Source organism: Halolactibacillus miurensis, from assembly GCF_900116255.1.
Classification (GTDB): Bacteria; Bacillota; Bacilli; order Bacillales; family Amphibacillaceae; genus Halolactibacillus; species Halolactibacillus miurensis.
The window spans coordinates 1-57,671 of sequence record NZ_FPAI01000013.1; the positions used below are offsets into that span (position 1 = coordinate 1).

56 protein-coding genes, 1 tRNA gene and 1 riboswitch (1 of these 58 running past the window's edge) are annotated in these 57,671 nt (G+C 38.1%); of the genes, 22 read left to right on the forward strand and 35 right to left on the reverse strand.

Annotated elements, in window-relative coordinates:
- Window positions 1-350 precede the first annotated feature (350 nt).
- The 6 genes from BM390_RS09090 to BM390_RS09115 all read right to left on the reverse strand — a co-directional run bounded on the left by BM390_RS09090 (window position 351) and on the right by BM390_RS09115 (window position 4,801).
- On the reverse strand, window positions 351-1,229 hold the full coding sequence (locus tag BM390_RS09090; protein ID WP_089854421.1) for a nucleotidyltransferase-like protein: 879 nt from the start codon (window positions 1,227-1,229) through the stop codon (window positions 351-353).
- 164 nt (window positions 1,230-1,393) lie between these two features.
- Window positions 1,394-1,855, reverse strand: coding sequence for a peroxide-responsive transcriptional repressor PerR (perR, locus tag BM390_RS09095; protein ID WP_062321162.1), 462 nt, complete (start codon window positions 1,853-1,855; stop codon window positions 1,394-1,396).
- Window positions 1,856-2,046: 191 nt separating this feature from the next.
- On the reverse strand, window positions 2,047-2,631 hold the full coding sequence (locus BM390_RS09100; protein WP_062321161.1) for a cob(I)yrinic acid a,c-diamide adenosyltransferase: 585 nt from the start codon (window positions 2,629-2,631) through the stop codon (window positions 2,047-2,049).
- Between the two features lies 1 nt (window position 2,632).
- Window positions 2,633-3,580, reverse strand: coding sequence for a D-2-hydroxyacid dehydrogenase (locus tag BM390_RS09105; protein ID WP_062321159.1), 948 nt, complete (start codon window positions 3,578-3,580; stop codon window positions 2,633-2,635).
- 220 nt (window positions 3,581-3,800) lie between these two features.
- Complete coding sequence (gene bcp / locus BM390_RS09110; RefSeq protein WP_062321157.1) at window positions 3,801-4,265, reverse strand: thioredoxin-dependent thiol peroxidase; 465 nt, start codon at window positions 4,263-4,265, stop codon at window positions 3,801-3,803.
- Window positions 4,266-4,351: 86 nt separating this feature from the next.
- The gene (locus BM390_RS09115; protein ID WP_062321155.1) at window positions 4,352-4,801 is read right to left on the reverse strand and encodes a DUF1801 domain-containing protein; all 450 of its coding nucleotides are present in this window, start codon (window positions 4,799-4,801) and stop codon (window positions 4,352-4,354) included.
- 173 nt (window positions 4,802-4,974) lie between these two features.
- On the opposite strand from BM390_RS09115, the gene BM390_RS09120 reads away from it, so the two are divergent.
- Together BM390_RS09120 and BM390_RS09125 are read left to right on the forward strand one after the other, a co-directional pair.
- Window positions 4,975-6,264: a glutamate-1-semialdehyde 2,1-aminomutase gene (locus BM390_RS09120; RefSeq protein WP_062321153.1), complete on the forward strand. Its 1,290-nt coding sequence runs from the start codon at window positions 4,975-4,977 to the stop codon at window positions 6,262-6,264.
- A 290-nt stretch (window positions 6,265-6,554) separates the two neighbouring features.
- On the forward strand, window positions 6,555-7,649 hold the full coding sequence (locus BM390_RS09125; RefSeq protein WP_062321152.1) for an FUSC family protein: 1,095 nt from the start codon (window positions 6,555-6,557) through the stop codon (window positions 7,647-7,649).
- Window positions 7,650-7,707: 58 nt separating this feature from the next.
- On the opposite strand, the gene ntdP is transcribed toward BM390_RS09125, so the two are convergent.
- The 3 genes from ntdP to mutY all read right to left on the reverse strand — a co-directional run bounded on the left by ntdP (window position 7,708) and on the right by mutY (window position 9,825).
- Window positions 7,708-8,235 (reverse strand): nucleoside tri-diphosphate phosphatase, encoded by a 528-nt coding sequence (gene ntdP / locus BM390_RS09130; RefSeq protein ID WP_062321149.1) that lies wholly within the window; start codon window positions 8,233-8,235, stop codon window positions 7,708-7,710.
- Between the two features lie 183 nt (window positions 8,236-8,418).
- The gene (locus BM390_RS09135; RefSeq protein WP_143103163.1) at window positions 8,419-8,604 is read right to left on the reverse strand and encodes a hypothetical protein; all 186 of its coding nucleotides are present in this window, start codon (window positions 8,602-8,604) and stop codon (window positions 8,419-8,421) included.
- 108 nt (window positions 8,605-8,712) lie between these two features.
- A complete protein-coding gene (gene mutY, locus BM390_RS09140) occupies window positions 8,713-9,825 on the reverse strand; it encodes an A/G-specific adenine glycosylase (RefSeq protein ID WP_089854426.1) in 1,113 nt (370 codons plus the stop codon).
- Between the two features lie 134 nt (window positions 9,826-9,959).
- Here mutY and BM390_RS09145 point away from each other — a divergent pair, with 134 nt between their 5' ends.
- Window positions 9,960-10,937 (forward strand): metal-dependent hydrolase, encoded by a 978-nt coding sequence (locus BM390_RS09145; RefSeq protein WP_089854429.1) that lies wholly within the window; start codon window positions 9,960-9,962, stop codon window positions 10,935-10,937.
- Between the two features lie 190 nt (window positions 10,938-11,127).
- Complete coding sequence (locus BM390_RS09150; RefSeq protein WP_177220693.1) at window positions 11,128-11,919, forward strand: HAD family hydrolase; 792 nt, start codon at window positions 11,128-11,130, stop codon at window positions 11,917-11,919.
- A gap of 31 nt (window positions 11,920-11,950) precedes the next feature.
- On the opposite strand, the gene BM390_RS09155 is transcribed toward BM390_RS09150, so the two are convergent.
- Together BM390_RS09155 and BM390_RS09160 are read right to left on the reverse strand one after the other, a co-directional pair.
- Window positions 11,951-12,772, reverse strand: a complete 822-nt coding sequence (locus BM390_RS09155) for a RecX family transcriptional regulator (protein WP_089854435.1) — start codon at window positions 12,770-12,772, stop codon at window positions 11,951-11,953.
- A gap of 63 nt (window positions 12,773-12,835) precedes the next feature.
- The gene (locus BM390_RS09160; RefSeq protein ID WP_062321140.1) at window positions 12,836-13,108 is read right to left on the reverse strand and encodes a hypothetical protein; all 273 of its coding nucleotides are present in this window, start codon (window positions 13,106-13,108) and stop codon (window positions 12,836-12,838) included.
- Window positions 13,109-13,252: 144 nt separating this feature from the next.
- Here BM390_RS09160 and BM390_RS09165 point away from each other — a divergent pair, with 144 nt between their 5' ends.
- Window positions 13,253-13,672, forward strand: a complete 420-nt coding sequence (locus BM390_RS09165) for a helix-turn-helix transcriptional regulator (protein ID WP_062321138.1) — start codon at window positions 13,253-13,255, stop codon at window positions 13,670-13,672.
- 72 nt (window positions 13,673-13,744) lie between these two features.
- On the opposite strand, the gene BM390_RS09170 is transcribed toward BM390_RS09165, so the two are convergent.
- On the reverse strand, window positions 13,745-14,416 hold the full coding sequence (locus BM390_RS09170) for a helix-turn-helix transcriptional regulator (protein ID WP_062321136.1): 672 nt from the start codon (window positions 14,414-14,416) through the stop codon (window positions 13,745-13,747).
- A 199-nt stretch (window positions 14,417-14,615) separates the two neighbouring features.
- On the opposite strand from BM390_RS09170, the gene BM390_RS09175 reads away from it, so the two are divergent.
- Window positions 14,616-14,864, forward strand: a complete 249-nt coding sequence (locus BM390_RS09175; RefSeq protein WP_062321170.1) for a YuzB family protein — start codon at window positions 14,616-14,618, stop codon at window positions 14,862-14,864.
- A 116-nt stretch (window positions 14,865-14,980) separates the two neighbouring features.
- Here the strand turns inward: BM390_RS09175 and BM390_RS15485 are convergent, their stop codons facing one another.
- The 3 genes from BM390_RS15485 to BM390_RS09190 all read right to left on the reverse strand — a co-directional run bounded on the left by BM390_RS15485 (window position 14,981) and on the right by BM390_RS09190 (window position 19,813).
- Window positions 14,981-16,825, reverse strand: coding sequence for a methyl-accepting chemotaxis protein (locus BM390_RS15485; RefSeq protein ID WP_089854438.1), 1,845 nt, complete (start codon window positions 16,823-16,825; stop codon window positions 14,981-14,983).
- 346 nt (window positions 16,826-17,171) lie between these two features.
- A complete protein-coding gene (locus BM390_RS09185; RefSeq protein WP_062321134.1) occupies window positions 17,172-17,609 on the reverse strand; it encodes a PilZ domain-containing protein in 438 nt (145 codons plus the stop codon).
- Between the two features lie 65 nt (window positions 17,610-17,674).
- A complete protein-coding gene (locus BM390_RS09190) occupies window positions 17,675-19,813 on the reverse strand; it encodes a FapA family protein (RefSeq protein ID WP_089854441.1) in 2,139 nt (712 codons plus the stop codon).
- A gap of 71 nt (window positions 19,814-19,884) precedes the next feature.
- A riboswitch (cyclic di-GMP riboswitch) is annotated at window positions 19,885-19,970 on the reverse strand.
- 351 nt (window positions 19,971-20,321) lie between these two features.
- Between BM390_RS09190 and BM390_RS09195 the strand changes: the two genes are divergently transcribed.
- Genes BM390_RS09195 through BM390_RS09205 form a run of 3 tightly spaced genes read left to right on the forward strand, consistent with a single transcriptional unit; the run spans window position 20,322 to window position 24,088 of the window.
- Window positions 20,322-22,598, forward strand: coding sequence for a ribonucleoside-diphosphate reductase subunit alpha (locus BM390_RS09195; protein ID WP_089854444.1), 2,277 nt, complete (start codon window positions 20,322-20,324; stop codon window positions 22,596-22,598).
- An 11-nt stretch (window positions 22,599-22,609) separates the two neighbouring features.
- Window positions 22,610-23,653 (forward strand): ribonucleotide-diphosphate reductase subunit beta, encoded by a 1,044-nt coding sequence (locus BM390_RS09200; RefSeq protein WP_062321130.1) that lies wholly within the window; start codon window positions 22,610-22,612, stop codon window positions 23,651-23,653.
- Window positions 23,654-23,662: 9 nt separating this feature from the next.
- On the forward strand, window positions 23,663-24,088 hold the full coding sequence (locus tag BM390_RS09205) for a flavodoxin domain-containing protein (RefSeq protein WP_062321129.1): 426 nt from the start codon (window positions 23,663-23,665) through the stop codon (window positions 24,086-24,088).
- A 109-nt stretch (window positions 24,089-24,197) separates the two neighbouring features.
- Here BM390_RS09205 and BM390_RS09210 read toward each other — a convergent pair whose 3' ends face one another.
- Window positions 24,198-25,919 carry an ABC transporter ATP-binding protein gene (locus BM390_RS09210; RefSeq protein WP_089854447.1) on the reverse strand — a complete coding sequence of 574 codons (1,722 nt, stop codon included), beginning with the start codon at window positions 25,917-25,919 and terminating at the stop codon, window positions 24,198-24,200.
- Window positions 25,920-26,144: 225 nt separating this feature from the next.
- Here BM390_RS09210 and sppA point away from each other — a divergent pair, with 225 nt between their 5' ends.
- Complete coding sequence (gene sppA / locus BM390_RS09215) at window positions 26,145-27,161, forward strand: signal peptide peptidase SppA (protein WP_062321127.1); 1,017 nt, start codon at window positions 26,145-26,147, stop codon at window positions 27,159-27,161.
- A gap of 1 nt (window position 27,162) precedes the next feature.
- On the forward strand, window positions 27,163-27,645 hold the full coding sequence (locus BM390_RS09220) for an RDD family protein (protein WP_062321125.1): 483 nt from the start codon (window positions 27,163-27,165) through the stop codon (window positions 27,643-27,645).
- A 153-nt stretch (window positions 27,646-27,798) separates the two neighbouring features.
- Here the strand turns inward: BM390_RS09220 and BM390_RS09225 are convergent.
- Window positions 27,799-27,871, reverse strand: a tRNA-Ala gene (locus tag BM390_RS09225).
- Window positions 27,872-28,046: 175 nt separating this feature from the next.
- On the opposite strand from BM390_RS09225, the gene BM390_RS09230 reads away from it, so the two are divergent.
- Genes BM390_RS09230 through BM390_RS09250 form a run of 5 tightly spaced genes read left to right on the forward strand, consistent with a single transcriptional unit; the run spans window position 28,047 to window position 30,842 of the window.
- Window positions 28,047-28,319, forward strand: a complete 273-nt coding sequence (locus tag BM390_RS09230; RefSeq protein WP_062321123.1) for an autorepressor SdpR family transcription factor — start codon at window positions 28,047-28,049, stop codon at window positions 28,317-28,319.
- The gene (locus tag BM390_RS09235) at window positions 28,312-28,962 is read left to right on the forward strand and encodes an SdpI family protein (RefSeq protein WP_062321120.1); all 651 of its coding nucleotides are present in this window, start codon (window positions 28,312-28,314) and stop codon (window positions 28,960-28,962) included. The genes BM390_RS09230 and BM390_RS09235 overlap by 8 nt, the downstream gene beginning before the upstream one ends.
- The gene (locus BM390_RS09240) at window positions 28,955-29,164 is read left to right on the forward strand and encodes a PLD nuclease N-terminal domain-containing protein (protein WP_231631428.1); all 210 of its coding nucleotides are present in this window, start codon (window positions 28,955-28,957) and stop codon (window positions 29,162-29,164) included. The genes BM390_RS09235 and BM390_RS09240 overlap by 8 nt, the downstream gene beginning before the upstream one ends.
- Window positions 29,165-29,167: 3 nt before the next feature.
- Entirely contained in the window at window positions 29,168-30,091 is a 924-nt protein-coding gene (locus tag BM390_RS09245; protein WP_062321116.1) for an ABC transporter ATP-binding protein, read from the forward strand.
- 13 nt (window positions 30,092-30,104) lie between these two features.
- Complete coding sequence (locus BM390_RS09250) at window positions 30,105-30,842, forward strand: ABC transporter permease (RefSeq protein WP_177220694.1); 738 nt, start codon at window positions 30,105-30,107, stop codon at window positions 30,840-30,842.
- Between the two features lie 93 nt (window positions 30,843-30,935).
- Here the strand turns inward: BM390_RS09250 and BM390_RS09255 are convergent, their stop codons facing one another.
- Both BM390_RS09255 and BM390_RS09260 read right to left on the reverse strand, forming a co-directional pair.
- Window positions 30,936-31,784, reverse strand: a complete 849-nt coding sequence (locus BM390_RS09255; RefSeq protein ID WP_062321112.1) for a dimethylarginine dimethylaminohydrolase family protein — start codon at window positions 31,782-31,784, stop codon at window positions 30,936-30,938.
- 261 nt (window positions 31,785-32,045) lie between these two features.
- Window positions 32,046-34,163, reverse strand: coding sequence for an ATP-dependent Clp protease ATP-binding subunit (locus tag BM390_RS09260; RefSeq protein WP_062321110.1), 2,118 nt, complete (start codon window positions 34,161-34,163; stop codon window positions 32,046-32,048).
- A 260-nt stretch (window positions 34,164-34,423) separates the two neighbouring features.
- On the opposite strand from BM390_RS09260, the gene BM390_RS09265 reads away from it, so the two are divergent.
- Window positions 34,424-35,974, forward strand: coding sequence for a Ppx/GppA family phosphatase (locus BM390_RS09265; RefSeq protein ID WP_089854453.1), 1,551 nt, complete (start codon window positions 34,424-34,426; stop codon window positions 35,972-35,974).
- Window positions 35,975-35,979: 5 nt separating this feature from the next.
- Window positions 35,980-38,058 carry an RNA degradosome polyphosphate kinase gene (locus BM390_RS09270; protein ID WP_062321109.1) on the forward strand — a complete coding sequence of 693 codons (2,079 nt, stop codon included), beginning with the start codon at window positions 35,980-35,982 and terminating at the stop codon, window positions 38,056-38,058.
- Window positions 38,059-38,117: 59 nt separating this feature from the next.
- Here the strand turns inward: BM390_RS09270 and BM390_RS09275 are convergent, their stop codons facing one another.
- The 5 genes from BM390_RS09275 to BM390_RS15490 form a co-directional block, all read right to left on the reverse strand.
- Window positions 38,118-38,918 (reverse strand): polysaccharide deacetylase family protein, encoded by an 801-nt coding sequence (locus tag BM390_RS09275; protein ID WP_082394456.1) that lies wholly within the window; start codon window positions 38,916-38,918, stop codon window positions 38,118-38,120.
- Between the two features lie 69 nt (window positions 38,919-38,987).
- A complete protein-coding gene (locus tag BM390_RS15290) occupies window positions 38,988-39,155 on the reverse strand; it encodes a FeoB-associated Cys-rich membrane protein (RefSeq protein ID WP_143103165.1) in 168 nt (55 codons plus the stop codon).
- A 26-nt stretch (window positions 39,156-39,181) separates the two neighbouring features.
- Complete coding sequence (gene feoB, locus BM390_RS09280; protein ID WP_089854457.1) at window positions 39,182-41,173, reverse strand: ferrous iron transport protein B; 1,992 nt, start codon at window positions 41,171-41,173, stop codon at window positions 39,182-39,184.
- Window positions 41,170-41,400: a FeoA family protein gene (locus BM390_RS09285; RefSeq protein WP_062321105.1), complete on the reverse strand. Its 231-nt coding sequence runs from the start codon at window positions 41,398-41,400 to the stop codon at window positions 41,170-41,172. Before BM390_RS09285 ends, feoB begins: the two co-directional genes overlap by 4 nt.
- A gap of 227 nt (window positions 41,401-41,627) precedes the next feature.
- Window positions 41,628-41,777: an SE1561 family protein gene (locus tag BM390_RS15490; protein WP_177220695.1), complete on the reverse strand. Its 150-nt coding sequence runs from the start codon at window positions 41,775-41,777 to the stop codon at window positions 41,628-41,630.
- A 107-nt stretch (window positions 41,778-41,884) separates the two neighbouring features.
- Here BM390_RS15490 and BM390_RS09290 point away from each other — a divergent pair, with 107 nt between their 5' ends.
- A complete protein-coding gene (locus BM390_RS09290) occupies window positions 41,885-42,751 on the forward strand; it encodes a mechanosensitive ion channel family protein (RefSeq protein WP_089854460.1) in 867 nt (288 codons plus the stop codon).
- A gap of 23 nt (window positions 42,752-42,774) precedes the next feature.
- Here BM390_RS09290 and BM390_RS09295 read toward each other — a convergent pair whose 3' ends face one another.
- Window positions 42,775-43,461, reverse strand: coding sequence for a YfkD family protein (locus BM390_RS09295; protein WP_177220696.1), 687 nt, complete (start codon window positions 43,459-43,461; stop codon window positions 42,775-42,777).
- 168 nt (window positions 43,462-43,629) lie between these two features.
- Entirely contained in the window at window positions 43,630-44,019 is a 390-nt protein-coding gene (locus tag BM390_RS09300) for an OsmC family protein (RefSeq protein WP_062321095.1), read from the reverse strand.
- A gap of 321 nt (window positions 44,020-44,340) precedes the next feature.
- Between BM390_RS09300 and BM390_RS09305 the strand changes: the two genes are divergently transcribed.
- Window positions 44,341-45,510: an MFS transporter gene (locus tag BM390_RS09305; protein WP_062321093.1), complete on the forward strand. Its 1,170-nt coding sequence runs from the start codon at window positions 44,341-44,343 to the stop codon at window positions 45,508-45,510.
- Between the two features lie 79 nt (window positions 45,511-45,589).
- Here the strand turns inward: BM390_RS09305 and BM390_RS09310 are convergent, their stop codons facing one another.
- Together BM390_RS09310 and BM390_RS09315 are read right to left on the reverse strand one after the other, a co-directional pair.
- A complete protein-coding gene (locus BM390_RS09310; protein WP_062321090.1) occupies window positions 45,590-46,273 on the reverse strand; it encodes an amino acid ABC transporter permease in 684 nt (227 codons plus the stop codon).
- 28 nt (window positions 46,274-46,301) lie between these two features.
- Window positions 46,302-47,135: a transporter substrate-binding domain-containing protein gene (locus BM390_RS09315; RefSeq protein WP_089854467.1), complete on the reverse strand. Its 834-nt coding sequence runs from the start codon at window positions 47,133-47,135 to the stop codon at window positions 46,302-46,304.
- Window positions 47,136-47,470: 335 nt separating this feature from the next.
- Here BM390_RS09315 and BM390_RS09320 point away from each other — a divergent pair, with 335 nt between their 5' ends.
- A complete protein-coding gene (locus tag BM390_RS09320; RefSeq protein WP_089854470.1) occupies window positions 47,471-49,423 on the forward strand; it encodes a heavy metal translocating P-type ATPase in 1,953 nt (650 codons plus the stop codon).
- An 88-nt stretch (window positions 49,424-49,511) separates the two neighbouring features.
- On the opposite strand, the gene BM390_RS09325 is transcribed toward BM390_RS09320, so the two are convergent.
- From BM390_RS09325 to BM390_RS09350, 6 genes are all read right to left on the reverse strand, one after another.
- Window positions 49,512-50,627 (reverse strand): GGDEF domain-containing protein, encoded by a 1,116-nt coding sequence (locus tag BM390_RS09325; protein ID WP_062321087.1) that lies wholly within the window; start codon window positions 50,625-50,627, stop codon window positions 49,512-49,514.
- Window positions 50,628-50,822: 195 nt separating this feature from the next.
- The gene (locus tag BM390_RS09330) at window positions 50,823-51,863 is read right to left on the reverse strand and encodes a YihY/virulence factor BrkB family protein (protein ID WP_082394455.1); all 1,041 of its coding nucleotides are present in this window, start codon (window positions 51,861-51,863) and stop codon (window positions 50,823-50,825) included.
- 29 nt (window positions 51,864-51,892) lie between these two features.
- Window positions 51,893-52,174 carry a hypothetical protein gene (locus BM390_RS09335; protein ID WP_062321085.1) on the reverse strand — a complete coding sequence of 94 codons (282 nt, stop codon included), beginning with the start codon at window positions 52,172-52,174 and terminating at the stop codon, window positions 51,893-51,895.
- 14 nt (window positions 52,175-52,188) lie between these two features.
- Window positions 52,189-52,653: a low molecular weight protein-tyrosine-phosphatase gene (locus BM390_RS09340; RefSeq protein WP_062321083.1), complete on the reverse strand. Its 465-nt coding sequence runs from the start codon at window positions 52,651-52,653 to the stop codon at window positions 52,189-52,191.
- Window positions 52,654-52,787: 134 nt separating this feature from the next.
- Complete coding sequence (locus tag BM390_RS09345) at window positions 52,788-54,935, reverse strand: EAL domain-containing protein (RefSeq protein WP_062321081.1); 2,148 nt, start codon at window positions 54,933-54,935, stop codon at window positions 52,788-52,790.
- 330 nt (window positions 54,936-55,265) lie between these two features.
- Window positions 55,266-55,970, reverse strand: coding sequence for a lysophospholipid acyltransferase family protein (locus tag BM390_RS09350; RefSeq protein WP_089854473.1), 705 nt, complete (start codon window positions 55,968-55,970; stop codon window positions 55,266-55,268).
- A 333-nt stretch (window positions 55,971-56,303) separates the two neighbouring features.
- Between BM390_RS09350 and BM390_RS09355 the strand changes: the two genes are divergently transcribed.
- On the forward strand, window positions 56,304-57,362 hold the full coding sequence (locus BM390_RS09355) for a rod shape-determining protein (RefSeq protein WP_089854476.1): 1,059 nt from the start codon (window positions 56,304-56,306) through the stop codon (window positions 57,360-57,362).
- A gap of 70 nt (window positions 57,363-57,432) precedes the next feature.
- Here the strand turns inward: BM390_RS09355 and BM390_RS09360 are convergent, their stop codons facing one another.
- A protein-coding gene (locus BM390_RS09360; protein WP_062321076.1) for a PTS sugar transporter subunit IIA crosses the window boundary here: on the reverse strand, window positions 57,433-57,671 show its 3' end. Its footprint extends 247 nt past the window's final position; only the last 239 of its 486 coding nucleotides appear in the window; the start codon falls outside the window, past its right edge — the gene reads right to left on this strand; the stop codon is at window positions 57,433-57,435.

Here is a 57,671-nt window from a genome sequence, read left to right on the forward strand (position 1 = left end):
GATGAGTAATACTTTACTCTGGTTTCAAGCACTAGCTTGTCTTACTTTATTTCTTAACATTACTGTGTGTGTTATTCAGTTTTCAATGGTCAAATGTTAGTCGCTGTTCTTTCGGCGACAAGCTATATTATATAACGTTTAGCTTGTTTGTGTCAACAACTTTTTTAAAAAGTTTTGTTTTACATTCGCTTTATTTGATGAGCGCAACTTTTATAATATAACACAGTATTTTTCATCGTGTCAATTATTTTTTCTTGTTGCCGAAGCAACGTTTATAACTATAGCACGGCTTACTCATTACCGTCAAGGATAATTTGTATTTTTTTAAAACGAATGAGAAGACAAGCGCATCACTTGTCTCTCACCTGCTCGTTCACACGGTAATATCGGTGCTTAACATGAGGATTTTTTGATTGTACTTCTTCGACTTTAATCATTTTCTTCTCTATTAAGTACGCCATTAATATGGCAAGATCAAGATGATAATCAAAATCTCTTACCGTTTCTTTTAAGTCATCTACTTTCCAAGCATCGTCACCCATGATACTTATCAAATGCTCGGAGGCCTCTGTTACTTTATTGGATAATGTAAAATCGATCGCTAATAACATTAATTCCACTCGTTGTTTTATCGGCTCATGACTTAATACAAGCTCTTCATATAATTTATACGTACCTGAGTCCAGTCGCTTAATTTGTTGCCAACCCGTTAGCTCTGGATAAAAACCTTCTTTAACAACACTTAACCTACCAATACTATGTAATGTTCTTAGCACCTTATTAAAGCAATCGAGTTCTTCATCGGTATCATACAACTGAACCGCTTCTTTAAACATCCGAATGGCTTTCGCATATTCTTGCGTCAGTTTCACCGATCGTAACTCTTCAGGAAAACGATCCAATTCTTGTTTCAGTTCATTTAAAAATTCATTTCGATCAAATAACACCTTCCCCTTGCTAATCCACTGAATCATTCGTCTATAAGTTGAAAACTTAATCCATTCTTCTAAACGTTTACTTGACACAAGGTGAAGTGCAACCGTTGCATCCTCTATTTGATAATGTTTCACTGACCAGATTTTTTCGTCCGCTTCCTTTACAACTAATAAAATCGTATCAAAGCCATCCGTATTAGGACTTTGACGTGATGTTTTATCGACTTGAATCACACCTACTGTATCATCGTCTCCTGTATAAGCCTGATATAAACTACGCAATTCTCCAAACATAAACTTATCCCCTCTCAGACATTCCGCTTCTTAAAACATCATTCGACATAACTTCAGTTAATTCCTTCATATTTTTCTCTATCTTTTTAAAAATAAGAAAAGTCTCCCACAGAATCGCAAGAGACTTTATTGTATCATTATTTAATACTTTCATTCCTAGCTTCTTAATGTTTTTCCTTACAATCCGGACATGTGCCGTAAATCTCCATGCGGTGATGACTCACTTCAAAGCCAGTCACTGTTTCAGCCAAAGCTTCCACCTCATCTAGGCTTGGGTAATGAAAGTCAACAATCTTCCCACATGATTCACAAATAACATGATAGTGTTTGGTTGTATTGTAATCAAATCGGCTTGACGCATCACCGTATGTTAATTCTTTTACCAAACCAATATCTTTAAACACTCGCAAATTATTATAGACCGTTGCCACACTCATATTAGGAAATTTTCCTTCAAGTGCTTTATAAATATCATCTGCTGTCGGATGAATTTCAGCTTCAATTAAATATTCAAGTACCGCATGTCGTTGAGGCGTGATCCGAACGCCTGACGATTTTAAATGTTCTACCGCTTCTTTTATTTCATCATGTGTATGGTCGTGTTCGTGATCATGATGTTCATGCATATGACATCCACCTCTCCTTCTTTTATTCCAACACTAATGTCACTAACTGAGAATAAGTTACAGATAATCTTAGTTATTGGTTGACTACAATTATTACATTGTAATCTTTATAATTAGTTTACTAAGAAACTAGCCACCTTGTCAAATAAAAATAGCTGGGCGCGCCAGCTATTTCATAAAGAAAATGTATGTTATTCTTCCGCTTCATTATCATCCGTTATATATTGGAACGTTTTTTCATCATATGCACTAAACGTATTGACAAATCTTGCCGCCACAAACAATAAATCGCTTAAGCGATTCAAATATACAAGAACCAACGGATTGACTTCTTCCTTTAGCCCTACAGTTAGACGTTCCGCACGTCTAACAATGGTACGAGCATGGTGAAAGGCGGCGGCTGTTGGATGACCCGATGGTAAGATAAATTGCTTTAAGGGTGGCACTTCTCTATCTAATCGATCAATAATCTTTTCTAACCGATCAACCGCTTGTTGAGTAACCGGCCATGGGACCGTTTTACCTGTTGGAGTCGATAACTCAGACCCAACGTGAAACAACATTGTTTGAACATCGTCCATACTAGTTAAAAGTACCTTCCGGTCAGATAACGACCATGTCAAACCTTGATCGACGGTTGAAACAGCGTAACCAATCACCGCATTGGCTTCATCTACCGTTCCATAAGCCTCGACTCGTAAATGATTTTTCTGCACACGTTCACCTGACACGAGTGACGTTTCGCCTGAGTCTCCTGAGCGTGTATAAATACGCATATTAATACCCCCTCTTTAAATCAATATGATTAATAGTCAGTGTTCCGTCAACAAGATACTGCGATAAGTTCTCTTGAAAAATGGCAATCGCTCTCGGCAAGTATTGTGATGACTTACCAGAAATATGCGGCGTGAGCGTTATTTTTTCATGATCCCAAAATGGATGCCCTTCTGGTAACGGCTCAAGTGGTGCCACATCTAAAATGGCATGACTGATATCACCTTCATCAAGTGCCTTTATTAATACATCTGCCTCTACGACATCACCACGACCCATGTTTAAGAAGACTGCTGATGATTTCATACACGTGAAGTGATGTGGTAGATAAAACGGACGCGTTTCTTGTGTGCTTGGCAGAATAGACACGACAAAATCACTATCCTCTAACACGTCATCAATTTGATTTAACGTCACACTGTGATTAAAGTTATTGCGCTTACCGCCAGACTTTGTCACAGCCGTCGTTTCAATATCAAACGCTTGGGCTAAGCGTGCTAGTTCTTCACCAATCGCACCCGCCCCTACAATGGTCATTTTGCGATTATTTATTTCTTTCGTTTTTACTCTTTGATTCCACTTATGTTGTTTTTGTTGCTCATAAAAAGTAAACATCTCTCGGTAATGCCCAAGCAACATCGCCATTGCATATTCACTCATCGGATGTTTATGTATCCCTCGCGCATTCGTTACACGAATGTTTTGTTCATCAATCCATGCTAACGGCATCTCATCTAACCCAGCAGAAATGACCATAATCCATTTTAGTGCTGTAGCTTGTTCTAATATCGCTTCTGTTACATCATCACCATAGGTAATCAATACCTCTGCTTCACTTACATTCGTGACCTTTTCAATCGATGAAAAGAAGCGAAAAGTAACATTTGGATAATCATGCACCAGTTTTTGTTCTAAGTTTTCAGTTAACCGCGTTGTTGAAATCACCTGCATCGTTCTCACCCTTACTTTTTATTCTATCATTTTATTATTTTACATTTTTCTAACTCACATGATACCTTACCCTATTTCTCATTCGTTAGAACAGCATCCGCCGATCAATGATCGCTCTTTACAATTATAACGTTCACGCCTGATTAAGGAAAGGATAGATCACAACGATTGGCGTCACATCAAAAGTATACCGCTAGCATAATAACTAGCGGTAAAGGTGTTACATTCCTTTAATTTCTTCTAAAATTTCCGCCGCATGACCTGGTACTGTTACCCCGCGGAATTCTTTTCTAATAATACCATCTTCATCAATAATAAACGTTGACCGTTCATTTCCATGATAGGTTTTATCTTCTTTCTCTTTTAATACCCATACACCAAATTCATCAGCTAAATGATGTTTTTCATCTACAATTAAGGTAAACGCAAGTTCATGGTTTTTCTTAAACTTTTCATGGCTTTCTTTCGAATCTGGACTTACTCCGATAACTTCCGTTCCAAGTTTCTCAAATTCATCATGTAAATCACGAAACTCACAAGCCTCTCTCGTACAACCCGGCGTTTCATCTTTAGGATAGAAATATACTACCAATTTCTTTCCTTTAAAATCATTTAACGATATTTCTTCACCTTCACTTGTGATGATTGGTAATTTAGGTACTTCACTGCCAATAGTTACGGCCATTTAAAACATCTCCTTCTATATAGTATTATAAATAACTGAAATTAACGTATTTCAACTAATCATCTACTGATAACGATTGATACAAGTCATTTCTTTCCCGATGCGTCATATTGCTTTATCCATTCTTCCACCGAAACTTTACTCACAAGCTCAGCGATTAATTCAAACGGAATGGTGTGTGGATTAGTAAATCGAATACAACTCTTTCCCATATTGAGTTTCGTTTTCATATGCAATGGATACGTTTCTTCAAACCACTTAAGTAAAGCGTCATTAGTATATATCCCCATGTGGTAAATAGCGATATGATGTTTTTGAATGGCTAAACTTATAAACGGTAAAGGCGTTTTCGCATCATGCAAATAACCCGCAGGATATTGCTCTAACGAAACGATAAATGATGGCATACCATTCTGCATGGATTCTCTAAACCCCTCTGGTATATGTCTCTTAATCGTTTCATATAAAGTCAAAAAAGCCGTTTGCCACTTTTCATCATGTGATTGAACATACTGATTGATCCTCTCTTCTGTCATATCCCACCACCTCATTCTTTATTACATGATTTTGATCCATTAATAATTACAATACCCGTTGGTATAAAAACTAAACATTTAATATGGATAAAGAAATTATTGACTCACACGTCTCTAAGGTCTGGCTTTTCATGTATAATAGAACACGAGATTTAAAACTTGGAGGTTTTTAAATGAAACACACACAATCGGAAATTTTACACGAAGAAGCTCAAAAACATATCGTGGGCGGGGTAAATTCACCCTCTCGCGCTTATAAAGGCGTCGGAGGTGGAACGCCGGTCTACATGAAGTATGGCTCTGGTCCGTACTTTTATGATGTTGATGATAATGTATATATTGATTATCTAGCTGCTTATGGACCTATCGTGACTGGCCATGCCCACCCACATATCACCGAAGCGATTCAAGACCAAGCGGCTAAAGGAGTGCTTTATGGTACACCTACAGAATTAGAAAATACCTTTGCGAAAATGCTGAAAGACGCCATTCCTTCTTTAGAAAAAGTTCGCTTTGTTAATTCTGGAACAGAAGCCGTCATGACAACGATTCGCGTTGCTCGCGCCTATACTCAGCGCGAAAAAGTGATTAAGTTCGCCGGTTGTTACCACGGTCACAGTGATATCGTCCTTGTACAAGCAGGGTCTGGACCGTCTACATTAGGTAACCCTGATTCTGCTGGTGTGACAAAAGGTACGGCTAGCGAAGTCATTACCGTACCATTTAATGATATTGAAGCTTACAAACAAGCGCTTAACGTTTGGGGCAATGAGATTGCCTGCGTGCTCGTCGAACCGATTGTCGGGAACTTCGGCATTGTTGAGCCTGATCCTGGATTTTTAGAGGAGGTTAATCAATTAACACACGCCAATGGTTCACTCGTCATTTACGATGAGGTTATTACTGCTTTTCGCTTTACGTACGGAAGTGCCCAACAACTGTATAAGATTGAGCCTGATTTAACTGCACTTGGGAAAGTTATCGGTGGTGGTTTACCAATCGGCGCTTACGGAGGACGTGTAGATATTATGGAACAAGTCGCACCACTTGGACCCGCTTATCAAGCAGGAACAATGGCAGGTAACCCTCTATCCATGCGGGCGGGTATCGCTTGTTTAGAAGTTCTTAAAGAAGACGGGATTTATGAGGAGATGGATCGGTTAGGCCGACGCTTAGAAGAAGGCATTTTAGCACACGCCAAGAAACATCATGTCGATGTGACCGTCAATCGCTTAAAAGGTGCTTTAACTGTATATTTTACGAATAATATTGTCAGAAATTATGCAGATGCGGAAGCAACTGATACCAAAAAATTCGGTGAATTCTTCCACCTCATGTTAGCACAAGGTATTAATTTAGCGCCATCAAAATACGAAGCTTGGTTCTTAACAATCACCCATACCGATAAAGAAATCGATCAAACATTGAAAGCGGTTGATTACGCTTTCAGTCAAATGAAATAAAATTAAGACCAACTACTATTTCTATTTATTATACAATATTATGAATATTTATTAATTTTTGAATTGATTATTTATTCTGAATATGCTATAGTTACTATGAAATTTCATATTTCAACTCATGCTTTATTTTTGTCAATTTTGTATGACTTCCCTTCAAAGCATGAAAGTTCTTGGCCTTTTCAGAGGAGAAACCTAGTTTCTCTATAGAAAGGGTCCTTTTTTGTTTATACCACGTTAATACCGGCAATATACTACTAACAACGTTTCTTTAGAAGGGAGCAACACATCACATGCGTTTAGGAGCACGTATGTTTAAAACCGGACTTGCTGTCGCAATCGCTCTATACGCGGCTGCGCTTATCGGATTTCCATCGACCGTATTTGCTGGATTTGCAGCGGTCTTTGCTATTCAACCGTCTATTTATCAGTCCTATATCACCACACTCAAGCAACTTCAAGCGAACTTTATTGGTGTAACAACATCGATCACTTTTGCTTATCTATTAGGAAACAATCCGATGATTGTTGGTTTATCCGTTATGTTTGTCATTAGTTTATGTCGCTTTTTGAAAATCGAGAAGAGCGCTGTCTCCATCGCTTTGATTGCGGTTATCTCTGTTATGGAAACAACCACGATGCCCATTTATTTATTTGGTTTGATGCGTTTCTCTTCACTTATGCTCGGTATTTTCTCTGCCTTTTTAGTTAACTTATTATTTATACCACCTCGTTATGAAACGACTTTGTTTCAGCAAATTAATCAAATTACAACTGAAATTCTTAAGTGGTTAAGAATAACGACGCGTCATTTATCTGACGATCCGTCATTAAAAAAAGAGATGACACGTATTGAAAAAGAATTACGCCGGATGGATGAATTGTATGCTTTATTCTCAGAAGAACGCGTTCTTAGAAAGAAAAAACATCCTGTTCGTGCGCGTAAGCTCGTTGTATTTCGCCAATTAATAAAAACAACCCACAGGAGTTTCCGTGTGTTACGCTCTATTCAAAAGGTCGATAATCGAGCGAAATTAATGCCAGAAGAACTTCAACGTCGACTTATTCATGAAATCGATATAGTGATACACGCGCATGAGCATATTATGCTTGGCTTTATGCGGAAAATTAAACGCGGGAAAAATAAGGAATATCAGCACTTAAATGAATCTAATATTCCAGATGTCGTCGATCAATTACTTGATCTCTATCAAAAGAATGAAATGGATTACTTAATTTTCTTACCACTCGCATCAATGTTAATGAACTACCATCAAGATCTCACGCACTTACAAAAGTTATTGAATAGTTACGATCAGTTCCACGGTGATGAGAAGTTAGATATTATTCCTAAGTACCGTGACTTAGAAGATAAGCATTCAAGCTAAGAAAATCTCGACGAGAATCATAAAAAAACGCGAAGCTCTTCATTAGCTTCGCGTTTTTTTATCTGTACGTTAAAAAGAGTTCATATAGTTGTTCAATTGTTTCATGAGAAAACGGTCCTTTACGCTGCCTAATCATACGTGTTAATTCATCCACACTATCCCATAAAATCTTATCCATTACCCCCGGATAATTCATTTCCTTTCCATGTAGTTCATACTCATCTTCATCTAAGAGCGTATAAGTCATATCCGGAAAGACTTTCACATCAAGATCATAATCAATATATTTGATGGCTTGATTCTCAAAGACGAAGGGTGAGCTAATGTTGCAGTAATAATGAATTCCATCTGAACGAAGCATACTAATCACATTAAACCAATGTTTTGTGTAAAAAAAACAAATAGCTGGTTCACGGGTTAACCACGAGCGCCCGTTACTCTCAACTACACGGGTACGATCATTCGCACCAATTATTTTCGTACTCGTTGCTTTTAATACAGTTGTTTCTTGCCAGGTTCGATGGAGCTGCCCATTATGTTTATAGCTTTTAATTTTAACTGGTCGACCGATTTTAGGGCCAGGCATCCTATCTTCCTTTCTTATTTATAATCTCATTTATCTCTCTTATTATAACGATTTTGAGGTAAAATTGAAATCATAAGGTTTGAAATTTCTAGATAGCTGCCTCTTTTAATGATCTAAATGATAAAAGTGTTGATGACGTCGTGATGATGCTTATGTAAGGAGCTCGTCATGAGCCCCGTCTAATTAGCACTTTCCTTGTTTTTTCTCACGTTCATTGTTACGACGTGTTTCACTTTTCGCCTCTGCATGTTTTACGTTAAATTCATTCGCAAATTCCGTATCAAACATACCGAGACTTTCTTTCTGACGCTTTTCCCATTGCTTACTTTTTTCTTCTTGGTTTGTGCGAGCATTTTTTTTATTTGTCATCATCACTCACCTCCCTACCTGATAATCTAACCAGTTCGGAAGTTTTTAACCTTAACAATATCCACCATTATAATACCGCTATCAAGAAAATGATCAAACTGACTGCCTTTAAAGCTGTTGCAAAATTTTTTGATGAGGCACAGGAAAAGCAAACTGGCTAAGCTGACTTCTCTTTACCCACTGTTGATGGCTTTCAACCGGAAACAGTGTGTCTGTTTTTAGTACGACTGGTTCTAATGACCAAATGATATGACTAAACACATGTTTCACTGGTAGTAATGCGGATGGATTATCAAGCGTCGTTTGATAATAAGCAGACACGTAATCAGCAAGAAGTTCTCGGTCTGTTTCTGACTGATCAATCATTGGGAATTGATACAAATTAGCAAGCAAACCTTCACTCGGTCGTTTTTCAATTAATATATGACCATCCACCGATTCAATGACCGGAACATAAAAATGCTCTTTCCGTTGTTTTTTGGCTTTCGATTTAACAGGTAGCGTCGTTTCGATGCCTTCTTTATGAGCTAGACAAACCGATTGAAGTGGACACTCATGACATTTCGGTTGTGTTGGCTTACAAATAAGTGCACCGAGTTCCATCAGCCCTTGATTAAAGTCAGACGCGCGATCAGGATCAATTAATTGTCTGACCAACGCTTCAAATATTTTGCGTGTTACTACTTTTTTAATATCATGCTGGATAATAAATACTCGTGATAATACGCGCATCACATTGCCATCGACTGCTGGTTCCGGCTCATCGTATGCAATACTCATAATAGCGCCTAAAGTATAAGGGCCAATACCTTTAAGCGATTGTAACTGTTCTTTATCTGTTGGCACTTTACCTTCATAAGTTGCTGCTACTTCTTTAACCGCTGCATGCAAATTTCTAGCCCGCGAGTAATACCCAAGACCTTCCCATGCTTTTAATACTTGATCCTCATCCGCTTCTGCGAGTACCGTTGGTGTAGGGAACTGTTCGATAAAACGATTAAAATAAGGAATGACTGTCTCGACTTGTGTTTGCTGCAACATAATTTCTGAGACCCACACTTTATAAGGATCTTGATCTTTTCGCCACGGTAAGTCTCGTTTGATTGTTTGATACCAATCGATTAATTGTTGACGGAACAGTAAAAAATCCACCGCATCTATGCGAGTGATTTGCTCAAGGTAACGCTCGTCTTTCTTTGTTTCTTTCTGTTGTTTATTCATAACTTTCTCCTTATCATCTCTGTCTATCATTTGTATTTTCTCATCAAATCATACCGTATCAGGTTTAATCTCATAGAAAAATGGCTACTAATAACTATAGTCTATTTTCATGTAAGTTTAAAGGAGTGAGTCATATGGATACGGCAACACATATTACAATGGGAATTGCACTTGGTGGGATTGCAACAGCTGACCCAGCCATTTCTGAAAATCCTGTCTTATTTGGTGCCGTCTTAGTTGGCACAATTGTTGGCTCACACGCACCTGATTTTGATACGGTTTTAAAATTAAAAAGTAATGCGGTTTATTTAAGACACCACCGTGGTATCACACATTCTATTCCTCTCGTTTTATTTTGGGGGTGGTTTATTTCATTTTTAATTTACATCGCTGTTCCTAACCTAGATTATGGCACACTATACCGGTGGACGGCACTCGCTGTTGTCATTCACGTTTTTGTCGATATCTTTAATGCATACGGGACGCAGGCATTACGACCGTTTTCGAATCGATGGATTGCGTTAGGTTTTATTAATACATTTGATCCTGTTATTTTTGTTGCTCACATTATTGGTTTTGTATTGTGGGGGCTTGGATTAAATCCAACCATTGTCTTCTTAACGATATATTTTTTACTGATTTTCTATTATATCAAACGTTATTTAGAGAAAAAAGCAATGGTCAAAAAATTAACCTTGTATTTCGGCGATGTTGAAGGTGTTTACGCCTCGCCAACAATTAAACAGAGCATTTGGCGGTTAGCCATTACGACTGAAAACAGTTTTTATGTGGCACGGTCTATAGACGGGACGATTCAAATCGTGCATAAATTTGACCGTGTGCCACTACCGAACAATCGGTTAATTGCGACAGCAAAAACAGATAAAAACGTCGCCGCCTTTTTATCATTTTCTTCCGTCTACAGACATGAAATCACAGAATACGATCACTATACTGAGGTTCGATTTATCGATTTGCGTTACCGGGCGAAAGATCATTATCCATTCGTGGCGGTCGTCAATATCTCCAATAATCTTGATATCCTTAGCTCGTATACGGGCTGGGTCTTTTCTGAAGAGAAATTGCAAGATAAGTTACTGATTGAAGAATAGCTGCCATGTTCTCTTACTTGACCGCATCAAGCGGACTAACCTTCATAAAGCAAAAGCTCACGCGGGCTTTTGCTTTTCTTTTTCGAACTTCTTCAGCTATACTAGACGTAACTGATTCAAGTCTATAACCATACCGTGTACTAAACAGCCTATGATTCGCCCATTTTTTAAAATAGAGAGGATAAGATTTATGATTACTATGTTTGCAACCGATTTAGATGGCACGTTGTTACAGCAGAACCGATATATCACTAAAGAAGATAAACAAGCCTTGCAACATTTATATAATCAAGGCATTGATATTACGATCGCAACAGGGCGTTCTGACCGTGAAGTAAAAGCCGTGTTTGAAGAGTTGGAAATAACCGGCCATCGCATCAGTCAAAATGGCACGTTCGCTTTTTCAAAAGATAATCAAGAAATATATGCTCATACATTCTCAAGTAATATAAGCATACAGCTCTTTGATTTTCTTTATCATTATGATTTCCCTTGTCTAATCTCTAACTTTGATGATATCCACTACGCCAAAGATATCTCCATGATTGAGACACTACAAGCTTTATTTAAGACACCGCTTATTTTTGAACCGGAATTAAAACATGCGCTACATAACGATTTTGCCACATCAAAGTTCATGTTGCTTGGAGATACAGAGGCGTTATTAGCATTAGAAACAGAGATTAATCAAACATTCCCTGATGACGTGTCTACTTTTCTTTCAGCGCAACAATGTCTAGATATTGTCCCAAAGGGAGCTGATAAAAGCCACGCTTTACAGGCACTTATTAAAAAGACCCATTCACATATGGATCACACTGTTTCTATCGGCGATAGTTTTAATGATCGACATATGTTGTCACTTACAGGCTATAGTTATGCCATGCAGGACGCACCAGCCGTGATTCAGTCACATGCACAAAAAGTCGTTCGCCACGTCCATGATGCTGTTGCTGACTTAATTCATTTAGGTGTCGTCTAAAACAAACAAAAACAAGCGAGAAGGTTGCCCTTTACTCGCTTGTTTTTATTTCTTCATTGATAAACCGATCGATTGTATCCATTGGAAAACCTTTTTGATAAAGACCCATCTTCACTTGTTGAATTAATTCATATCCTGTGTATTTTCGCGCTTTTTTGTTTAAGATTTTCTCTCCTTGAATATGACAGGCTCGATACTCATCTTCTTCAGGTAATCTTTCTACACTATTTTCCATTGCTAATTGAATAGCATCATTTGAAAAACCTTTTTGCATTAGCTGTTGCTTAAGTTTTAACTTAAATAACTTATGCGATAACTTCTTCTGTTTCGATTGTTGTTTTTGTATCCATTTAGACACCTTTTCAATCTCATCTGCTTCAGTATAAAACGAAAGACCATAAAGACGGTCCTGTTCTTTGATCCCTTTTTCTTTTAATTCTTTCTCAATGGCTTGAGGACCTTTCATCGTTGTTTGTTTTTTTGTTAAAACAAACGCTTCACTAAAAGCCTTTTCATTCAACAGATTTTCCCGGTATAGCCGTGTGATGACGACATCAATCTGTTCGGGATCATAATCATCTTTTACTAATCGCTCCCGTACTTCTAACTCTGAGCGCATTCTCTGAGCAAGATAATGGAGCGCTTTATTAAAAGCTTTATTTGTATCATCCCTTCGCTTTAACGCGTTTATTTTTACGTCGTCAATGGTCAAACCTTTTCTGAGACCTTCTTTGATTAAAGTATCTTCCCCCACACTAAAAGCATACTCATCTTTACCACTACTACTTTTAAAGAAAATATTGTAGCGATCAGCGCGTTTTTTTTGAATCGATATCTTAGATATTTCTGGCACAACAACACCCCCATTAAATCACTACTGTCAGTTTAGCATATTTGAGCCTATCGCACACTCCCTCTAACGATGGTACTGTTTGAGCTTAAGTATTGCTTCTTCATGGCGTTTAGTCGGGTCGTCACTAAAACCAAAACCGTGAGGCAAATTAACTTCCAGGCATTGATGGACTATCTCCCACACGATTTCTTTTGAGTCAACCTCCAAATGAAATTCAATCGTATCGTAGTTCACTTGATACTTTTCAACTCGAATACTACCTAGTACGTTTAAATCAGATTGAAGAAACTTGGTTTTTTCTGCTTGAGCACGGTCAAACAATAGACATGTTTTCATATTCCCACCATTCTCTGTTCTTTTTAAGAACATTATATATTTTAAACACTTTAAGAACAAGCGATATCATAAGTATTTACATAAAACATGATAGGATGGGCACATACTATAAAGATAACTTTTAGAAAACGAGTGTGAAAAACTATGGTTTTATATCAATTCCCTCATAATTTAAAACATTACCGACAAAAACATCAATTTACTCAACAACAACTCGCTGACTTGTTAAAAGTTTCACGTTCTGTTGTGGCTAAATGGGAAAATGGACATGTGCTACCAGACCTACTTACAGCGCTAAAATTAAGTAACATATTCCAAATAACGCTAGACACACTTATCGGTGTAGCACCTGAGACAACCTTTGTTTTAAGCGATTACCAAGCACACTATCAGGAAACCATTAACAATTTAGACGAGTCATCACTTCACCAATTGATTGACTTCATAATTAAGAACAAACACTTACAAACTCAACTTGACCTTTATCGGACGCTTCCTGTTAAACAACAAAAAACGATTGATCGTTTTTTACAAGTGGCTATGGATGAATTAAAAAAATATTAAAACGAGGGGCCACTTAACTGATTAAATAGCCCCTCGTTTTTGTATTTATATGAATGACATATAATAATAGCACTACTTTGACTTGACGGCCGCCTTTTTTTCATCTTTTACGACATACCGGCAACTTTTACCGCCTTTAGCGATACAACTTACCCGTTCAACATCATCCGTTCCTAGCACTTCTTTAAACAACTTTAATTCGCATTCACACGGTTTATCATATTCACTAGCAATGGCTGAAATCGGACAATTAAACTGTTCAAATGTGACGGTCACATTGTCTTCCGTTTCTGATGACTCTTCTTCTACTAATTCGGCCATATATCCACTGTCCTCTTGGACTTCAACCAATTGTTGTACCCGCTCTTTTAATGGGTCATCTTGATAAATCTTCCGCACATACTTTTTACGCATCCGCTGTTCACGATTGTTAAATAATGTATCAATCGCGTCAAGTCCCATAGAGTCTTTTATGTCATGCAAAATTTCGACAGCAATTTTATCATAATTATTTGGAAAAAGATCGTTACCTTCTTTAGTGAGTTGATAAAAGATCACTGGTCGGCCCATTGGTTGTCGAACCGTCCGTGAGGAGATTAATCCTTCCCCTTCCAATTTGATCAAATGTTTTCTTACTGCCATTTCAGTTATGTCTAGATGCTCTTTTAAACCACTGACTGATAATTCTTGTTTCTTTTTCAATAATTCCAAAACAGATTGTCTCGTTGATCTATCTTTAACCATATTCAACACCTACCCTTATGACTATAGTAACGAAAAAAGTTTGTGAAGTAAATAACAAACTTTTATTTTTTTAATTTTTATCCATTAAAGTTTGTTATGTCATTATACCACATCGTGATGAGCAGATTATATGACAGTTTTTAATCGTTCGTTTATAATATATATTTTAGTATAGCATAATAATAGGGGTGTGGGTACTATCGGTATCATCATTGTGGAAATATGCGAAAGCAATTTACTAAGTACGATTGAAACCGAAGGTCTTCTAGAAAATGAATATCCTGAAGTTTCCGTCATCACCAGCAGTTGTTTATCTTTTTGCGGATTATGCCGTTTACGACCCTTTGCGATGGTCAATGGTAAAAGAATTAAAGGTAAAGATGTTGATGACGCTTTAATTAATATCCGAGCAGCTATTGAAGAGGAGCTTGCTTTTTATCGTGCATAAATCTCAAATATAATCAAACGTTAAAACACCGCTAAATCAAGCATACACCTTGATTTAGCGGTGTTTTTATCACCAACATGGCTTTTTTATAGTGGCTTATGGCTTTACACGTTGACTTACTTCGTCTTAAATTGTCGAATCATTTCATTTAATGCTTCAGCAGATTCACGTAAAGACGTGGCCCCTTCTGCTACAGCTTCCATAGAAGAGGAGGCTTCTTCTGCTGAAGCAGATGTTTCTTCCACACCAGCTGCGGATTGTTGTGAAATAGAGGCAATCTCTTGTACAGAGCCGTTGACTTGTTCAGACTCTTCAGCAAGAACTTGTAAACCAGACATCACTGTTTTAACGTGCGACGTCATCTCATCAATCGCTTGTTCAATGGATTTAAAGCGTTCGCCAGTTTTTGTTATATCGATTTTTCCTTGTTCAACTTCTTCATTCCCATGAGACAGAGCTTCTGAGACGGTTTTTGATTCTGTTTGAATCGTTTGAACGATAGAGGTAATATCGCCAATCGAATGATTGACTTGTTCAGCTAATTTTCTTACTTCATCAGCTACAACCGCAAAACCTTTCCCGTGTTCCCCGGCACGTGCCGCTTCAATCGCTGCATTAAGTGCAAGCAGATTCGTTTGATCCGCAATATCCTTAATGACACTTACTAATTTCGAGATTTCTTTCGATTGTTTATCTAGGCCTTTTACCTTTGTTACCGCTTCTTTCACTATCGAATCAATGGTGGTCATCTGCTTAATAGACTTTTGCATAAACATATTACCAGATTGAGTTTCTTCTAACACAACACTTGATGATTGATTGATCGTCTCACTACTTTTACTGATAGAGGTAATTCTGTCACTAAAAGCTTTCATTGTCTCAGCTAAGTCACCTGCATAAGTGGCTTGTGATTCAGTGCCTGTTGCTAACTCTTCCATTGTTATCGCAATCTGTTCAGTGCCAACCTTTACATCTTGAGCAGATTGATTTAAATGAATACTGCTATCTTTTACTTCAACGGATGTTTCATCTATTTTATTAATCATCGTTAAAAGTTGTTTCTGCATATCATTGATAGACGCACTCAAGCGACCAATTTCATCTCGCCCTTGATAATGAATCGCTGCTTGTGATAAATCACCCGATGCGATGGTATCGCTAGCTTTAACTACACGGTTAAGGTGTTTAGAAATATACCGGCTAATGAGTAAGACTAAAATGACGCCGATAACTAATGATCCAGCCATAGACCCTAGAAGCAAGATGAGTGATGCTTGTTGTGAGTTATCCGCTTCTTTAACTGTTTGATCACGGTCTTCAATAATGAGGTCTTTTAAATATTGTAAGTACAGTGATGTCGTATTCGTTGCGCTGCTAAAGCGGTTGCTGTATAGACGTCTTATATCTTCTGTTGCTCCTACATTTTCAACAACATCGCCATAAAAAGTTTCATCTAAAATATCATTATTTTTTGTGACTTCATTATACAATGACTGCTGATTTTCAGTAGTAATGGTGCCTTCTAGATATTCCAACAGTTCATCTACGCGCGCTTTTTTAGTTTCATAATCGGTTAAATGCGTCTCATTACCAAACTGTAAGTAATTCATCGCCGACAAACCTTTTGATTGAACCAATTCACTTAATTCCGTTGTGAGTACCGCTCGGTTCCCCTGGTCTTCCACTTCATTTAAATCTTGGCCAAGTTCCATAATAGCCTGTGTCACAAGGGCTGTTGAAATAGATAATAAAACAAAAATAAAAATGATAACAAAACCGTACTTCCAACCAATTGACACATTATGTAAACTTACTTTCTTATTCTTTGGTTTATGTGTTCGCTTAATTTTATCTGATGTCTTTTTATTTTGTTTCTTTGCTTTCGGTCGTTTTTCTTTTTTCACCTTGTTCTCTTTTTCTTTGTTAAGCTCTTTCGGTTTCTTCTTTTTAAATAACCTCATCCTACTTCCTCCTTTTTAAACGCTTACAATTCCTTAAAAAGTAAGTTTATCGAGTAAACAAACCACACCTTTCTATTAATATCGGCAAAGAATGAAAACTCTTAATAGCATTTTACTATATTTTTAAAAATGTTGAGCCAATAGATGGATAGTTTTTTAAAAACGCACATAATTACCATACATAAAGAAAAAAACTAGTTTTATTAACCTAGTTTTTTTGTTAGTGATAGTTTAAAATGTTACTTTGTCAGTATAACCCTTACATGTCGCTAAATGAATGCCTCTCTTTTAAAGTAGTTTCATTTATAGGTGTCGGGTCTTGATTCGTTTCTTTATTTGGTGGTCTTTATTCTTCTTTTTCCTTCCATTCAGGTTGCTTTAACTCTTCTGTTTTTTCTAAAATGTTTGCCTTAGCATGGGCTTTTTTACTGAGGGATTTGACTCCTTCAATAATTTGTTGTTCACGCTTCGGGTCCTCAATGCCTTCAAGTCCATAACGAACACCATCTGACTCATTTTTCTTCCAAGCAATTTGACCTAGCATCTCAATCGTTTCACCATCTAATTCAAACGTGACTTCTATATAAAACTCCTTGTTTGATGTCGGGATATCTAGCTTTGTTCTAAATTGCATCCCTTTAGGACTAAGATCAATAATCTTTAACCTACCTGGGTCTGTCCGAGTAACTTTGTCTTCATCTTCATGGTTTAAAATTATCACAAACTTTCCATCTATCGGTTCATTAAATAAATATCTAAATGGTTCTTTTCTTTTGTAACGCATCATATAACCTGCTTTCCCTTGTGGAAATTCTCACATTTTCTTATCTCTATATTATATCGGTTGTTTTAATGATGAGTTAAATGAAACTTCCCTTCTTTATTTAAAGAAGCTTCTATAAATTCTTGATCTTCTTCAAATGTATGGGTCCATCCCCCTACTTTAATGACCGTTCCTTCAAACACTTTTTTAATCCGAATTTTACCTTCTTCCGATGTTTTAATTAATGTCCTGACTCCCATCTGACCACCGACCTCGTATAAGTCGCAACCTTTCTTCGCAAATAGTTCGCCGCCTCGCACAATACCTCTAACAGTGACAAACCCTTCGGCTTTTATCGTTGAGTTGATGCAAGACCGACCGAGCACCATAATATCACCAGCAGAAACCAATCGACTATTCAAGGCATTTTTAAGGAATAGATTCGCTTCTTCATTGTTTTGCATCGCACTTAAATCGATGAGGTTTTTCATCTGATCAAGCAAACGTTTAAACGTATCCATCGATACATCAATCTGGGGAATACGGAAAAAGATTTTTTTAAGTGATTCATTCACTTCTTCCCATTCTTCTTCTATTAGATATTTCTTTTCATTGGCGACTAATTGATTAAAGTATTGAATGTCTTTCGACAATGTTTTAAACCGCTTCTCTTTGACTAACAAGATTAAGGAAGTGATACTCGCATGTTTATATGGGCTATTTTTAAACTTAGGTGATTGAATAATTTGATCGATCATTTGTTGCATATCCAATAATTTATGATATAAGCCACTTAATACGTGCTGTAACGTGAGGTCGACATGACTCCCAGAGGCAATATCTGACCGATTCGCATTCCCACCTATGTGAATGGACTGCAGAGCACGAATGGTTGCCCCATTGACTGTCTGATGAATCGTCACATGCCCACCTGATTGGATTTGCATCCCTTCGGTCACATCTCCTTTTACTTCAACGTCACCACGGAAGATAATGTTACCAGAACTTAAATCAACATCCCCGTCATGTACCATCTGTGGCAACACTTTCGTTTTAACAAGTGGTCCCCGCCTTTCAATAAACGGTCGGCCATTCTCATTTGCCACAATCCTGTTATCTAACTTAATCGTACCTTTTTGCGTGACGACTTTTAATTCACGAGCAAGTCTAGGTGGCATATCTTCCCCTCTAACTGATATGCCACTTTTTCCCTTAATAGCCGGATGGATAATCGCAAGGACTTGTCCTTTTTCAACGTTTGGTATCTTTTTTCTTTCACGATAGTCAATCGCAGATAAGTCACTATTATCTTTAGAATCATTTTCTGGTCGTGTTTTTATCTTTTCTTCTAATCTACCATCTATCCCGTCAACCGGCGCCTCCCCTTTAGCAATGACAAACAGACCACCTTGTTTACTACTAAGCGCAGATTCAATCGCCTGTTCATCAATACCGTATATGACTCCTCGCTCTGTTAAGGCCGCTAAAATATCCGATGAGGTAATCGTTTGTTTTACGACAATATCCTCCACCGTTTCAATAGTAACCTGATAGCCCGGTGTTGTATCTTTTAATTTCAATTGGCGTTCAATCCCTGGTTTAATACGTAATTCTGCTTTCAACTTATCATCTGTTTCAACAATTTTCCATTCTGTTGGTTCTGACGCCTCTTCAAAAAAGAAGGTAACCTCATCTTTTTCCTTCACAAAAATAAACGTATCTTCAATCGTTTCGCCATTCTTTTTAACAAGTAAACCTTTTTCAAGTTTTAGTGACGGTTGATGTTCCTCGCTATCTTTTACGAAGAGTTGACCATCTTTTACCCATACCTTACCGCTTAATGATTGGTGATGTTCATAATGTATGGCATCTGATGCTTCTGAAATCGTTTGACTTATATCGTCTTTGTCATTCTTTTCGTGTATATCTTCTTCAATGGATGATGCTTGATTTAAATAATCAAGAAAATCATCGAGACCCATGCCATCAATCGATGTATGAGTTTCCGGCATTGTTCCTTTAATCGATGGATTTGGTGATGTTACGGTTGTATCTAGTTGATACGTCAGCTTGACTGTTGCATCTTTGTTACCTATACCTAAGAGACCTCTTTTTTCTATTTGTAGTACTTCGATCTCAACTTGTGTACGGTCTAACTGTAAGGCTTCAAGTCCCAAATGTATCGCTTCTTTCACAGTCCTGCCTTTTGATATAAACGTCGTCATCCTTTGCCCCTCTTTTCTTTCTCAACCGGCCTCTCTCTATAAATAATCATGTGTAATAATCCTGATTATCTCTGTGCAACCCGGCGATCAATAGTATGTCTACTTTAGACCCGTAGCTTTGCGTCCTTAGCTTTCGCTAAGTTTGCCCAATTATCTTGTGATTTTTTTAAGGTCACGACTAGAAATCAGTCAAACTCTATCTTTTTAACTAACTTCTTATCGTTCTTTTGTCACATATTCCTGAATACACACACGTTTTACGTCTCTTTAACATCATTGTATATCTTTCTGCCCGCGATATCTACTAGATAAACAGAGAAAGTTATACATGCTTTATTTTCTAAACAAAAAAGTATAAATAATTCTTCGTGCTTATAGACATGTATAACTTTTAACGATACAATACAAGATGTAGCGTTTTTTTTATAAATCATACACTATATATAGTGTATGATGCTTTAAACCTAACAATTTGGTATCGTCAAGCAAATAAGAAAGGAAGATAACTATGACCATTACGATGGATAAACTTCAACAAGAACTTACATACTTAGAAGCGCAATACAAGCTTAATCTCGATCAACTCAACCAAAAAATTGAAGAGGCAATAAAAGAAAACAAAGATGAAAATGAAACAGCGCTCTTTTACGCCCTCAATCGTATTGATATTGATGCACCAAACTGGTCCTTTATTGCGAGTCACTTTTTAAACAAGCAACTTTACAAAGAAGCCGGTCGTAACAGACAGCATAATGATTTTACAACGTATCCTGACTTTTATCAGCTGATCGTCACACTCACAGATAAAGGCATTTATTCTGACGCCTTACTTACGCATTATTCAAAAGCTGATATCGCTGATTTAAGTCAGTCAATCGATCCAGTGAAAGACCAATTATTTAATTATATTGGGCTCTTTCTGTTGCAGGATCGCTACCTTGCTAGAAATCATAAAAAAGAATTATTTGAATTACCTCAAGAACGGTTCATGGTGATTGCCATGACACTGATGCAACATGAACCAAAAGCTAAGCGCCTCGAACTTGTTAAAGAAGCTTACTGGGCACTTTCTAACCTTTACATGACTGTCGCAACACCTACCTTATCAAATGCCGGTAAAAGTTACGGGCAACTTTCTAGTTGTTTTATTGATACGGTCGACGATTCCTTGGACGGGATTTATATGAACAATTGGGATGTGGCACGTCTTAGTAAAGACGGCGGTGGCATTGGTGTTTATTACGGAAAAGTTAGAGCCCTTGGTTCGGATATTAAAAAGTTCAAAGGCCATTCTAGCGGTGTGATTCCTTGGATTAAATTATTAAATGATACAGCTGTCAGCGTCGATCAACTCGGACAACGTCAAGGCGCGGTGAGTATCTATTTAGATGTATTCCACAAAGATATTATGAACGGCTTTTTAGATTTAAAAACGAATAATGGGGATGAACGCCGGAAAGCTCATGATATTTTCACTGGCGTCAGCATTCCTGACTTATTTATGGAACAGTTAGAAAAAACAGATGAGGCGGGGCGTAGTATTGGCAAGTGGCATACGTTTTGTCCACATGAAGTCAAACAAGTGATGGGATGGAAAGATGAAACGGGACGAGCACTCGGCTTAGAAGATTTCTATGATGAGACAGACAAGCGTTACTTTACCGAAAAGTATGAAGAAGCCGTCAATCATCCTCTCTTATCACGTAAGACGTACCGAGCGATGGATATTATGGCGCGAATCATGATGGCACAACTTGAAACAGGCACACCTTATATGTTTTATCGTGATGAAGTGAACCGTAAAAATGCGAATAAACATGTCCATGGACGCGGTCGAACAAGTATTTTTGCCAGTAATTTATGTACGGAAATTACGCAAAACATGTCGGCCACAATGATTGTGAAAGAGTATATCGATGATGAAGGTAATAGCGTCATCGTGAGAAAACCTGGAGAATTCGTTGTCTGTAACCTCTCATCCATTAACCTTGCTCGAGCCGTGACAGATGATGTATTAACGCGTCTTATTCCGATTCAAGTGCGGATGCTTGATAATGTGATTGACTTAAATACCATCACTGTTGCACAAGCTAACTTGACGAATCAAACTTACCGGGCGATTGGACTTGGCACTTACGGTTGGCATCATTTACTCGCCTTAAAAAATATTTACTGGGAATCAGACGAAGCGAGCAACTATGCAGATGAGCTCTATGAAGAGATTAGCTATTTAACTTTGCAAGCATCTATGACACTCGCTAAAGAAAAGTCACCTTACGATAAGTTTAAAGGCTCTGAGTTTGACAATGGTCGTTACTTCAAAGACCGCCATTACGAAAGTGACCGCTGGCATCAGTTACAGCAAGCTATCCAAACGCATGGTTTGAGAAATGGTTATTTGATGGCGGTTGCTCCTAACAGTTCAACAGCCAAAATTGGTGGATCCACCGATGGGATTGATCCGATCTATGCGCTCATGTACGCAGAAGAAAAGAAAAATTTTAAATTTAAAGTCACTGTCCCAGATTTAACACCTAAGACATATCCGTATTATTTAAAAGCACGACATGAGCTTGATCAAATAAAGAGTATTGAACAAAATGCTAAAAGGCAACGTCATATCGATCAAGCGATTAGTTTTAATCTCTATGTTCGTCATGATATTAAAGCAAAAGAATTACTTGACTTACACTTAGCAAGCTACCATAACAAATTAAAAACAACGTATTACGTACGATCAACGTCACAAGCAGAAATTAATGAATGTGTCGCTTGCCATAGCTAGGAGGAAAATCTATGTTAGAACAACCATTAAAAAAGATACCGTTACTGAATCCAAGTCACCCAAATAAATCAACTGGGATTATTAACGGTCAATCGTCTGGCATTCTTAATTGGAATGACTTACGCTACCCACAAATGTACGACTTATATCAAACATTGTTATCAAACTTTTGGAAAGCGCATGAGATTAATATGCAAGATGATGTTAAGGCATGGGATAAGTTATCTGACGTAGAAAAAGACGTCTTCTTACGTATTAATACACAGCTCGCTGCCTTAGATAGTTTACAAACGCCGACGATGTCAGAAGTGATGAACTATGTCACCGACTCAAGTTTTAAAGCGATTTTTGCGGTGATTAGTCAGCAAGAAGCGGTGCATAATGAATCGTATTCTTACATCTTAAGTTCACTCATCCCAACAGATGAACAAAATGTACGATTTAATGAAGCGAAGAGTGATCCCATCGTGAATAAGCGCAATCAGTTCATCTTAGATTATTACCAACAATTCAAAGATGATCCGACACCACTCAATTTATTTAAATTAGCGATCAGTTCGATTAATTTAGAAGGTATTTACTTTTACAGCGGTTTTGCGTTCTTTTATCATTTGGCCACGCACCAAAAGATGCTGAAAACAAGTACGATGATTTCTTACATTCAGCGCGATGAGATGCAGCACGCCTATTTCATTTCTCAGTTTGTAAGAATCTTACTATCAGAACAACCTGAGTTAAACACAGGAGCCAACATTCAATTTATCTATGACACGATTAAACAAGCCGTAGAACTTGAGAAAGAATGGGCGTCAGTCATTTTAAAAGATATTGAAGGGATTGATCTTGACGAATTCCATCTTTATCTTGAATATTTAGCGAATAAACGCTTCAGACAACTTGGTTTAGACAATGGTTATCCCGAACGTGACAACCCGATGCCATGGATTCATGTGTTTAGCGATGAGATGATGAATGAAACGAAGTCTGACTTCTTTGAACAAAAGTCACGCACGTACACAAAAGTGTCCTCATCTAACGGATTCGACGAATTGTAGGTGACATGAATGCACGCTTGTCTTATTTATACCTCCATCACCGGCAACACAAAAGCGGTGATGGAGATGATTTATAATGCTTTAAATCAATCTGACATTACGCCACAGCTTACTCACGTACGTGATTTAGATTTTGAGACGTTACAACACTATGACTACATCATTGTAGGAACGTATACGTTTGGAAATGGTGATATTCCTAGAGAAATGATGCCGCTGTATGAGTATCTTTCTCAAACTAACTTAAGATACGTAAGAAGTGCGATCGTTGGAACAGGCGATCGCTTCTATCCCTACTTTTGCGGCGCTGTTGATCGTTTCGTTGAACCAATGCAGCAACAGACTGATTTACGCGTGACCTTAAAAGTTGAACTCTACCCTGAACAAAAGGATCGAGACAAGATTCCACGATTGATTGCGTCCTTAACCAGGTAATATCGGGTAGCAAACGTCATGACGTCAAAAGACAGTTATCCTATAGAACGAAAACAACGACCAGCCGCATCATGACGGTTGGTCGTTGTTCATTCTATCTTTCATTTACCTAGTCATTCGATAAACCAAATTGCGCCGCATACAACTCACTGTACGCGCCTTTTTTAGCTAATAATTCCTCATGTGAACCAGTTTCTTTGATTCCTTCTTCTGTGACAACAACAATTTTATCCGCATCCTTAATTGTTGCTAGACGGTGAGCAATCACGAGCGTTGTCCGTCCTTTTGATAACCGGTTAAGAGCTTCTTGAATTTTCATTTCCGTTTCAGTATCGAGTGCTGACGTTGCTTCATCAAGTATTAGAATCGCCGGATTTTTTAGAAACATCCGCGCGATTGATAAGCGTTGTTTTTGTCCACCCGATAGCTTCACCCCGCGTTCGCCAATTACGGTATCTAGCCCTCGGGGTTGGTTTAAGACAAATGTATCGAGCCGTGCTTGTTTGGCGGCTGCTAGTATTTCCTCATCTGTCGCGTCAAGCTTACCATAGGCGATATTTTCTCTAACGGTACCCGAGAATAAAAAGACATCTTGTTGAACAACGCCGATACTTTCACGTAAATAACGTTGTTTCACATCACGAATATCAACGCCACCAACGGTAATCGATCCATTAGTCACTTCATAAAACCGGGGCAGTAAGTTACATAACGTTGTCTTCCCTGCACCTGTGGGACCAACGAAGGCAACGGTTTCTCCTTGTTTAATCGTTAAATTAATCCCTGCGAGCACGTCTTGGTCTTTTGTATAACCGAAGCTCACGTCGTGATATACAATATCGCCTGCGACGTATGCCTCACGTGCCCCCGCGCGGTCTTTTATCGTTGGCTCCGTATCAAGGACATCGGTATAACGTTTGAATCCGGCAAATCCTTTCGGATAGCTTTCAATCACCGCATTAATCTTTTGAATCGGACCAATTAAGATATTGGTCAGTAAGATGAACGCCACAAATTCTCCGTGCGATAAAGACGTATCAATCACAAAATAAGACCCGAACATTAACGTCGACAACGTAATGAGTCGCATCAGTAAATAGTTAACCGTCACATTTTGTGCCATAATTTTATAGGATGATAACTTCGTTGCCCGGTAATCCAAATTATTTTCTTGGAATTTATCCGATTCATATGATTCATTAGCAAACGCCTTTACGACACGGATCCCACCAATACTGTCTTCTACTCTAGCGTTGATATTGGCAACGTCTTGAAACATGCGGCGAAATGTTTTAGTCATCTTTTTGTTGAAGTGAATCGCAAAAACAACGATCAATGGCACAACAGTAAAAATAATCAAAGCTAATTCTACATCGATCGTTAACATGATCCATAACGAGCCAATTAACGTCATCACAGCGACAAACACATCTTCCGGACCGTGGTGAGCGACTTCGCCAATCTCCTCTAGATCTTTCGTTAACCGCGAAATAGAGTGCCCTGTTTTCGCATTATCAAAGTACCCAAACGATAACGACTGAAGATGCTCAAATAATTTCCGTCGCATCGTTGTCTCGATATTAATGCCTAACATATGCCCCCAGTATGTCACGACAAAATGTAGCAACGTGTTTAATAAATAAATCATTAGTAACACAAAAGCTGCTAGCATGATAATCGTAAAATCTTCGCTCGGCAGTAGTTCATCGATAATATAATTCACCGCAAGTGGAAAGGCGAGTTCAAGTAACCCCACCAACACAGCGGCTGTAAAATCCAGCATAAATAAACCTTTATACGGTTTATAATAACTAAAAAATCGTCTTAGCATCCCTTAAGTCCTCCTCTTTATGTAGCGTATCTCGTCATACGTTTCTCTTATTACTCCGTGTCTTTTTTAAAACAAAGGCGCACCAATCATTCAATGTCTGATTATATCATAAGTTGAACGATGACAATGACTTATATGACTGAAGATAACTTTAAGAAAAGTTTACACAGATTGTAAGTTTTTGTTATACTTATCTATGTGAGAAAACGAAAAAGGAGGATTTATATGACGAATAAACGTTGGGTGGCGATTGGATTATCAATCATTGTATTGATTGTTTCACTTATTTTACCCGCTGTTGCTTCTGTTTTTATGGCTGATGAGGAAGATGAGGATAAAGCGACAGATTTCTTCACCGCACTGATCGACGATGCTCAAGCAGAAACAGTTATCAGAGATGGCGATGCTTTTAATCGGATTGCTTTAATTGACGTTCAAGGTGAAATGATTAATCAACAAGTCTCACCGTTTGCACAAGGGGGCTATAATCATGCCTTGATCCTTGATCAACTTGAACAAATTAAAACCGATGAGACCGTGAAGGCTATACTACTACGTGTCAATACACCTGGTGGGGGTGTGTATGAAAGCGCAGAACTGACCGATAAAATTAAAGAAGTAAAAGAGGCCCGTGACATTCCAGTCTATACCGTCATGGAAAGTATGGCCGCAAGTGGTGGTTATTACATATCGGCGCAATCAGAAAAAATCTTCGCAACACAAGAGACCTTAACCGGTTCAATCGGTGTTATTATGCAAGGTTTTAATGTTTCTGGTTTACTTGATAAACTCGGCATTGAAGATACGACCATTAAAAGTGGTGATTTAAAAGACTTAGGATCTGCCACCCGTCCGAATACAGACGAAGAAATTGCTGTCTTACAAGAGATTGTTGACGGAATGTATGAGCGCTTTGTTAGTGAAATTATAGACGGGCGCAATATGTCACGCGAGCGCGTGCTCGACTTAGCTGACGGACGGATTTATAGCGGGGCACAGGCTAAAACACTTGGACTCATTGATGAACTCGGTTACTTCGATGACGCTTTAGCGACACTTGAAAGTGACTTTGAATTGTCTGGCGCTGAAGTCTTTCAATATGATGGAACATCTTTAAATATGTTCGATCAGTTTTTCTTATCAATGAAAAATCTTTTACCACAAGCGGAATCAACACCACTAGATTCCATTGGACAGACAGAAGAAGCTCCAACCTTTAAGTATCTCTACAGGGGGCTGTAATATGATTAGACGATTTAATGATTATCCCGATTACTTTTATGCTGGATTTTTCATTCGGTTGTTCGCCTTTACTGTAGACATGATCATGATTCAATCACTGTCTCGGTTATTGTTATTCTATTTGAATGAGAGTCTATTAAAAACCGTTCTGTCACTCTTTATTTACTTACTCTACTTCATTTGTATGACTAAATTCACCAATGGACAAACGCTCGGTAAAATGATTTTCGGTATTCGCGTGATTGCCATTAATGAAGAAACATTAAGTTGGACAACCGTCCTTGTACGCGAAGGATTTGGCCGTTACTTACAAAAAGTGCTTTGGATTATGTATAGCCTGACGATTTTCACGCGTTACAAACAACATGTCGTGGATCTCTTGACAGATACATCGGTTGTAACAGAAAATTACCTTAGACTACTTGAATCACCTCTTGATCAATCTGAAAAAGAAACGGTAGCCCAACCAACACCTATGTTGTAGGCTAAATGAATAGATTAAGCACATAAAAAAGCATGCTTTTAGCGATAAGCATGCTTTTTTATTGATTATTAAATGATGGCAGTCACTGCCTTATTGAACTGTTCTATTTATAGCCAAAAAGAAATATACTAAAGAAAAACAAATGAGAATAAGTGGAGCATAGCGGGATCGAACCGCTGACCTCTTGTCTGCCAGACAAGCGCTCTCCCAGCTGAGCTAATGCCCCTTAATCTGTCTATTACGTATTATACAAACTTTATTATCTTTTGACAAGGTAAAATTATTTCCCAGGACATTATTTTATCACTTTTTTTATGATGCTCTATTATATATTGACTTTCAACCATTTATATTTTATTATTTAGTTAATTACTTAAATACTTAATTAAGGAGGCCACATCATGAAAGAGGCATTTAAAGCCCTCGCCGACCCAACACGGAGGAAAATCCTTGATTTATTAAAGGCGAAAGACCTTACGGCTGGGGAGATTGCCGATCAATTTGAGATGTCAAAACCGAGCATTTCACAACACTTAAAAATTTTAAAAGCTGCTAACTTAATTGAAGATGAGAAACAAGGCCAATATATTTACTACCATTTAAACACGACCGTCTTTCAAGAATTAATCAGTTGGGCGATGTCTTTTACAAAAGGAGATGATACAGATGCGTAAACACTTACCCTTTATTTTTTTATTAAGCGCCACCCTCATCATGTGGATCATTGCTTTTCCGCGTTTACCTGATGAGATTCCGATGCAGTGGGGACCTGATGGCAGCGTTAACTGGACCGCACCAAAACTATTAGGGATGTTGATGAATGTTGGGATTTTACTTGTGATTTACCCGATTCTTGTCCTCAGTCCGAAGTTAGATCCAAAACGCAAAGGCTATTTATACACATCAAAAGCTTATTGGATTATTATTTATGCTACCCTCGGTCTGTTAGTCTTTGTGAATGCTTTTGTTATTTTTCAAAGTCTCGGTTATGACTTAAACATTGAAATAGTCATTCCCATCCTGATCGGTATTTTATTTATCATTATCGGTAACTATATGCAGACCGTTAAAGCCAACTGGTTTATGGGCATTCGTACGCCTTGGACACTTTCCAGTGAAACTGTCTGGCGAAAAACACACCGATTAGGTTCAAAATTATTTATGGTCTGTGGTGTGTTATTTTTCCTTATTCCCTTCTTACCTGTTGATTTAATGATTTATGTGATTGTGATCCCAGCAATATTAGCTGGACTCATTCCAACCATCTATTCTTATGTACTCTATCGCCATGAACAAGAGGAGGATTCTCATGAATGATTTACCTGTTAATATCGTATTATTACTGTTGCCCCTTATTGTGTTACAGTTTATTTTAACTATTGTTGCGGTGATGAGTTGGTATAAAGCCGACCAAGACATGCGCTTAAACGGTAATAGATGGCTCTGGTTGTTTGTTATTTTAATTATCACTACGATTGGTCCAATTTTATTTTTTATCTTCGGAAGGAGACAAGATTAACCAATGATTCATATCAAAGCACTCCAGAAAAAATTTCAGAACACTGTCGCCGTTTCATCCATTGACCTTCAACTAGAGGAAGGCCAAACGATTGCTTTACTCGGTCCTAATGGCGCGGGTAAAACAACGACCTTCCGCATGCTGGCAGGACTGATTAAACCAACATCAGGTTCCATTCAATTTGATCAAGTCGCACCGAGTATGGATCACCGTCATTATATTGGTTATTTACCACAATACCCTCAGTTTCACGGTTGGATGACAGGGTTTGAGTTCCTTATTTTAATGGGTGAACTGAGTGGTATGTCAAAAGCGGAGGCCAAAGAGCGCGCCGAGCTATTATTAACAAGAACAGGCCTTGACGAAGCAAAACATAAACGAATCAGTGGTTATTCTGGCGGGATGAAACAACGCCTTGGCATTGCTCAAGCGATGATCCATCAACCAAAATTATTGATTCTTGATGAACCTGTCTCATCACTTGACCCTGTTGGAAGACGCGACGTCTTAAACTTGTTAAAAACGTTAAAAAATGAAACAACCATTCTGTTTTCCACGCATATTTTATCGGATGCGGAAGAGATCAGTGATTATTTAGTCGTGATGAATAAAGGGCGTGTCGTTGAACAAGGGCATGTTCATGACTTAGAGAAGAAATATCAAAAACAAGTGATTAAACTTGCCGTGGGCGAACAACCGGATCACTTCATTCAAACACTTGAAACTTTACCTTATGTCAAACAAACGCGACAAGAAGGGCAACATATTTATCTTGAAACGACAGATATGGACGCAACACGTGCGTCTTTATTGTCGCTGATTATAGATAAACATCTTGAGTTGACTCATTTTTCTATCGACAAAACAACACTTGAAGAAATGTTTTTGGAGGTGATTGGATTTGAAGCTTCTTCTGACCATGATTAAAAAAGAGTTACTCATGCATAAACGTAATAATAGTCTCATCTGGGTTCCTATTGTCTTTATTCTCTTAGCGATCATGGACCCTATCACCACTTACTTCTTACCTGTCATTTTAGAAAATGTTGGTGGAATGCCTGAAGGTATGGCTTTCGAAATACCTGCTGTTCCAGCCAGTGAAGCGTTTGGCCTCAGCTTATCTGAACTGAGTATGTTTGGTGTACTCATTACGATTTTACTAACCGCTTCATCGATCAGCCAAGAACGTCAAACAGGCGTCAGTGAACTATTATTAGTGAAGCCAATCAATGCTTCACATTATATTGGTAGTAAGGCCCTGGCTAAAATGGTTGTGTTTACCGGTGCACTGATCATCAGCTTATTATTTAGTTGGTATTACGTCAGCATTTTGTTTGGCTCTTTATCTGTTATCTATATGATGCTAGCGATAATTTTTTATAGCTGTTGGTTCATCTTTGTCATTAGCCTAACACTCACGTATGCAGCTGTGATTCGCCAACAGTATATGATTGTCGGTGCCACGATTCTTACACTAGCAGCAGGATCGATTATTAATGGGATCTTCCATCATAAAATCCCTTGGTTTTATAACAATTTATCCTCGCTGATTGTAAAGATGCTACAAACGGGAGCCGTATCAACCAATCTCTTATTAAATATTGGATTGCTGCTGGCTACAAGTATTGCCCTCCTTTTACTGAGCTTCAAGTTATTTGACCAAAAAGAACGATTATAATGACTAAAAAACCTGTCTCCTTACATGACTCAACATGTAAAGGGGACAGGCATTTTTCATTTGTCTTGATTTATATAATTGAAATACATTCATTTAATCCTTCACTCTTACAACAGGTAAAGTACAACATCTAAAAGACCCACCAGATTTAATAATCTCATCAAAGGCCACTTCAATGACGTGATAGCCTCTGTCAGCTAGTTGTTTATTCACCGCTTCATTATTAGGTAAACTAATCACTTTTTTATGACCAACCGATAAGACATTCGTACCAAGCGTAAACTGCTCATCAGCTGAGACGTCGATTAAGTTGTAACGTTTTTCTAATAGTGAAACAGCTTCTTCTGTTAGACCTTGGCGATAAATAAGCGCATCCGTTCCGCTAACAATATTAAAGGTGCAATCTAAATGTAAAATATCCCCCGCTAATGATAGTGGATAAATATCATAGTCCGGTAACTGTTGTTTAAGTATATCAATCGCATCATGAGTCGTTCGTTCACTGACGCCAATATAAATGTTTTTCCCATCTATTAAGACATCGCCACCTTCAATCGATGGGCCGGTTAATGGGTGAAACGGTGTGTCATCTTTGTTTAATACATCTGTGAGTATATCCGTCTCTTGTTTACGAATATCACTCGCCATATTAGCAATAAACAAGGTTTGACCTAACGTAAACCCGATATCTCGGGTAAACACCTGTTCATTTAGATGGTCTTTCACCGGAAGGTGATCCACTTCAATCCCTTCTCTTTTTAATACACTCACAAACGCTTGATGTTGATCTGTGGCGACTTTTGTATCTATATTGTCTGATAAAAAATGTTTTTGTGTTTCGTTAATCACTTCTGTGATTGCCATATAAGTAGGTTCCGCCACGATGACGCGGGTTAACCTGTCATATTCCGAATGACATACGGTAGCTTTCTTTGCTGTCATTTGTGTCTCTCCCCTTCAGCTTACTTTTTCACTATTATACCAGATTTTTTCACAAACAAAACTGACAGAACCGTTGTCAAATATAGCTTTATCCAATAACGTTTATCTTTATTCACAAAACAACATGTTTTTCTGATATTACCCACTAAAACGATGGATTTATTGAATAAATATTCAGATAATTTTTCTTCAAAAAAATATCATACGCCCGAGTAAAGAGCGTATGATATTACTTATTTGATGTTTCATTTAGCTTTAGTCCTATTCAGACACCTTTGTTACAACAATCTTATCATCGATGACATCTGCTTTTAAAGCCATGATGTCTGGTTCTTCTAGTAAGACATCGGTAATCCCGTCTTCAAGAGTTTCTTGAATAGCGCGTCGAAGTGGCCGTGCACCAAATTGACGATCATAGCCGATATCAGCTAAATGTTTTTTCACTTTCTCGGTTACTTCAAGTCTATATCCTTGTTCTTTTAGATTCTCTTCTAATTCATTCAGCATCAAGTCTACAATCTTGATTAAGTGCTCTTCTTCTAATTGATTAAAGGTAATAATCGCATCGAAACGGTTTAAGAATTCTGGTTTAAAGTAATCCTTGAGCTGATCAAGTGTTGAGATCGCATCGGTTTCTGTTTTATTAAAGCCAACGTGTAATTCCTTTACGGCACTTCCCGCATTACTTGTCATAATAATGACGGTATCCTTAAAGTTGACCACTCGACCGTGACTATCCGTTAAACGACCATCTTCCATAATTTGCAGAAACATATGCTGGACATCTGGGTGGGCTTTTTCAATCTCATCCAGTAAAATGACGCTGTATGGCTGACGGCGAACTTTCTCTGTAAGTTGTCCTGCCTCTTCATGACCAACATAACCTGGCGGTGACCCGATTATTTTTGAAACGGCATGCTTTTCCATATACTCACTCATATCAAGACGAATCAGCGCGTCTTGATGGCCAAATATTTCTTCTGCGAGTACTTTTGTTAACTCTGTTTTACCGACACCCGTAGGCCCAACAAATAAGAATGACCCAATCGGACGGTGTTTTGATTTTAGACCAGCACGGCTACGACGAATGGCTTTAGCGACTTTATCGACTGCCACTTCTTGACCAATGACTTTCTTTTCAAGATGGCGTTTTAAATCTTTCATCTTTTGTTGGTCATCCGCTTGCATTTTTCTCACAGGTACGCCTGTTTTTTCTTCAATAAGCAGTTGAATGGCTTCTGTCGTCACGTCAATCGAGGGTACACCTTCGTGCGTCGCTAGCTTTTTCTCAAGCTGTAACTCTTTATGTCGCAAATGCGCAGCGGTTTCATAATCCTCTTTTTCAGCTGCCTTTTGTTTCTCCTCAGCAAGGTATTTCAATTCGTCTTCAATCGTTGATTGATCTGACTCAGACAAGGTTAAGTTTAACCGTGCACCTGCTTCATCAATTAAGTCAATCGCTTTATCTGGTAAGAACCGGTCTTGGATGTAACGTTTGGATAAACGCACCGCTTGTTCAATGACCTCATCACTATAAGTAACATGGTGATAACTTTCATAACGCTCCTTAATTCCTTGTAAAATTTGAATCGCTTCTTGTTCTGTTGGTTCCTTCACCATAATCGGTTGAAAGCGACGTTCAAGAGCTTGATCTTTTTCAATTTGTCGATATTCTTTTAACGTTGTGGCGCCAATAAGTTGGAGTTCTCCTCTAGCAAGTGCTGGTTTTAAGATATTACCCGCATCCATTTGAGATCCTTCAGCTGTACCAGCACCCACGAGTAAGTGAATTTCATCAACGAATAAAATGACATTTTGTCGATCCTGGAGTTCACTAATCAGACCTTTCATTCGTTCTTCGAATTGTCCACGGACACCTGTATTGGCGACAAGTGACGCAACGTCGAGTAAATATACCTGTCTATCTTTTAATTTCTTCGGGACGTTACCCTGTGCAATTTTTAAGGCTAATCCTTCCGCAATCGCCGTTTTACCTACACCAGGTTCACCAATTAATACTGGGTTATTTTTATTACGTCGATTCAACGTTTCAATCACGCGTGTCACTTCTTGATCTCGTCCAATAACAGGATCAATGAGACCTTGTTTCGCATGATCGGTTAGATTACGACCAAGCTGATCAAGTAGGCCATCATGGTGATTCGGCGTTTCTGTTTTCACATGTGATTGACGTTTTGTGAAGCCAGATTGTTCTTCAAATGCCGAACCAGATTGTCCGAAGAAGTTAGATGGCTGGAGAGATTCATTGCGGATTTCTTTAAAGCATGTGTCACAGACATGAAGTTGTTCAGTGTGACCATTTATACGTAGGGTCACATTAACATTTGCGGGACGGACTTGACATTTTTGACATTTCATTTTTTCGTTCCTCCTTAGTTCAATCGTATTAATAACGGAAGGTCACTAACGTTTGACTATCTTTGACCTTTCCTGATTATAGTATACTTTGACCTTCTTTGACTTTCAAGTGTTTTGATTCATTTTTTTAATAGACATGTTTATTATGTGTTTGAAAACACCCCAACACGCTAACTTTCTCACCCTTTTGTAGGGTTAAATATGTCGATATTGTGGTATATATACGTATTAGAGCTTACTATTTAAAAGGCGGGATTAAGATGACTTCTATAAAAGATAATTATTATGCGCTCATTGATATTGGTTCGAACACGATGCGCCTGGTTATTTATTTACCGAATGAAGCGGGACGATTTCGTGAAGTCGAAAATGTTAAAGCGGTCGCACGATTAAGAAATCATTTAACGGCGGACGGTTACTTATCGGATGAGGGGCAAACAATCCTCATCGATACATTAAAAGAGTTTGAAGATGTGTTGAAAATATATCCACTGAAACATTTCACGGTCGTTGCGACCGCCACTGTGAGACAAGCTAACAATAAAGCTACGCTCGTTCAAGCAGTGAAAGATCAACTCGGTTGGGACATGCAGATACTTTCAGAGGAAGAAGAAGCTTTTTATGGGTATTTAGCCATTGTCAATTCAACATCTCTCACGGAAGGGGTCACTGTTGATATGGGTGGGGGTTCAACTGAGGTGACTTACTTTAAAGACCGGAAACTGATTCATGCGCACAGTTTCTCTTTTGGTACATTAAGTTTACGTCACTTGTACGATGAGAATGTATCAGAAGCAGATAATTTACACACGGTAAAGAGTTATGTTAAAAAAGCCTTCAGCACCTTGAGTTGGTTAGAAGACTTATCCGTGCCCATTATAGCGATTGGTGGGAGTGCGAGAAACGTGGCCCAAATCGATCAAATCGATAAAGATTATCCGATGGCAGGGCTCCATCAGTATCCCATGCTACTGAAAGATTTACATCGGATTAAAGATCATTTACTTAGCCTTTCTAATGAGAAACGAATGAAAGTGGAAGGCTTATCAAAAGATCGAGCGGATATTATCCTACCAGCCATTATGACGTTTGTCACCCTTTATAAACATACCCATGCCGACAGATTTGTCTTAAGTCAAAAAGGATTGCGAGACGGCATTAACTATGAACTGCTCTTTCATAAACAAGAGGAACCTTATTCACCCAATGTGTTAGAAGATAGTTTTCAAGAATTAATCTCAGATTTTGACTTAGATGTGAAACAAGCGTTCCAAGTCCAACATTTAACCCGTGAAATTTTTGACTCGCTCGTTCAACATAAAATTAAAGGGCTCACAAAAAAAGATTGGACGTTGCTCAGGCGAGCAAGTTATGTCTTTAACATGGGCGACTACATTGATCATGAGTCAAGCGCCCAGCATACGTTTTACTTATTAAGTAATCGTACGATTGACGGGCTGAGCCATCGCGAAAAACTTGACTTGGCACTTGTCGCCTCGTTTAAAAATAAAACAGTCTTTAAACAGTTTGTCCGCCCTTATAAAAGTTGGTTAACGAAAACCGAACGCAAAAAACTGATGTTACTTGGGGCTTTACTTAAATTTACTTACTGCCTAGATGGAACCAAACGACATGTCATTCATAATATCGACGTTAACGTTAAAAAGAAAAAGATTCTTTTGACCTTAGCTTATACAAAAAATGCCGCTCCTGAAATTTATCAAGCGGAAAAACAAAAGAAACATCTTGAAAAAGCCTTAAAGCGACCCGTAGATTTAACCTTTGTTAAGGATACAAAAGACAAGGAGTGACAATCATGACTGACACGATCACCATAGATGCACCTGAGCACTTCAACAATCGAGAAATTAGTTGGCTACGGTTTAATAAACGGGTGTTAGAAGAAGCAATGGATGAACAAAATCCTCTACTAGAGCGTTTGCGCTTTATCGGTATCTTCTCAAATAACCTTGATGAATTTTTTATGGTTCGGGTGGCAGGATTAAAAGATCAATTTAGAGCTGGATTTAATCGACCCGATAATAAATCCGGCTTAACAGCATTACAACAACTTGAGGCCATTACAAAAGAAGCGCATCCGCTTGTCCAAACGCAACAAGATTATTATCATGTGTTAAAACAACAGCTAGCTGAAGAAAATATTCATATTGGTTCGATTGATAAGCTATCAAAAAAAGAATTAAAGTGGCTAGAACAGCATTTTGAACAGGTCATTTATCCTGTGCTCACACCGTTAGCGATTGATGCTTATCGACCGTTTCCGTTACTACAAAATTTATCATTAAATATTGCCGTCACACTGCATCATCCTGATGAGACAGATAAAAAATTAACCGCCATCGTTCAAGTACCCGCCTTGTTAGATCGCTTTGTTAAAATTAAAAATAAGCACCACTATCTCTTATTAGAAGATGTGATTCGCTACTATATCGATCGCTTATTTACTGGCTACAAGGTGGAGGATACGATTTGTTTTAGAATTACACGTAATGCCGATATGAATATCCACGAAGAGGGCTCAAGAGATTTACTGAAAGAAATTGAGAAGGAATTAAAGAAACGTCGCTGGGGAGTAGCGGTGCGCTTAGAAATCATGGGCGAAAAAGGCGCCCATAATCAGCACTTAATTAACTTTTTAAAATATGTCCTAGAAGTTTCAAATGATGACCTTTACTATCATGGCGGTCCACTTGATTTCACATTTTTATTAAATGTCTATTCACAATTAAAACAGACATTTGAACATTTAGTCTTTCAAACCCTCATCCCCCAACCACCAAAAGAGGTTGAGCCGTTAGTCAATATTTTTGATCAATTACGACGAAAAGATATTATGTTGCATCACCCCTACGAATCATTTGAAGTGATTGTCGATATGATTGAACAAGCCGCACTTGATCCTCAAGTGCTTGCGATTAAACAAACACTCTACCGTGTCAGCGGGGACTCGCCCATTGTGAATAGTTTAAAGCTTGCGGCTGAAAACGGGAAACAAGTGACGGTGCTCGTGGAATTAAAAGCACGCTTTGATGAAGAAAAGAATGTGCAGTGGGCAAAAGCATTAGAAAAGGCCGGTTGTCACGTCATTTATGGTATTACCGGATTAAAAACGCATAGTAAAATTACGCTGATCGTCAGAAAAGAATCGGATCGGATTGAACGATTCGTTCACTTAAGTACAGGAAATTATAATGATCAAACCGCCAAATTTTATACCGATTTATCTATTTTAACGTCACGACGCGAGTTTGGGATTGACGCGACATTGTTTTTTAATTTCTTGAGCGGCTATACATTTAAACCAACCTTCCACCACTTGTCGATGGCACCTTATCACATTCAACATGACTTTATCGACTACATCGAACAAGAAATACGCTATCACGAACAGCATCATGATGGACATATCGTCGCAAAGATGAATGCGTTAACCGATAAACCTCTTATATTAAAATTATACGAAGCATCAAATAAAGGGGTGAAAATCGACTTGATTGTGCGTGGTATTTGTTGTTTAAAACCAGGGATAAAAGGGGTGAGCGAAAACATTACCGTGACCAGTATTGTCGGTCGTTTTTTAGAACATAGTCGTATTTATTATTTCCACCATCATGGGGAAGAAAAAGTCTTCTTGGCTTCATGTGATATGATGACACGTAATATGGTCAAACGGATCGAATTACTTTTCCCTGTGCTAGACCGGCGTCATAAAAAACGCGTGATGGATGTATTAACAGTACAACTGGCTGATAACCAGAAAGCACGTTTTCAATTACCGAATGGTTGTTACGAATATAAACATCAACCAAGTGACCAAGCAATTTCAAGCCAGCTATCCCTCTTTGACTTAGCCTATCAATCATCCATTCATTAAGACATGATTAATTGAATGAAGCCCGTTAATCACAATTAAAGTGACGAACGGGCTTTTCATTACCAAAATATCGTATGAGCTTTTTCCTTAAAAACAAGTTCATCTAACGTACCAAAACGATACCCTTGTTGTTTAGCTTCATGGATAATGGCACGTAGTGCCAGAAGATTATCCTCTGATACCGCATGCATCAAGATGACTGCTCCTGGATGGAGTTGATTCATGACTTGATTATAAGGATACTCATAACCTACCTCTTGGTCTTCATGCCAATCAACATAAGCGATTGACCAAAACATTTGACGGTAACCTAAATCACTCGTCCATGATAACGTCTGTTCATTGAAAATACCCTTAGGTGGACGCATATACATCATTGTCACATCTGGAATCAATAACTGAATCGCTTTTTCTAAAGACTTAATTTCCTCTTTAAATGACTGTTCTGTTAATGTCGTTAAATCATAGTGATGATACGTGTGGTTTCCTATCAAATGATTTTCCTCAGCCATTCGTTTGACGATATTTGTGGCACTTCGTACGTAATGACCGGTCACAAAAAAACAAGCCGGCACACTTTCTTCCTTTAATACATCTAATATCCCCTCGGTGTAGCCTTTTTCATAACCATGATCAAAGGTAAGATAAATAACCTTTTCTCCTGATCGATCAAGATAATAACCTTCGCCTTGCTCTAGTAACGATTGATAGTGTCCAATCTCTGGTGGCTGATTATTTTCCCCGCGCTTATAACCAAATCCATACGCATAGATTGGCGTATGGAATACAGTCGTCATCAAGGATCCAATCATGAGTAATAGGATACATGTCGTTACTTTAACCCATACATTCTCTGACATAAAAAACACCTCATTTCACCGTTTTTATTAACGTGTGAATGAAGGATGTTTTTTATACATAGATCACTGTTATTTATGATTCTCTAATTGTTTTGACATACATAGCGTTCCCGTTTGTTCGCAATGTTTTTTTAATGGACAGGCAGCGCACTTACTTTGCTTTCTTAAACGGATATGGCGGACAAAAACAAGGCAGGCATAACCAAAAATAACAAACCCAATCAATATATCTAACATACAAACGCCTCCAGAATCTTATTAGATTAAACGAACAGCTGGCCGCCTTGATAAATAATGAAAGATAACACATAAGCTAGTGCTAAAGCGTAGACGACACTAAAGATCGCGAGTCGTTTCGAATGTGTTTCTTTTCCAATCACTGCTACTGTCGCTAAACACGGGACGTAAAGCAAAATAAACACCATGAAACTATAGGCCGATAGTGGACTAAATGCTTGTAATAAGACATCATTTAGTCCCGCTTCAGGTACAGCATAAATAATGGTCATCGTCGATACGACGACTTCTTTTGCGAGAAAACCCGTTAACAAAGCAGCCGCTGCTTGCCACGAACCAAAACCAAGTGGTGAAAGAAGCGGACTGATGATGCCACCAATAAGCGCAAGATAACTATCGTCCATCGGTACACCGATACCATTTGGTCCTGTATAAGTAAGCAACCAAATAAAGACAGATCCCGCAAAAATAAATGTCCCCGCTTTTCTTACAAAACCTTTTCCTTTTTCCCACGTACTGCGCCAAAGTGTCTTTAGTTGCGGCAGGCGATAAGGCGGTAACTCAACAATAAACAAAGACGTGTCTTCTTTATAAAGAGTGCTAGAAAACCATTTGGCGAGGATTAACGCTAAGACAACGCCGAGTACATACAGTGATAAGACAATGAGTGCTTGATGGTTACTAAAAAACGCACTCGCAAAGAGCGCATACACCGGTAACCTTGCTGAACATGACATAAGGGGTGTTAATAAAATCGTTAACGTGCGTTCTTTTGGCTGTTCAATTGTTCGGCACGCCATGACACCAGGCACGTTACACCCAAAGCCTATAATCATAGGAATAAACGATTTTCCGCTTAACCCAGCACTTTGCATCATTCGGTCCATAACCGTTGCCACGCGAGCCATATAACCAGAGTCTTCTAATAACGAAATAAAGAAAAACAATATAAAAATTTGCGGCACAAAGACTAATACACCAAAAACGCCACCGATGATCCCATCTAATACGAGCGCTCGAATAAAGGCCGATGCATCAATCGCATCAAGTATCATGATAACACCAGACGTCAAAGGCCCAGAGAAAAAGGCATCAAGTAAATCCGATAGTGGAAAACCTAGCCAATCAAACGTTAGCATAAACATCACATACAACAAGCCTAAAAAGATAGGTATGCCTAAAAAGCGATTGGTCACGAATCGATCGACCGTCTCAGTTAACGTCGGTTTATTTCTGTCGTTTTCCCTCATAGTCGCTTGCAGCAACTCGACAATATAGTGGTCTCTTACTTGAAACAACTGTCGACTCAAGGTAAGACCTGATATATCCTGTATCTGTGTATTTGCCTCGAACTTAATGCTTTCACAGCGATCAACATTCTCTCTCTGACTCAAATAGTCAATCACTACGGGATTGTCATCTAAATACTGCAGCGCTAACCACCGTTGATTCATTATTTCACTCGGCATAAGTGGTATTAACTTTCCTAACGCTTCTTCAATCACTAACCCATAATCTAATGTGAGTGGTTTTGATTGATGTTGATGTGAGCGTTCTACCGCACGCACCAACTGATCAATGCCTTGTTCCTTTCTAGCAATAATCGGCGTAATAGAGGTGCCTAAATAATCGTTCATTTGACCGATATCAATCTGTTTGCCTCGTTGTTTAGCCACATCCATCATATTTAAACCCACCACAACTGGCTTGCCGTATTCTAACAACTGAACGGTTAATTGAAGTTGACGCTTCAGTTGTGAGGCATCAACAATATTGATCAATACATCACAATCATCTGTTAACAAAAAGCGAGTCACGACCGCTTCATCTTTTGATAATGGATGGAGAGAATAGATCCCTGGTAAATCAATCAATTCACCATTTAAGTATTTAAGTTGACCTACTTTCTTTTCAACGGTCACACCGCTCCAGTTACCTACATATTCATATGAACCGGTCAAAGCATTAAATAACGATGTTTTTCCCGTATTCGGATTACCTATTAATGTGGCCTTCATATTTTACTCACCCGAATGGCTTTTAAATCATTCTGCCGCATACTAATACATTGTCCCCCGCATTCAATCATACACGGGCCACCAAAGGGTAATTTATTTTTCATGCATACTTTGCACGCTTCACTAATGCCTAAATGATGGAGACGCGCTTGAATAAGAGCATGGGTCTCTTTTAAATCCAGAATTTGTGCGGATTCACCTATCTTTAATTCATGTAAATAAAGCATCACGTGCCTCCTCTTAGATGGTAATGAGAATCATTATTAATTACACTCTCATCATATTATGAATGACGGAGGAGGTAAAGCTTTTCTCTTCGTCGTTCACAAAATGTCCATATTCATTCTCGAAAAAGGCAGATAAGCATGCTCGATGTAGAATTGAAAGAATAACCGTCTACTTATAAAAAAATAGTTATCAAAAAAGACAAGCCCTGGGTAAGGCTTGTCTTTTCTCATTTTAATTTCTTTTCCATCGATTCAATCATCTCAATAAGGCGATCAATATCTTCTAGAGAGGTTTCACTCGGTTCGAGCTCATCTAACTGTTGAAGAAAAGCTTCTAGCTGTTGTTTTAGTTGTTGAATTTTTGGATTTTCTGGCATGAAAAAGCTCCTTTATGATATAAGTCTCTCTTATCGTACATAAAAAGCAGTAACCTGTCTAGTATGTTATAATAACTACCGAGAAATAGATAGTTAGGAGGACACATATGTCGATAAAACAAATAAATGAATTACTAGAAGCGATTTTAGAAAATAACATAACCCAATTAATCATTGGTGGTTTAGTCATCTTCTTTATCGCCGTTTTCTTACAACGCGTTGTACGTTCCGTTCTTAGTCGGACGAAGTTAATGGACGGTAAAGAGTCAGACACCGTAATTTCTCTACTACAATCCATTATTAAATATATCGCGGTCATCGGCTTTTTATTGTTTGCCTTAAGCGTCTTTGGTTTAGATGTTGGTGGCATGTTGGCAGGTGCTGGGGTGCTCGGTATTATTATTGGTTTTGGTGCCCAAAGTCTCGTTCAAGACTTACTGGCCGGATTCTTTATTGTGTATGAGAAACAACTCCAAAAAGGTGACTGGGTTATTGTCAATGAAGCACATGAAGGTGTCGTTGAAGAAGTTGGTTTTCGCGTATTAAAAATTCGCGACTGGTCAGCGACGATCATCTCAATCAACAATGGCCAAGTCAGAAGCGTTGAAAACTTCAATAAAAATAAGATGCGCGTCATCGAACGTGTAACCGTCAGTTACTACGAAGACCCTTCTCGCGTATTACGTATACTAGAAGAAATTTGTGATGAGCTCAATGACGAATTAAAAGATTATTTAAAGCAGAATGTCTCAGGTCAACCCATTGAACCCTTTACAGTACTTGGTGTGGACTCTATCAATGACCAACATCAAGGGTATCGCTACATTATTTCTGGTTTGGTCGGTGATTTAACTTACTTCGGTAATGCCCGAAGTGTAAGAACGGTTATTGCCAAGCATATGTATAAAAACAACGTTAAGATGCCCCAACAAACGATTCATATCACCGAAACATACAACCGCAATGAGCAGTAAAAGGCTCGTTGTGGTTGTTGTATTTAATTCATTACCTTAAAAGCCCCTTCATCAATCCATGTCGTATCGATTTCTGCCTTCACTATATTTTTAACAATTAAATGCGGTTGATTCTTTTCTATCTTCAGATAGACATCCGCAGTTGTTGTTTGACCAGTAATATTAACGCCTGATATAAATACGCGGGTAGATGAGGTGAACACCATTGTCTCTTGTAATGTCATTGTACGGTCTAATGTCACTTCGTTAGTTAAGTGGTCGAGTTCATCCGGTCGTATATAAATCAATACATCCAGTAGCTCACGTTCTTCCTCGATAGTTATATGCTTCATTTTCTTCAACTCAAGTATATTGTCATCCATTTTAAGAACATCGGCCGTCAGTTCAATAAAGTACGGAACAGGTTGAATGTCATCAATCTGGCATGTCAACAACCATCTACCGAGAAAAATTGAACCTTCTACCCCTAATGTGTAAAAAGCGGTCGTGTACTGACTTTTATTAAGTGTCTCAATTAATTCTGGATTATCTATAGGCACTTTTAATGTCTCATACCATGACTCTGTCATGTCCGTTGGCATGAGGACTGTATTATTTTGATTAATACTTTTAAAAGGCTCTTCTCCCTTTGTTAGTAAAACAAGAATACTCATGCAACAGAGTATGATACCTAGACAGACAGAACTTATTATGAGTCTACGTCTTTTCAATCCCATCCCTTCTTTCTTTTAACGCTTGTATTCATAGTGTATGACGTTAAAAAGAAAATATGAGGTGATATACTTTAGGTATTCGCGCCTGATTTTAATCCAAATTAAAAAGCATGTACGACAAAAAGACAAGTCGTCTTTTCGTAATACATACTTTCTATCAACGGATTATCTCAGCGATACAATTTCTAATGTCTCATCAATTTCGACACTATTTTCTAACGCGCGGCTAATCATGCAACGTTGTCTCGCTTGTTCTAGTAACCGGTACAGTTTATCAATATTTAAATTACGCCCTTTAACAACAAAGTGTAATTTAATCTTTGTCATTTTATGATCATCTTTTGGATCTTTTTTCACTTCTGTACGAATAAAAAAGTCATCCACGTGCGTATGATGCAATTCCAATAGATCCGTAAACTCTTTTGCGCTGGATCCTGCGATGGAAGCCACTAATAAGTGTTCTGGCTTATAACCGTGGTAAGGATCTTCAGAAATATCTAAAATACCATATTCCACTTCGACGCGAATACCTTCTTCTTTAAATTTAAATAACATAAGATCGACTCCCTTTCTTTCGATAGTTTTCTTTTCCCTATATTAAGGTATGATAAGCATCATTCTCTCTTTCTTATAGCTTATCCAATTATGATTATAGTCGGTTGATCTTCATTTGATGACTCAGTTGAAGATTCAATCTTTCTATTATTATTTAGTTTATCACTTTTTTATTCCTGATGCTCAGATAAACACTTGGATTTTTTCACTTTTTTTACACTTTCTCATACATTTCTTCGTCTAAAGTCACTTGTCTTTTTAAAGTAAACATATTAAAGTAAGACTGTTGTCTTAATTTACTGTGTATTTGGAGGAAGTACGATGTCTAAATCAATGCGTTTTAATATATTAATCAGTTTTGTTACCATCTCAGGTTTTACTCAAGGAATGTTATTACCGCTTTTAGCGATTTTATTAGAAGATATGGGGGTCTCTTCTAGTATGAATGGCTTACATGCGACAGGGCTATATATTGGTGTGCTCATAGCGTCACCATTTATGGAGAAACCATTACATAGGTTCGGTTACAAACCGATGATTGTCACTGGTGGGGCGTTAGTGTTTATTTCTTTATTACTGTTCCCGGTATTTCCTTCACTACTTGCTTGGTTTATCCTAAGACTGGGTGTCGGTATAGGGGACCATATGTTGAATTTTGCGACACAAACGTGGATCACATCTTCAACCCCTCAATATAAACGCGGAAAAATCATTGCCATCTATGGACTGTTTTTTAGTCTAGGCTTTGCACTCGGTCCATTCATGTTAAAGCTCGTTAAAGTACATCAACATTTACCTTTCTTGCTCGCTAGCTTTTTCTGTTTCGTTGCTTGGATCTTTGTGCTATTTATTCAAAATGATCACGTTGAACAAGACGACGCTATTCAAACCATTCAAGTCCAATCGACATTTTCCCGCTTTGGGCTGACCATTAAACTCGCTTGGTTAAGCTTACTTGGCCCTTTTGCTTATGGCATTTTAGAAGCTGTCTTACACGGTATCTTTCCTGTATATGGGGTTCGAATTGGTTATTCTGTGGATACAATCGCTTATATCATCCCACTGTTCTCAATCGCCACGCTCTTTACACAAGTACCTTTAGGCACACTTAGTGATAAGATTGGGCGAAAGAAAATGCTAGCCATGGTAACATCTACAGGGACTGTTATCTTCTTTCTCGGTGCCGTCTTTGAACATCATTTTTTTGTTATTATTTTAACCTTTATAGTAGCCGGTGGCTTACTAGGTTCACTCTTTTCAATGGGGGTCTCTTTTATGACCGATTCATTACCTAAACAGCTCTTGCCAGCTGGGAATATTATGTGCGGCATTAGTTTTAGTTTAGGAAGCATGATTGGCCCGTACTTTGGTGGTTCAGTCATTCAACACTTCCCACAAGTGTCTCTGTTTTACAGTTTAGCAGTGATGCTACTGGTCATTTCGCTGCTTTTCATTTTATTTACACCAAAAAGAGTGATGGAAAACAATTAAATCCACTAATTAAAAATATGATCATGAATAGTAAAAATGAGCGGCTTGCTATAAGCGGCTCATTTTTACTATTCTCTGTCTAATTTTTTTCAACAAACTTAGAAAATCTTTTTTCTAACCGTTCTTGGAAAGCGCTGATGACAATACTCAGTGGCCAGTAGATCATAGCGACTAATATATACATCGTTAAAAAATCAAAGGAACGTCCACTAGCAATCTGTGTTTTTTGAAACAATTCTGGCACTGTAATAACAGCGGCAAGTGACGTAGCTTTCACTAAATCTAAAAAGATATTTGTTAGTGGCGGTAAGGCAATCCGCATTGCTTGTGGTAAGATCACTCCCGTGACTGTTTGACGGTAATTCAAACCAAGTGATTGAGCTGCTTCCCACTGCCCATGCTCCACACTGTTAAGAGCTGCTCGATTGACTTCAGCGATATAAGCCGTTGCATTTAGACCAAATCCAATCACCGCCGCTTGAAAAGCAGAAAACTCAATGCCGACCGCTGGTAAACCAAAATAAAGAATAAATAAGAAGACTAATACGGGTGTCCCGCGCATAAACGATATATACACACGTGCCGGTAACCGAAACAGTTTTCGTTCACTTCCTCGTAACAGAGCAACGGGAAGACCAAGAGCCAGACCAATCGCCATACTAAGGAAAGACACCGCGATCGTCATCGGTAATCCTGAAAGGATCAGCGGTAAATTCTCAATGGCTTTATCTAGATTAAAAAAAACTACGTGTAATGTCATCATCTTTACCGCTCCCTTCCTAATCTATTAATTAAATATCTAATCCTTCAATGATCTCAACATCGGCTTCTGTCTGTTCTGAAGCATCTTCACCGTAGAACTCAATCGCAATGTCTGATAATGTCCCATCATCACGCATTGCTTGTAACGCTTCGTTTACGGCTTCTTCAAGTGCTGTTTCACCTTTTTTCATGACAAGTGCTTGTTCGGTTGGGTGAAACTTTAAATCTGGATGCATCATAATATCGAAATCAGGAAAAGCTGCCACACCAAACTTAATTAAATAATAGTCATTTACAACGACATCCGTTCGCCCGATAGAGACATCTCTTAAGTAAGCTTCATTACTCGCATTACCATAAGTTCTAACCTCTGCCCCGAAGTGTCGAGCGATTTCAGACGAAATCGTTGTTTCCCCACCGCCATTAATTTTTCCTGCTAAATCTTCAAGAGAACGCACACCAGAGTAATCACTTTTTCTTACAACCATTGTTGAATAGGAATATTTATATGGTTCAGAAAAAGTAAAGGTTTCTTTTCGGTTCTTTGTGGCTGAAAAATCATTAGCTGCTAAATCAACGCGTCCTGTATCAACAGCTGGTAACATGCCATCTACACTCATAATCTCAAACTTAACGTCTACACCTAAACGACGTCCGACTTCACGTGCCACTTCCACGTCAAAGCCAGTTAACTCATCTTGATCATTATAGTATGAGGCCGCAATCAATGTGCCTGATGTTGCTACAGTAAGCACACCTTCTTCTGTTATCTCATCGTATAATGTTGTCTCTTCTGAGCAGGCACTTAAGACAACGACACCCATAAACAAAACCATCGCAAGTATCTTTTTCAACTTTTCCATCCCCTTTGTAAATTTTCTGATAACATTCTTTAACGCTTTTCACTATATCAACTATTCAGAGGCAATGCAATAGAAAAACACAAACTGTACTATATTTTTTCTTAATTTCTGTATTATAACAAATCAGAGTGTCTTGACACCTGTGTCACAAAATGTTCACATTTATTCTACTATTATCTTCTGTATCTTGTATTTTTTAAAATACTTGTTATACTTATTTTATAATCATTATAATTTATAATATTCATTATAAACACATATATATCATATAAATAAAGGATTTATGTATCATTCAAATGATTTTAATTCTCAATTAGAAAACGGAGGGGTTATAAATGAGTGAACTAACTAAAAAGATTACAAATAACAATAAGACTCATTCTCAATTAGTACAGGGGGTGTTGGCTAAAGGGCGAAAACATAAGGAATTAATCGCTGCCTTAGTTAGCGGCATGCTGATTTTAATGGCGTGGGCGTTTCACGATTCCTTGCCAGAAGGACGTTACATTACCTTAAATGTTCTTGCCTTTTTCATCGGTGGATATGCTAAAGCGAAAGAAGGCATCACCGAAACACTAGCTGATAAAACGTTAAACGTTGAACTATTAATGATTTTGGCAGCCATTGGGTCGGCCATTATCGGCTACTGGGTGGAAGGGGCGATTTTGATTTTTATTTTCTCCCTTTCAGGTGCCATGGAAACGTACACGATGCAAAAAAGTGAACGTGATTTATCAAATTTAATGCATTTACAACCGGATCAAGCCTTACGGATTAATAACGGTAAGGAAGAACTTGTTTCCGTTGATGCTCTTCGGATTGGTGATTTGATCTATGTCAAACCAGGAGAAAGAATGCCTGCCGATGGTAAAATAGTGAAAGGTAAAACAGCGATTGATGAAAGTGCCTTAACAGGTGAATCTATTCCTGTCGAAAAATCAATCGATGATCCTGTCTTCACTGGGACCATGAATCAGAGCGGCAGCTTAACCGTTAAAGTAACAACGGATAGTAGTGAGCCATTTGTTCAAAAAATTATGACGCTTGTGCGCTCAGCACAATCAGAAAAATCTCCTGCTCAATTATTCATTGAACGCTTTGAAAACATTTATGTTTATATCACCTTAGCTGTCACCGCATTCATGATGGTGTTACCTCCTTTTATTTTCGGGTGGAGTTGGAATGAAACGTTTTACCGGGCCATGATCTTACTCGTTGTTGCTTCCCCTTGTGCACTTGTTGCTTCTATCACACCTGCAACATTGTCGGCTATTTCTACAAGCGCTAGACGCGGCATGCTCGTAAAAAGTGGCGTTCACTTAGAAAATTTTGATAAAGTAACCGCTATTGCGTTTGATAAAACAGGCACACTGACCGTTGGACGACCGGAAGTCACAGATTTTATCACGAAGGACGAAGAAGTAGATGAAACGATTGTTAAGCGGATTGTTCAAATCGAAAAAGGCTCTAGTCACCCACTTGCTGAAGCGATGATAAGGTTTAGTAAAACGTATCTCGACCCAACCACCATTGAAGCTTCAGATGAGATGACTGAGGTGACAGGTAAAGGGGTTAAAGCAGCATTTGATGGTGATGAGTGGGCAATTGGGAATGAGAAATTATTCACTGCCTCAGCGGATAATTGGTACAGTGAACAAGCAAACATCTTAAAAGAACAGGCAAAAACGCTTGTCTATATAATGAAAAATAATGACGTCGTGGCGATTGTTGCCCTAAAGGATGACATCCGACAAGATACCATTGAAGCCATTAAAACTTTTCAATCACTTGGTATCGAGACTATCATGTTGACAGGCGATAATGAGAAAACGGCTGAAGCAATCGCAAAAGAAGTAGGCTTAGACCGATATGTCGCTAGCTGTATGCCTGAAGATAAAGTCAATGTTTTAAAGACGTTAAAAGAGGAATTTGATACGATTATGATGGTTGGCGATGGCATTAACGATGCCCCTGCTCTTGCGACGGCACATATTGGCGTTGCTATGGGAGCTGGTACAGACGTGGCCTTAGAAACAGCCGACATTGTCCTAATCAAAAACAAACTGGCTAAATTAGTGGATCTTTTTAGTTTGTCAAAACGGATGAATACGATTGTGAAACAAAATATCTTCTTTTCTATTTCGGTGATCATTTTGCTTATCGTGTCAAACTTATTCCAATTCATTAATCTGCCGCTTGGCGTTGTTGGACACGAGGGAAGTACGATTCTTGTTATTTTAAACGGGCTCCGTCTACTCAAATTTAAACAAGCCCCTCTTCATGGGTAAAACTTGTATTTGTCTATCATTAACAAAAAGAAGCAAGCGATAAATGTGCATGCACACGCCTCGCTTACTTCTTTTTCTTATCCTCTTATTAGTCTGCTAGATTTTGATGAAAAGCACGTTTTTCACTATAGAGCTTCCGATCAGCATATTGATATATTTGTTCTGTCGATTCAGAGCCATTTCGGATCGATACACCTGAACTAAATGATAATTGTTGAATATATATTTCATCATATTGTCGCAAGACTTGTTTGATCTTTTTAGAGTAGTCATCGGTAGTTAACACTTCTTCCGTTACCACAACAAACTCATCCCCACCTAAGCGAGATACGAGTGCTTTCTTATCAAAAACTTGTTTAAGGGCTTGACCAAAGGCAATTAATGTTTGATCTCCTGCGTGGTGACCATACGTATCATTTACTTTTTTAAAATGATTAAGGTCAAACAATACGAGGGTAAACGGTTGATTACTTTCAATGAGATGACCAACAAACATTTCATAGCTTTGACGATTATATAATTTCGTTAAATGATCTTCCTCTGTTGCTTGTGACTCTAAGAAAATATAGGCAACTAAAATACCGAGTACGACGGATGTCCATGAAAAGTAGAGTCTTGAATTAAACAATTGAACGACCATACCTAGAATCGGCAACATAAAAAACCAGATAAAAATCTGTTGGGCCTGTCTTGTCACAAGATGACGATGGCGGTATAGTGATACAAGCATATACATATATATACTTGCGAGCACCACATAATGCACATCTTTAAAATCACCACTTGAATAACTATTTGTCACTGGATCTACACTAAAATAAATCGGATGATACCAATTGATGATAAGAATAACGATCGTAAATATACTCCATTGTTGATAAAACAACCGTTTACTCAATCGCTTCGGATTGTGAAAGGTATGATAATCTACATAACTCATCAATAGACCACCTAATAGTGGACCGACAAGAAATAACATGACGTTACTTCCGTACTCTAACGAGTAACTAAACGGAAACAACTTCCCGTCAAACATCCACGTCAATGGCTCAACAATGATCGCCACTGCTGAAACAAGCATAATAATCCCCAACAAGAACTTACCATAACTCTTTACCTTTAGTTTTAATTTAATCATGACGTATAAAATCACCACAATAAAGAGTGCAAATACGTTCAATTGGAATTGAACAAAATACCCCATACCCCCACCTGCTCACCTATAGAAATGTAATTATTCCGACTATTAAAGATTGAAAACATTGCTTTATTGCTATGGACTCACCTCTAAAAAAGCTGCTACTTATTTTTTTTAGATGATTATTGAGCCTGTGGTTAGAAAAAATATTGACCTCACAAAAGCGATCAATATCTTTTCTCCCTAGTTTATTAGACGATATTATTTATCGTCTTGTTTATTTATAGGTTCATCAACTTCTATTAACTGTTGTTTTTCTCTCTTCATCACCGCTGTTTGATTCGCTGCTGCATTTGTAGTCACAGATGGATCATTTGTTTCTGTCACAATGCTTGTTTTAGTTATTTCATGTTTACTTGAGGGGTGAGATTGATCTTTCTTCTGATGTTTTTTCCGATTCTTTTGACTAGAACGTCCCCGATATTTAGCGGTTAAAGCATTGATTTCTCCACCAGTAATCACGACAATGCCTGTTATATAGAACCAAAACATTAAAATAATGATACCACCAAGACTACCATAGGTAGCTGAGTAATTACCAAAATTATTCACATAAAAGCTAAAACCAAATGAAGCTAATTGAAAGCCAAGCGTCGCAAATAATGCACCGTAAATCGTATCTTTGATATAGACTTTAGCGTTTGGAGCTAAGCGATATAAATATAAGAAAACGATAAAGAATATTGACGAAGAAATGACCCATCTTAACATGTTCCATACATCAATAAATGTCTCTGATGCACCGAAGAAAGAGAAAATATACACCCCGATTGCCCGACCAAACACAGGTAATAGTAACGCGACAAGGATAAGAATCAACATCGATACAAGCAGTAAAATCGCAATCAGACGCCCGACTAAAAATGATCGATTTTCTTCAACATCATAAGCTTTATTTAACGAGCGCATCACCGCATTAATGCCATTCGAAGCAGACCACAGGGTACCAATAATACCAATAGATAACAACCCTCCACCACTTGCATCGACAACTTGATCTAAGTTTGATTCAATCAAGCTCATAGCTTCCCCGGGAATATAGCCACTCAAGTCAGAAATCAGTGATGCGGCATCAATCGGAAAGTAACCAACAAGTGTCACAAGAAAAATTAATAATGGAAAGAGTGAAAGTAAAAAGAAGTAAGCCATTTGCGCAGATAAAGAAGTGACTTCATCTTCGGTAAAGTTTTTAAATAAATCTATCCCGAATTGCTTCATCTTTTTTAAGTGGACATTCTTCATCTTGCCTGCCTCCTTTATATTATTACTTCTTACTCTATTTTTTCTTCAATGCTGTCTAACAGATTTTCTACCTTATCTACAGATTGAACCGTAAGGTCTAAAGCCGTTTCTGATAAATCCATCATCCAAGCAAGTTGTTTATGACATTGATGCATAAGTTCAGCCGGATGTTTCGAATAGTAACGACATTCTGTCATACGTTGGTCAAGCGTTTCTTTACATTCTAATCGGACATTTTTATCTAGTAAACTAATGGCGGCACCTGTTAGTGCTCCTAGTGCGATAAAACCTATCATTTTTTTATTACGCATTTTTCTCACTCCTATTATTTAGATTCTTTTAGTATGTCTGTTAATAATTGATGAGCACCTAACTCAATTAATTCAAATGTTTCATCAAACTTACCCGTATGATACGGATCGGGTACTTCTTCTAAATCCCCATCGACGACATCCATATAATTGAAGACTTTAGCCGTTGGTGCTTGTTCTCTTAAAGTCATCACGTCTTGATAATTTTGATGATCCATCGTGATGATGTAATCAAACGCATCCAAATCGGCATGTTTAATTTGACGCGCTGTCATTCCCTCATAAGAAATACCTGCTTCATCTAACTTATCACGCGTGCCAATATAAGGCGGCTTACCTTCATGCCAATTCCCAATCCCAGCAGAATCAATATCAAATTGATCAGCTAGCCCTTTCTTTTTAACTAAGTCTCTAAAGTAAGCTTCTGCCATCGGTGAACGGCAAATATTACCGAGACAAACAAATAATACCCTTATCATAGTATATACCACCTTTTTTTATAGATTACACTTCATTATAGCTAAAAATACCTTAAGTTAAAAATATTCAACTTTCTAAAAAACAAGTGATCCCTTCATCACGATACTTTGCGGATGAATGATCACTTGTTTTTCTAATAGGCTTTTAATATTCTATTCTCAATGTCTATCGCTTTCACCGGCTTACTGTAGTAGTAACCTTGATAGAAATCGCAGTGCTCTGCTTTTAATAACGTTAGCACGTCTTCATCCTCCACACCTTCTGCGACAACTCTTAAACCAAAATTATGCGCCAATTGAATCATCGCCTTTACAATGGCAGCACTACTTTGTTCTTTAAGGGCACTTCGAACAAACGACTGATCAATTTTCAAATAGTTAATCGGAAATTGTTTTAAATAGCCGAATGAAGAATAGCCTGTGCCAAAATCATCGATGGAAAGAGAAATACCCATACGTCGTAAGCAGTTCATTGTTAAAATACATTCTTCTGTATTCTGCATCACACTATTTTCTGTAATCTCAATTTCTAAAAAGTGCGGGTCCATCTTTGTTTCTGAGAGGATCTTTTTCACTTTTTCAGCAAAGTCGGTTCTTTGTAACTCAATTGCCGACACATTCACGGCGATTCGAATCGGCCGGTAACCTTGTTTCACCCACGTTTGATGTTGATGACACGCTTCTCGAATAACCCATTCGCCAATTTGAGTAATCACGCCTGACTCTTCTGCAAGTGGAATAAACTTTGCTGGTGAGACAGGTCCTTTTTTCGGATGTACCCACCGTATCAGCGCTTCAAGGCCGATGACTTCACCTGTAATAACATTAATTTGCGGCTGATAATAAAGTTCAAATTCATTATTATGCAGGGCCTTTCTAATATCAGCATCCAAAATTAAGTTTTCGTTATAATCCTCCTCCATCGTTTCAGAGAAAAATAGCGTATGATTGCGACCGTTAAGTTTACAATAATGAACGGCAACATTCGCATGTCGCACAAGGTGTTGTTCTGTTGTCGCATCAACTCCAAACCGACTAACACCGATTGAGGCTGAAATAAACATATCCTGACGATGTGATGTTACAGGTTTATTAATCGCTTGAATCATTCGATTCGTCAAATCTTTTAACTTATCTTCATCACCAGTCGTAATAATCGCAAACTCGTCACCACCGTACCGGTAAAGCGTATCTCCATCTGTTAATTCAGCTCGAATTCGGTTAACAACCGCTTGAATGACATCATCCCCTATCACTTCACCAAGGGTGTCATTAATGTTTTTCAATTTATCAATATCACAAATTAACAAGGATAAATCACGTGGTTTGTGACGCAAATAATCTGTCAAATCCTGTTTGAATTTTTCTCTATTCGGTAAATCGGTCAGTAAGTCATAGTAAGTTAATCGATTGGCCTTTTTTTCTGCTTCATCGAGTGATGTCACATCACTCGAGCTCCCCACTACTTCAATGACTTGTCCCTTCTCAACGATTGGGACGAGGGTTGTTAGTAAAGACATCTCTTTATATTGATGTTTAAATCGGACTTCTTCACCTTCAAATGCCCGCTCAAAGTAGGAGGTTAAGATTGGCTCTTGACTAAAGAAAACCTCATGACCTGTCACGATTTGATCAAATGATGGTGACAATTTCCGAATCAATTTCCCTTCAAATAGTCGAAAGCGATAACGGTTCACCGTTTTATCTCTATTTACTCGAAAGGTCAAATTCATCACATGACTTAACACTTTTCGGTAATCATCATCTAACTGCTCTAAAATTGCTTTATCACTCTTTTTCACATCGGTGATATCGGTTCGAAACACAATAAATTGATACGGTTTTTGGTTTTTGTCAAGAATCGGAATAATCGTTGTTCGATACCAAAAAACATCATTGGTTTTTGCGGCTGTGGCTATATCGCCTGTCCATACATCACCTTGTTGAATGGTTTGCCACATATCATTATAAAATTGATCATCATGGACCTTTGCATGTAGCATGCGATAATGGTGATCAATAAGTTCTTCTTGTAAGTAACCCAAGTGTTCAGCAAAATCTTGATCACAATAGGTTAAATAACCTTTTTCATCCAAAAGAATGATATCAAATGTTCGACTCACAATCTTATTCAATTCGTCGGTTGAAAAGACTTTAGTAGAGACATATGTATAAAGGTGTTTTTTTAATTCATCTTCAGCAAGCTGTTGTTCTTTAAATTGTTCAAGTAATTGACTCAATGTTTGTTGCTCTAACATGTCTGTAATAGATGGGTTCGTCATAGCATCACCTTTGGCTCATTGTAATTTATTGGTTATATTGGATTCTTTACCTTTTATCTCTTACTAGTATAACGAATCTTCATATTAAAACCTAGTTGTTATCGTAAAAATAACTTAAAAAACAGTCTTCAACGTCTTCATCCAACGAAATTTAAACGTCTATGTACTTATATCGACATTTAAACCATAATCTTTAGAACGTTTTCATTCATTCTTCATTATTTTACTCACCTAGATTTATAGACTCTACTGAAAAAGCAACCGACAGCAAAGTGAGGTCGATTGCTTTTTACACGTGATTATTTAAATATGTCGATCAAGAATCTATATCTACAAATGACTTTTCACTCGCTCGTAAATAATATCGGCTACTTTCTGTGACTTTAAGTCTTTGTATACGTCTGGCATCAACGGTTCTCCAATCGTTAAAGATACATCTGCTTGTTTCATTTTTCCATCATTAGCTTCAAGCATAAGATATGTCCCATTAATTGTCACCGGCACAATCGGCACTTCTGCTCGAGTACCTAACCTTAAACTACCGGACTTAAACGGCACGATTGGTCCACCTTTTGAGCGGGTACCTTCTGGAAAAATAACCATCGACTGTCCCCTTTTAAGACTGTTCACACCATCTTCTATGACTTTAATCGCCGCACGGCGATTACTTCGATCAATAAAGACACATTGCAATTCTTTCATCCAACTTCGAATAATCGGGATTTTTTTAATTTCTTTTTTCGCAATAAACCCAATCGGGCGTTCCATATAACCGAGTAGTAAAAGAATATCAAACAAGCCTTGGTGATTAGATGCGAATAACACAGGACCTTCCGGAATATTTTCTAATCCCGTTACCGTTACACGTGTTTTTGTTTTCTTAATCACTCGACGAGACACGCTTTGCGGGATAGTATAAATCGCTTGCCCCTTTGGTCCGTAAGGATCATCTGGCATTTTTTGTGCTCGTTTTAATTGCGGTAATGTTTGAATCGTAATAATAATCGCATATAAATATATCCATAGCGTTTTCATTTGTCTTCTCCTTCAATGGTGCTAATTTTTGTCACACTTTTGAGACACACCGTAAAATAATTGTATTTGAACTGTTATCTATTTGTTAAGTACCCGAAAGAATACCTAGGCTTTCACTTAAAAAATAGACTTAATCCTTATTTATTATAATAGATTTTTAATCTTTCGTGAACCTGTAGTTGTGTCTTTGTCGATTTAGGTCTAATGACGTTTGTTGTCAAACGCTTGCCTATGCTAGACTGCAGAAGATAAAAGAATAAGACCGTCTATTGTAACCAATACTAGATAAAGAAGCACGATTGACGGATCAATTCATGATAAAGGGGATTATGTATGTTTCAATCTATTCAGTTAGGCATTGACTTAGGTACCGCCAACACCTTAGTCTATCATAAAAATAAAGGCATGATTTACAATGAACCGACCGTTATTTCTGTCAATCGACAGACAAATAAAATCACAGCAACTGGGCTCGATGCTAAAGCCATGGTCGGAAAAACACCCGCCCATATCGAAACTGTGCGGCCACTAAAAGAAGGCGTCATTGCTGATTTTGATCTGACGAGTCAAATGTTAAAACTCGTTTTATCTAAAGTGCAAAATAATCTTAATCAACGTTTTAGAAAGCCCCGCGTGACCATTTGTGTTCCGTCTGGCAGTACGGCCGTTGAAAAGCGCGCCATTGAAAATGCGATGCATTCGTTTGGTGTCAAATCCGTACAATTAATTGAAGAGCCTGTCGCAGCAGCCATTGGTGCTGGTTTACCTATTACGGCACCGATTAGTAGTACCATTGTTGATATTGGCGGTGGGACAACAGAGGTTGCCGTTATATCTTACGGCGGCGTGGTAACGAGCCGTTCACTAAGGACCGCAGGGGATGATTTAGACGAGGAGATCATTCAGTATGTTAAAAATAAGTACAATCTCATGATTGGTGAACAAACGGCTGAGTATGTTAAACAAACGATTGGCTACGCACCAGGTGAGCATGTAGAGGAATCAATGAGTGTAAGAGGGCGTGACCTCCTTACTGGATTGCCTCAATCTGTCATGTTAACGTCGACAGAAATACAAGCGGCTTTAGTCGATACACTTAATCAGATTGTTTTAATGATTCATCAAACGTTAGAATCGTCACCCCCAGAACTCAGCGGAGACATTGTCGATTTTGGCATCACATTAGTCGGCGGTGGTGCCTTACTTAAAGGGATCGTTCCTTGGCTCGAACAAGCGTTACATGTTCCAATCCATATGGCTGATGACCCACTCTTAGCGGTTGCTAAAGGGACTTTAATGGCGATAAGCGATGCTACGAATAGACCCATATCAAGTAAAGAAGACGAACGCGAAACAGAAGAACATTTAGAAGAAACGAAGATGCAGTCATAAGTTAATAGCTGACATAAAAAAGCGAAGACATACGCTCGTCTTCGCTTTTTTTATACTTTAATTGAACGACTTATAAGTGTACAGTTAAAATTTCTGTCTCACCTTTTACAACTGATTTATTAATATCTTTCTCAATTGATCCAACATCACTTGTGATGACAAGCGGTGTAATCGTTTTTGCTTTCCCAGATACAAAATCTAAGTCAACGGTAATTAATTTATCACCCACATTAACTTTATCACCTTGACTCACATGTGCGGTAAACCCTTCACCATCTAACATTACCGTATCTAAACCAATGTGAATAA

Coding starts and splice junctions, on each gene's coding strand:
- BM390_RS09090 (WP_089854421.1), bottom strand. CDS start 1,229: ATGTTTGGAGAATTGCGTAGTTTATATCAGGCTTATACAGGAGACGAT.
- perR (WP_062321162.1), bottom strand. CDS start 1,855: ATGCATGAACATCATGATCACGAACACGACCATACACATGATGAAATA.
- BM390_RS09100 (WP_062321161.1), bottom strand. CDS start 2,631: ATGCGTATTTATACACGCTCAGGAGACTCAGGCGAAACGTCACTCGTG.
- BM390_RS09105 (WP_062321159.1), bottom strand. CDS start 3,580: ATGCAGGTGATTTCAACAACGCGGTTAACTGAAAACTTAGAACAAAAA.
- bcp (WP_062321157.1), bottom strand. CDS start 4,265: ATGGCCGTAACTATTGGCAGTGAAGTACCTAAATTACCAATCATCACA.
- BM390_RS09115 (WP_062321155.1), bottom strand. CDS start 4,801: ATGACAGAAGAGAGGATCAATCAGTATGTTCAATCACATGATGAAAAG.
- BM390_RS09120 (WP_062321153.1), top strand. CDS start 4,975: ATGAAACACACACAATCGGAAATTTTACACGAAGAAGCTCAAAAACAT.
- BM390_RS09125 (WP_062321152.1), top strand. CDS start 6,555: ATGCGTTTAGGAGCACGTATGTTTAAAACCGGACTTGCTGTCGCAATC.
- ntdP (WP_062321149.1), bottom strand. CDS start 8,235: ATGCCTGGCCCTAAAATCGGTCGACCAGTTAAAATTAAAAGCTATAAA.
- BM390_RS09135 (WP_143103163.1), bottom strand. CDS start 8,604: ATGACAAATAAAAAAAATGCTCGCACAAACCAAGAAGAAAAAAGTAAG.
- mutY (WP_089854426.1), bottom strand. CDS start 9,825: ATGAATAAACAACAGAAAGAAACAAAGAAAGACGAGCGTTACCTTGAG.
- BM390_RS09145 (WP_089854429.1), top strand. CDS start 9,960: ATGGATACGGCAACACATATTACAATGGGAATTGCACTTGGTGGGATT.
- BM390_RS09150 (WP_177220693.1), top strand. CDS start 11,128: ATGATTACTATGTTTGCAACCGATTTAGATGGCACGTTGTTACAGCAG.
- BM390_RS09160 (WP_062321140.1), bottom strand. CDS start 13,108: ATGAAAACATGTCTATTGTTTGACCGTGCTCAAGCAGAAAAAACCAAG.
- BM390_RS09165 (WP_062321138.1), top strand. CDS start 13,253: ATGGTTTTATATCAATTCCCTCATAATTTAAAACATTACCGACAAAAA.
- BM390_RS09170 (WP_062321136.1), bottom strand. CDS start 14,416: ATGGTTAAAGATAGATCAACGAGACAATCTGTTTTGGAATTATTGAAA.
- BM390_RS15485 (WP_089854438.1), bottom strand. CDS start 16,825: ATGAGGTTATTTAAAAAGAAGAAACCGAAAGAGCTTAACAAAGAAAAA.
- BM390_RS09185 (WP_062321134.1), bottom strand. CDS start 17,609: ATGCGTTACAAAAGAAAAGAACCATTTAGATATTTATTTAATGAACCG.
- BM390_RS09190 (WP_089854441.1), bottom strand. CDS start 19,813: ATGACGACGTTTATATCAAAAGGCAGGACTGTGAAAGAAGCGATACAT.
- BM390_RS09195 (WP_089854444.1), top strand. CDS start 20,322: ATGACCATTACGATGGATAAACTTCAACAAGAACTTACATACTTAGAA.
- BM390_RS09200 (WP_062321130.1), top strand. CDS start 22,610: ATGTTAGAACAACCATTAAAAAAGATACCGTTACTGAATCCAAGTCAC.
- BM390_RS09205 (WP_062321129.1), top strand. CDS start 23,663: ATGCACGCTTGTCTTATTTATACCTCCATCACCGGCAACACAAAAGCG.
- BM390_RS09210 (WP_089854447.1), bottom strand. CDS start 25,919: ATGCTAAGACGATTTTTTAGTTATTATAAACCGTATAAAGGTTTATTT.
- sppA (WP_062321127.1), top strand. CDS start 26,145: ATGACGAATAAACGTTGGGTGGCGATTGGATTATCAATCATTGTATTG.
- BM390_RS09220 (WP_062321125.1), top strand. CDS start 27,163: ATGATTAGACGATTTAATGATTATCCCGATTACTTTTATGCTGGATTT.
- BM390_RS09230 (WP_062321123.1), top strand. CDS start 28,047: ATGAAAGAGGCATTTAAAGCCCTCGCCGACCCAACACGGAGGAAAATC.
- BM390_RS09235 (WP_062321120.1), top strand. CDS start 28,312: ATGCGTAAACACTTACCCTTTATTTTTTTATTAAGCGCCACCCTCATC.
- BM390_RS09240 (WP_231631428.1), top strand. CDS start 28,955: ATGAATGATTTACCTGTTAATATCGTATTATTACTGTTGCCCCTTATT.
- BM390_RS09245 (WP_062321116.1), top strand. CDS start 29,168: ATGATTCATATCAAAGCACTCCAGAAAAAATTTCAGAACACTGTCGCC.
- BM390_RS09250 (WP_177220694.1), top strand. CDS start 30,105: ATGCATAAACGTAATAATAGTCTCATCTGGGTTCCTATTGTCTTTATT.
- BM390_RS09255 (WP_062321112.1), bottom strand. CDS start 31,784: ATGACAGCAAAGAAAGCTACCGTATGTCATTCGGAATATGACAGGTTA.
- BM390_RS09260 (WP_062321110.1), bottom strand. CDS start 34,163: ATGAAATGTCAAAAATGTCAAGTCCGTCCCGCAAATGTTAATGTGACC.
- BM390_RS09265 (WP_089854453.1), top strand. CDS start 34,424: ATGACTTCTATAAAAGATAATTATTATGCGCTCATTGATATTGGTTCG.
- BM390_RS09270 (WP_062321109.1), top strand. CDS start 35,980: ATGACTGACACGATCACCATAGATGCACCTGAGCACTTCAACAATCGA.
- BM390_RS09275 (WP_082394456.1), bottom strand. CDS start 38,918: ATGTCAGAGAATGTATGGGTTAAAGTAACGACATGTATCCTATTACTC.
- BM390_RS15290 (WP_143103165.1), bottom strand. CDS start 39,155: ATGTTAGATATATTGATTGGGTTTGTTATTTTTGGTTATGCCTGCCTT.
- feoB (WP_089854457.1), bottom strand. CDS start 41,173: ATGAAGGCCACATTAATAGGTAATCCGAATACGGGAAAAACATCGTTA.
- BM390_RS09285 (WP_062321105.1), bottom strand. CDS start 41,400: ATGCTTTATTTACATGAATTAAAGATAGGTGAATCCGCACAAATTCTG.
- BM390_RS15490 (WP_177220695.1), bottom strand. CDS start 41,777: ATGCCAGAAAATCCAAAAATTCAACAACTAAAACAACAGCTAGAAGCT.
- BM390_RS09290 (WP_089854460.1), top strand. CDS start 41,885: ATGTCGATAAAACAAATAAATGAATTACTAGAAGCGATTTTAGAAAAT.
- BM390_RS09300 (WP_062321095.1), bottom strand. CDS start 44,019: ATGTTATTTAAATTTAAAGAAGAAGGTATTCGCGTCGAAGTGGAATAT.
- BM390_RS09305 (WP_062321093.1), top strand. CDS start 44,341: ATGTCTAAATCAATGCGTTTTAATATATTAATCAGTTTTGTTACCATC.
- BM390_RS09310 (WP_062321090.1), bottom strand. CDS start 46,273: ATGATGACATTACACGTAGTTTTTTTTAATCTAGATAAAGCCATTGAG.
- BM390_RS09315 (WP_089854467.1), bottom strand. CDS start 47,135: ATGGAAAAGTTGAAAAAGATACTTGCGATGGTTTTGTTTATGGGTGTC.
- BM390_RS09320 (WP_089854470.1), top strand. CDS start 47,471: ATGAGTGAACTAACTAAAAAGATTACAAATAACAATAAGACTCATTCT.
- BM390_RS09325 (WP_062321087.1), bottom strand. CDS start 50,627: ATGGGGTATTTTGTTCAATTCCAATTGAACGTATTTGCACTCTTTATT.
- BM390_RS09330 (WP_082394455.1), bottom strand. CDS start 51,863: ATGAAGAATGTCCACTTAAAAAAGATGAAGCAATTCGGGATAGATTTA.
- BM390_RS09335 (WP_062321085.1), bottom strand. CDS start 52,174: ATGCGTAATAAAAAAATGATAGGTTTTATCGCACTAGGAGCACTAACA.
- BM390_RS09340 (WP_062321083.1), bottom strand. CDS start 52,653: ATGATAAGGGTATTATTTGTTTGTCTCGGTAATATTTGCCGTTCACCG.
- BM390_RS09345 (WP_062321081.1), bottom strand. CDS start 54,935: ATGACGAACCCATCTATTACAGACATGTTAGAGCAACAAACATTGAGT.
- BM390_RS09350 (WP_089854473.1), bottom strand. CDS start 55,970: ATGAAAACGCTATGGATATATTTATATGCGATTATTATTACGATTCAA.
- BM390_RS09355 (WP_089854476.1), top strand. CDS start 56,304: ATGTTTCAATCTATTCAGTTAGGCATTGACTTAGGTACCGCCAACACC.